57 protein-coding genes and 2 pseudogenes (1 of these 59 running past the window's edge) are annotated in these 56,012 nt (G+C 72.9%); 32 read left to right on the forward strand and 27 right to left on the reverse strand.

Annotation, left to right across the window (positions count from 1 at the left end):
* Positions 1–79 precede the first annotated feature (79 nt).
* Positions 80–949: a PAC2 family protein gene (locus FHU28_RS18240; protein ID WP_184685755.1), complete on the reverse strand. Its 870-nt coding sequence runs from the start codon at positions 947–949 to the stop codon at positions 80–82.
* Positions 950–1,189: 240 nt separating this feature from the next.
* Here FHU28_RS18240 and metH point away from each other — a divergent pair, with 240 nt between their 5' ends.
* A complete protein-coding gene (gene metH / locus FHU28_RS18245) occupies positions 1,190–4,705 on the forward strand; it encodes a methionine synthase (RefSeq protein WP_184685756.1) in 3,516 nt (1,171 codons plus the stop codon).
* A gap of 46 nt (positions 4,706–4,751) precedes the next feature.
* Here metH and FHU28_RS18250 read toward each other — a convergent pair.
* Positions 4,752–4,967: pseudogene (locus FHU28_RS18250) on the reverse strand (tyrosine-type recombinase/integrase); the annotation flags it as partial.
* A gap of 69 nt (positions 4,968–5,036) precedes the next feature.
* Positions 5,037–5,486, reverse strand: coding sequence for a hypothetical protein (locus FHU28_RS18255; RefSeq protein WP_184685758.1), 450 nt, complete (start codon positions 5,484–5,486; stop codon positions 5,037–5,039).
* Between the two features lie 629 nt (positions 5,487–6,115).
* Here FHU28_RS18255 and FHU28_RS18260 point away from each other — a divergent pair.
* Positions 6,116–6,985, forward strand: a complete 870-nt coding sequence (locus FHU28_RS18260; protein ID WP_184685760.1) for an isocitrate lyase/PEP mutase family protein — start codon at positions 6,116–6,118, stop codon at positions 6,983–6,985.
* Between the two features lie 274 nt (positions 6,986–7,259).
* On the opposite strand, the gene FHU28_RS18265 is transcribed toward FHU28_RS18260, so the two are convergent.
* Complete coding sequence (locus tag FHU28_RS18265) at positions 7,260–7,709, reverse strand: nuclear transport factor 2 family protein (RefSeq protein ID WP_260413062.1); 450 nt, start codon at positions 7,707–7,709, stop codon at positions 7,260–7,262.
* A 72-nt stretch (positions 7,710–7,781) separates the two neighbouring features.
* Between FHU28_RS18265 and FHU28_RS18270 the strand changes: the two genes are divergently transcribed.
* A complete protein-coding gene (locus FHU28_RS18270) occupies positions 7,782–8,549 on the forward strand; it encodes a helix-turn-helix domain-containing protein (RefSeq protein ID WP_221453232.1) in 768 nt (255 codons plus the stop codon).
* Here the strand turns inward: FHU28_RS18270 and FHU28_RS18275 are convergent.
* Positions 8,539–9,246 (reverse strand): DUF6069 family protein, encoded by a 708-nt coding sequence (locus FHU28_RS18275; RefSeq protein ID WP_184685763.1) that lies wholly within the window; start codon positions 9,244–9,246, stop codon positions 8,539–8,541. The two genes, FHU28_RS18270 and FHU28_RS18275, sit on opposite strands and share 11 nt — an antisense overlap.
* Positions 9,246–10,244 carry an RNA polymerase subunit sigma-70 gene (locus FHU28_RS18280; RefSeq protein ID WP_184685765.1) on the reverse strand — a complete coding sequence of 333 codons (999 nt, stop codon included), beginning with the start codon at positions 10,242–10,244 and terminating at the stop codon, positions 9,246–9,248. The genes FHU28_RS18275 and FHU28_RS18280 overlap by 1 nt, the downstream gene beginning before the upstream one ends.
* A 113-nt stretch (positions 10,245–10,357) precedes the next feature.
* On the opposite strand from FHU28_RS18280, the gene FHU28_RS18285 reads away from it, so the two are divergent.
* On the forward strand, positions 10,358–10,777 hold the full coding sequence (locus FHU28_RS18285) for a hypothetical protein (RefSeq protein WP_184685767.1): 420 nt from the start codon (positions 10,358–10,360) through the stop codon (positions 10,775–10,777).
* 10 nt (positions 10,778–10,787) lie between these two features.
* Here the strand turns inward: FHU28_RS18285 and FHU28_RS18290 are convergent, their stop codons facing one another.
* Genes FHU28_RS18290 through FHU28_RS18300 form a run of 3 tightly spaced genes read right to left on the reverse strand, consistent with a single transcriptional unit; the run spans position 10,788 to position 11,878 of the window.
* Positions 10,788–11,123, reverse strand: a complete 336-nt coding sequence (locus FHU28_RS18290; protein WP_184685769.1) for a YnfA family protein — start codon at positions 11,121–11,123, stop codon at positions 10,788–10,790.
* A gap of 3 nt (positions 11,124–11,126) precedes the next feature.
* Positions 11,127–11,549 carry a MerR family transcriptional regulator gene (locus FHU28_RS18295; protein ID WP_184685770.1) on the reverse strand — a complete coding sequence of 141 codons (423 nt, stop codon included), beginning with the start codon at positions 11,547–11,549 and terminating at the stop codon, positions 11,127–11,129.
* Positions 11,549–11,878, reverse strand: coding sequence for a hypothetical protein (locus FHU28_RS18300; protein ID WP_184685772.1), 330 nt, complete (start codon positions 11,876–11,878; stop codon positions 11,549–11,551). The genes FHU28_RS18295 and FHU28_RS18300 overlap by 1 nt, the downstream gene beginning before the upstream one ends.
* Positions 11,879–11,979: 101 nt before the next feature.
* Here FHU28_RS18300 and FHU28_RS18305 point away from each other — a divergent pair, with 101 nt between their 5' ends.
* On the forward strand, positions 11,980–12,645 hold the full coding sequence (locus FHU28_RS18305) for a cation efflux transmembrane domain-containing protein (RefSeq protein ID WP_184685774.1): 666 nt from the start codon (positions 11,980–11,982) through the stop codon (positions 12,643–12,645).
* 177 nt (positions 12,646–12,822) lie between these two features.
* The gene (locus FHU28_RS18310) at positions 12,823–13,002 is read left to right on the forward strand and encodes a hypothetical protein (protein WP_184685776.1); all 180 of its coding nucleotides are present in this window, start codon (positions 12,823–12,825) and stop codon (positions 13,000–13,002) included.
* A 10-nt stretch (positions 13,003–13,012) separates the two neighbouring features.
* On the opposite strand, the gene FHU28_RS18315 is transcribed toward FHU28_RS18310, so the two are convergent.
* Entirely contained in the window at positions 13,013–13,378 is a 366-nt protein-coding gene (locus FHU28_RS18315) for a hypothetical protein (RefSeq protein ID WP_184685778.1), read from the reverse strand.
* A 173-nt stretch (positions 13,379–13,551) separates the two neighbouring features.
* On the opposite strand from FHU28_RS18315, the gene FHU28_RS18320 reads away from it, so the two are divergent.
* Both FHU28_RS18320 and FHU28_RS18325 read left to right on the forward strand, forming a co-directional pair.
* Positions 13,552–14,295 carry a neutral zinc metallopeptidase gene (locus tag FHU28_RS18320; RefSeq protein ID WP_184689677.1) on the forward strand — a complete coding sequence of 248 codons (744 nt, stop codon included), beginning with the start codon at positions 13,552–13,554 and terminating at the stop codon, positions 14,293–14,295.
* A gap of 115 nt (positions 14,296–14,410) precedes the next feature.
* Positions 14,411–15,049: an HAD family hydrolase gene (locus tag FHU28_RS18325; protein ID WP_184685779.1), complete on the forward strand. Its 639-nt coding sequence runs from the start codon at positions 14,411–14,413 to the stop codon at positions 15,047–15,049.
* 52 nt (positions 15,050–15,101) lie between these two features.
* On the opposite strand, the gene FHU28_RS18330 is transcribed toward FHU28_RS18325, so the two are convergent.
* The 5 genes and pseudogenes from FHU28_RS18330 to FHU28_RS18345 all read right to left on the reverse strand — a co-directional run bounded on the left by FHU28_RS18330 (position 15,102) and on the right by FHU28_RS18345 (position 21,436).
* Positions 15,102–17,651: an ABC transporter permease gene (locus FHU28_RS18330; RefSeq protein ID WP_184685781.1), complete on the reverse strand. Its 2,550-nt coding sequence runs from the start codon at positions 17,649–17,651 to the stop codon at positions 15,102–15,104.
* On the reverse strand, positions 17,651–18,415 hold the full coding sequence (locus FHU28_RS18335; RefSeq protein ID WP_091428068.1) for an ABC transporter ATP-binding protein: 765 nt from the start codon (positions 18,413–18,415) through the stop codon (positions 17,651–17,653). Before FHU28_RS18335 ends, FHU28_RS18330 begins: the two co-directional genes overlap by 1 nt.
* 260 nt (positions 18,416–18,675) lie before the next feature.
* Positions 18,676–19,359 carry a response regulator gene (locus FHU28_RS18340; protein WP_184685783.1) on the reverse strand — a complete coding sequence of 228 codons (684 nt, stop codon included), beginning with the start codon at positions 19,357–19,359 and terminating at the stop codon, positions 18,676–18,678.
* 770 nt (positions 19,360–20,129) lie between these two features.
* Positions 20,130–20,278, reverse strand: a pseudogene (locus FHU28_RS32305) (ADP-ribosylglycohydrolase family protein); the annotation flags it as partial.
* A gap of 240 nt (positions 20,279–20,518) precedes the next feature.
* Entirely contained in the window at positions 20,519–21,436 is a 918-nt protein-coding gene (locus FHU28_RS18345) for a RecB family exonuclease (protein ID WP_260413063.1), read from the reverse strand.
* 179 nt (positions 21,437–21,615) lie between these two features.
* Here FHU28_RS18345 and FHU28_RS18350 point away from each other — a divergent pair, with 179 nt between their 5' ends.
* The 3 genes from FHU28_RS18350 to FHU28_RS18360 all read left to right on the forward strand — a co-directional run bounded on the left by FHU28_RS18350 (position 21,616) and on the right by FHU28_RS18360 (position 24,396).
* Positions 21,616–22,707 (forward strand): M50 family metallopeptidase, encoded by a 1,092-nt coding sequence (locus tag FHU28_RS18350; protein WP_184689680.1) that lies wholly within the window; start codon positions 21,616–21,618, stop codon positions 22,705–22,707.
* A complete protein-coding gene (locus tag FHU28_RS18355; RefSeq protein WP_073829672.1) occupies positions 22,704–23,648 on the forward strand; it encodes a tRNA (adenine-N1)-methyltransferase in 945 nt (314 codons plus the stop codon). The genes FHU28_RS18350 and FHU28_RS18355 overlap by 4 nt, the downstream gene beginning before the upstream one ends.
* Before the next feature lie 175 nt (positions 23,649–23,823).
* On the forward strand, positions 23,824–24,396 hold the full coding sequence (locus FHU28_RS18360; protein ID WP_073829671.1) for a hypothetical protein: 573 nt from the start codon (positions 23,824–23,826) through the stop codon (positions 24,394–24,396).
* 60 nt (positions 24,397–24,456) lie between these two features.
* On the opposite strand, the gene FHU28_RS18365 is transcribed toward FHU28_RS18360, so the two are convergent.
* Positions 24,457–24,750, reverse strand: coding sequence for a ferredoxin (locus tag FHU28_RS18365; RefSeq protein ID WP_013286103.1), 294 nt, complete (start codon positions 24,748–24,750; stop codon positions 24,457–24,459).
* Between the two features lie 177 nt (positions 24,751–24,927).
* Between FHU28_RS18365 and arc the strand changes: the two genes are divergently transcribed.
* The 8 genes from arc (at position 24,928) to FHU28_RS18405 (ending at position 32,822) form a co-directional block, all read left to right on the forward strand.
* A complete protein-coding gene (arc, locus tag FHU28_RS18370; RefSeq protein ID WP_073829670.1) occupies positions 24,928–26,709 on the forward strand; it encodes a proteasome ATPase in 1,782 nt (593 codons plus the stop codon).
* 165 nt (positions 26,710–26,874) lie between these two features.
* Positions 26,875–28,392, forward strand: a complete 1,518-nt coding sequence (gene dop, locus FHU28_RS18375) for a depupylase/deamidase Dop (protein WP_363927281.1) — start codon at positions 26,875–26,877, stop codon at positions 28,390–28,392.
* A 107-nt stretch (positions 28,393–28,499) separates the two neighbouring features.
* Positions 28,500–28,706 carry a ubiquitin-like protein Pup gene (locus FHU28_RS18380; RefSeq protein ID WP_030504127.1) on the forward strand — a complete coding sequence of 69 codons (207 nt, stop codon included), beginning with the start codon at positions 28,500–28,502 and terminating at the stop codon, positions 28,704–28,706.
* A 5-nt stretch (positions 28,707–28,711) separates the two neighbouring features.
* Complete coding sequence (locus tag FHU28_RS18385; protein ID WP_184685787.1) at positions 28,712–29,380, forward strand: endonuclease VII domain-containing protein; 669 nt, start codon at positions 28,712–28,714, stop codon at positions 29,378–29,380.
* A complete protein-coding gene (gene prcB / locus FHU28_RS18390; protein WP_184685789.1) occupies positions 29,299–30,138 on the forward strand; it encodes a proteasome subunit beta in 840 nt (279 codons plus the stop codon). Before FHU28_RS18385 ends, prcB begins: the two co-directional genes overlap by 82 nt.
* 63 nt (positions 30,139–30,201) lie before the next feature.
* The gene (gene prcA, locus FHU28_RS18395; RefSeq protein ID WP_116510727.1) at positions 30,202–31,035 is read left to right on the forward strand and encodes a proteasome subunit alpha; all 834 of its coding nucleotides are present in this window, start codon (positions 30,202–30,204) and stop codon (positions 31,033–31,035) included.
* Between the two features lie 149 nt (positions 31,036–31,184).
* The gene (pafA, locus tag FHU28_RS18400) at positions 31,185–32,543 is read left to right on the forward strand and encodes a Pup--protein ligase (protein WP_116510728.1); all 1,359 of its coding nucleotides are present in this window, start codon (positions 31,185–31,187) and stop codon (positions 32,541–32,543) included.
* 60 nt (positions 32,544–32,603) lie between these two features.
* On the forward strand, positions 32,604–32,822 hold the full coding sequence (locus FHU28_RS18405) for a hypothetical protein (RefSeq protein WP_184685791.1): 219 nt from the start codon (positions 32,604–32,606) through the stop codon (positions 32,820–32,822).
* 12 nt (positions 32,823–32,834) lie between these two features.
* On the opposite strand, the gene FHU28_RS18410 is transcribed toward FHU28_RS18405, so the two are convergent.
* Positions 32,835–33,779 (reverse strand): hypothetical protein, encoded by a 945-nt coding sequence (locus tag FHU28_RS18410; protein WP_184685792.1) that lies wholly within the window; start codon positions 33,777–33,779, stop codon positions 32,835–32,837.
* Between the two features lie 239 nt (positions 33,780–34,018).
* On the opposite strand from FHU28_RS18410, the gene FHU28_RS18415 reads away from it, so the two are divergent.
* Positions 34,019–34,567 (forward strand): carboxymuconolactone decarboxylase family protein, encoded by a 549-nt coding sequence (locus FHU28_RS18415; protein ID WP_184689685.1) that lies wholly within the window; start codon positions 34,019–34,021, stop codon positions 34,565–34,567.
* Positions 34,568–34,579: 12 nt separating this feature from the next.
* Here the strand turns inward: FHU28_RS18415 and FHU28_RS18420 are convergent, their stop codons facing one another.
* Positions 34,580–35,665: a DUF3866 family protein gene (locus FHU28_RS18420; RefSeq protein ID WP_184685793.1), complete on the reverse strand. Its 1,086-nt coding sequence runs from the start codon at positions 35,663–35,665 to the stop codon at positions 34,580–34,582.
* Positions 35,666–35,709: 44 nt separating this feature from the next.
* A complete protein-coding gene (locus tag FHU28_RS18425; protein ID WP_184685794.1) occupies positions 35,710–36,702 on the reverse strand; it encodes a cation diffusion facilitator family transporter in 993 nt (330 codons plus the stop codon).
* A gap of 103 nt (positions 36,703–36,805) precedes the next feature.
* On the opposite strand from FHU28_RS18425, the gene FHU28_RS18430 reads away from it, so the two are divergent.
* The 5 genes from FHU28_RS18430 to tatC all read left to right on the forward strand — a co-directional run bounded on the left by FHU28_RS18430 (position 36,806) and on the right by tatC (position 40,619).
* On the forward strand, positions 36,806–37,804 hold the full coding sequence (locus FHU28_RS18430; protein ID WP_184685795.1) for a helix-turn-helix transcriptional regulator: 999 nt from the start codon (positions 36,806–36,808) through the stop codon (positions 37,802–37,804).
* Complete coding sequence (locus FHU28_RS18435; protein WP_184685796.1) at positions 37,801–38,808, forward strand: helix-turn-helix transcriptional regulator; 1,008 nt, start codon at positions 37,801–37,803, stop codon at positions 38,806–38,808. Before FHU28_RS18430 ends, FHU28_RS18435 begins: the two co-directional genes overlap by 4 nt.
* A gap of 16 nt (positions 38,809–38,824) precedes the next feature.
* Entirely contained in the window at positions 38,825–39,067 is a 243-nt protein-coding gene (locus FHU28_RS18440) for a hypothetical protein (RefSeq protein WP_221454155.1), read from the forward strand.
* A gap of 247 nt (positions 39,068–39,314) precedes the next feature.
* The gene (gene tatA / locus FHU28_RS18445; protein ID WP_184685797.1) at positions 39,315–39,644 is read left to right on the forward strand and encodes a Sec-independent protein translocase subunit TatA; all 330 of its coding nucleotides are present in this window, start codon (positions 39,315–39,317) and stop codon (positions 39,642–39,644) included.
* A 21-nt stretch (positions 39,645–39,665) separates the two neighbouring features.
* Positions 39,666–40,619 carry a twin-arginine translocase subunit TatC gene (gene tatC / locus FHU28_RS18450; RefSeq protein WP_184685798.1) on the forward strand — a complete coding sequence of 318 codons (954 nt, stop codon included), beginning with the start codon at positions 39,666–39,668 and terminating at the stop codon, positions 40,617–40,619.
* A gap of 259 nt (positions 40,620–40,878) precedes the next feature.
* Here the strand turns inward: tatC and FHU28_RS18455 are convergent, their stop codons facing one another.
* Positions 40,879–41,763 (reverse strand): ABC transporter substrate-binding protein, encoded by an 885-nt coding sequence (locus FHU28_RS18455; protein WP_184685799.1) that lies wholly within the window; start codon positions 41,761–41,763, stop codon positions 40,879–40,881.
* Between the two features lie 184 nt (positions 41,764–41,947).
* On the opposite strand from FHU28_RS18455, the gene FHU28_RS18460 reads away from it, so the two are divergent.
* From FHU28_RS18460 to FHU28_RS18470, 3 genes are all read left to right on the forward strand, one after another.
* A complete protein-coding gene (locus FHU28_RS18460; protein WP_184685800.1) occupies positions 41,948–42,646 on the forward strand; it encodes a hypothetical protein in 699 nt (232 codons plus the stop codon).
* Between the two features lie 60 nt (positions 42,647–42,706).
* On the forward strand, positions 42,707–43,408 hold the full coding sequence (locus FHU28_RS18465; RefSeq protein ID WP_184685801.1) for a fasciclin domain-containing protein: 702 nt from the start codon (positions 42,707–42,709) through the stop codon (positions 43,406–43,408).
* A 98-nt stretch (positions 43,409–43,506) separates the two neighbouring features.
* Entirely contained in the window at positions 43,507–44,433 is a 927-nt protein-coding gene (locus FHU28_RS18470; RefSeq protein ID WP_184685802.1) for a diacylglycerol kinase family protein, read from the forward strand.
* On the opposite strand, the gene FHU28_RS18475 is transcribed toward FHU28_RS18470, so the two are convergent.
* Both FHU28_RS18475 and FHU28_RS18480 read right to left on the reverse strand, forming a co-directional pair.
* The gene (locus FHU28_RS18475) at positions 44,396–45,406 is read right to left on the reverse strand and encodes an EamA family transporter (RefSeq protein WP_184685803.1); all 1,011 of its coding nucleotides are present in this window, start codon (positions 45,404–45,406) and stop codon (positions 44,396–44,398) included. The genes FHU28_RS18470 and FHU28_RS18475 overlap by 38 nt on opposite strands.
* Positions 45,407–45,475: 69 nt before the next feature.
* Positions 45,476–46,240, reverse strand: a complete 765-nt coding sequence (locus tag FHU28_RS18480; RefSeq protein ID WP_376700817.1) for an HAD family hydrolase — start codon at positions 46,238–46,240, stop codon at positions 45,476–45,478.
* Positions 46,241–46,326: 86 nt separating this feature from the next.
* Here FHU28_RS18480 and FHU28_RS18485 point away from each other — a divergent pair, with 86 nt between their 5' ends.
* Together FHU28_RS18485 and FHU28_RS18490 are read left to right on the forward strand one after the other, a co-directional pair.
* Positions 46,327–49,107, forward strand: a complete 2,781-nt coding sequence (locus FHU28_RS18485) for a DEAD/DEAH box helicase (RefSeq protein WP_184685804.1) — start codon at positions 46,327–46,329, stop codon at positions 49,105–49,107.
* Between the two features lie 164 nt (positions 49,108–49,271).
* Positions 49,272–50,159, forward strand: a complete 888-nt coding sequence (locus FHU28_RS18490; protein ID WP_184685805.1) for an MHYT domain-containing protein — start codon at positions 49,272–49,274, stop codon at positions 50,157–50,159.
* Positions 50,160–50,292: 133 nt separating this feature from the next.
* Here FHU28_RS18490 and FHU28_RS18495 read toward each other — a convergent pair whose 3' ends face one another.
* Positions 50,293–51,216, reverse strand: coding sequence for a 5'-3' exonuclease (locus tag FHU28_RS18495; protein WP_184685806.1), 924 nt, complete (start codon positions 51,214–51,216; stop codon positions 50,293–50,295).
* Positions 51,217–51,315: 99 nt separating this feature from the next.
* Between FHU28_RS18495 and FHU28_RS18500 the strand changes: the two genes are divergently transcribed.
* A complete protein-coding gene (locus tag FHU28_RS18500) occupies positions 51,316–52,401 on the forward strand; it encodes a DUF4037 domain-containing protein (protein ID WP_184685807.1) in 1,086 nt (361 codons plus the stop codon).
* Positions 52,402–52,529: 128 nt separating this feature from the next.
* A complete protein-coding gene (locus FHU28_RS18505; protein ID WP_184685808.1) occupies positions 52,530–53,894 on the forward strand; it encodes an extracellular catalytic domain type 1 short-chain-length polyhydroxyalkanoate depolymerase in 1,365 nt (454 codons plus the stop codon).
* 141 nt (positions 53,895–54,035) lie between these two features.
* Here the strand turns inward: FHU28_RS18505 and FHU28_RS18510 are convergent, their stop codons facing one another.
* The 4 genes from FHU28_RS18510 to FHU28_RS18525 form a co-directional block, all read right to left on the reverse strand.
* Entirely contained in the window at positions 54,036–54,797 is a 762-nt protein-coding gene (locus FHU28_RS18510) for a glycosyltransferase family 2 protein (protein WP_184685809.1), read from the reverse strand.
* Between the two features lie 83 nt (positions 54,798–54,880).
* Positions 54,881–55,519, reverse strand: coding sequence for a YdcF family protein (locus FHU28_RS18515; RefSeq protein WP_184685810.1), 639 nt, complete (start codon positions 55,517–55,519; stop codon positions 54,881–54,883).
* 16 nt (positions 55,520–55,535) lie between these two features.
* Positions 55,536–55,805, reverse strand: a complete 270-nt coding sequence (locus tag FHU28_RS18520) for a DUF4873 domain-containing protein (protein ID WP_116510751.1) — start codon at positions 55,803–55,805, stop codon at positions 55,536–55,538.
* On the reverse strand, positions 55,802–56,012 hold the end of the coding sequence (locus FHU28_RS18525) for a TetR family transcriptional regulator (protein WP_184685811.1). 506 nt of this gene lie beyond the right edge of the window; only the last 211 of its 717 coding nucleotides appear in the window; its start codon lies beyond the right edge, outside the window; the stop codon is at positions 55,802–55,804. The genes FHU28_RS18520 and FHU28_RS18525 overlap by 4 nt, the downstream gene beginning before the upstream one ends.

Here is a 56,012-nt window from a genome sequence, read left to right on the forward strand (position 1 = left end):
CCTAGAGGCTGTGACGTCGCCACCCCGGACACGAAGAAACCGGGCCCCGACCAGGGGACCCGGCTTCGGCGGAACAGGGCTACCAGGAACCCGCTGTCGGTCCGGCGGAACCGCCGCGGCGGCGCAGGTACTTCTCGAACTCCTGGGCGATCTCGTCCCCGGTCAACGGGGTGATGCCGGCGTCGCCGACCCGTTCCTCCAGCTCACGCACGTACTCGCCGAGCTCGGCGTCCTGCTCGGCGGCGCTGCGGACCCGCTGCTCCCACTCGGCTGCCTCCTCGGCCAGGTCGGCCATCGGCACCGGCAGGTCGAGCACATCCTCGACGCGGTGCAGCAGCGCGAGGGTGGCCTTCGGGCAGGGCGGGTTGTTGGCGTAGTGCGGCACGTGCACCCAGAACGACACGGCGTCGACCTCGGCGCGGGTGCAGGCGTCGTGCAGCACGCCGACGATGCCGGTCGGCCCGTCGTAGCGGGTGGGGGTGAGCTGGTAGCGCTTGGCCGCGTCGGCGTCCGACGCGCTGCCGCTGATCGGCAGCGGCCGGGTGTACGGCACGTCGGCGAGCAACGCGCCGAGCAGCACCACCCGCTCGACCTCCAGGCTGTGGCAGATCTCCAGCACCTGCTCGCAGAAGGTACGCCAGCGCATGCTCGGCTCGATGCCGCGGATCAGCACCACGTCCCGCTCGGTGCCCTCCGGGCTGGCCACCATGAAGCGGGTGGTGGGCCACTCGACGCGCCGGGTCTCGCCGTCGGCCATGGTGATCGTCGGACGGCTCACCTGGAAGTCGTAGAAGTCCTCCGGGTCCAGCTCGGTCACCTGCCGGGCCTGCCAGACCTGCTCCAGGTGTTCCACGGCGGCGGTGGAGGCGTCGGCGGCGTCGTTCCAGCCCTCGAAGGCCGCGATGGCGACCGGCGAGCGCAGTACCGGCAGCCCGTCGAACTCGGTCACGCCGTCACCTCACCCTGCTCGTCGGGCGCGGCGTCGCCTCGTCGCACTGTCGCACCCCTGTTGTCCTTCACGTCCGCCAGCCTACGTGCCGCCGCCGGAGCGGGCCCGTCGGCCGCGCCGGTCGCCGAGCCCGACCACCCGGGCGAACCGGCGCAAAGGCGTACGCGGTCCGTCGGGCAGTATGTGGGAAGGCCCGGTTCGGGTGAGTCTGCCGTACTCGGGCGCACTAACCTGGGCCATGTGCCTATTTCGTTGCGTGACCTCCTGGCGGATCGGATCCTGATCGCGGACGGCGCGATGGGGACGATGCTCCAGGCGGCCGACCTCACCCTTGACGACTTCGACGGCCTCGAAGGCTGCAACGAGATCCTCAACGTGACCCGGCCGGACGTGGTCCGCGGCGTGCACGACGCCTACCTGGCCGCGGGCGCGGACTGCGTGGAGACCAACACGTTCGGGGCGAACCTGCCCAACCTCGCCGAGTACGGCACCCCCGGCCGCATCCGGGAGCTGTCCGAGGCGGGCGCGCGGATCGCACGGGAGGCCGCCGACGCGTACGCGACGCCGGAGCACCCCCGGTTCGTGCTCGGCTCGATGGGCCCGGGCACCAAGCTGCCCACGCTCGGTCACGCGAGCTACGCCTCGCTGCGGGACGCGTACCAGGAGAACGCCGCCGGCCTGATCGCCGGTGGGGCGGACGGGCTGATCATCGAGACCTGCCAGGACCTGCTCCAGGTCAAGGCGGCGGTGGTCGGGTCGAAGCGGGCCCGCGCCGAGGCGGGCCGGGACGTGCCGATCATCTGTCAGGTGGCCGTGGAGACCACCGGCACCATGCTGCTGGGCAGCGAGATCGGCGCCGCGCTGACCGCCGTCGAGCCGCTCGGCGTCGACCTGATCGGGCTGAACTGCTCCACCGGCCCGGCGGAGATGGGCGAGCACCTGCGCTACCTGGCGCAGCACTCGCGTATCCCGATCTCGGTGATGCCGAACGCGGGCCTGCCGGTGCTGACCGCCGACGGGGCGTACTTCCCGCTCAGCCCGGACGAGCTGGCCGACGCGCTGGAGCAGTTCGTCACCGACTACGGCGTGGCGCTGATCGGCGGCTGCTGCGGCACCACTCCGGAGCACATCCGGGTGCTGGTGGAGCGGCTGGGCGGGCGGGCGCCGGTGGCGCGGGAGCCGAAGCCGGAGGCCGGGGTCTCCTCGATCTACCACCACGTGCCGTTCGCCCAGGACGCCAGCATCCTGATGGTGGGGGAGCGGACCAACGCCAACGGCTCGAAGGCGTTCCGCGAGTCGATGCTCGCCGGGGACTGGCAGGCCTGCGTGGAGGTCGCCCGCAGCCAGGCCCGGGACGGCTCGCACCTGCTCGACCTCTGCGTCGACTACGTGGGCCGCGACGGCACGCAGGACATGCGGGAGCTGGCCGGCCGCTTCGCCACCGCCTCGACGCTGCCGATCGTGCTGGACTCCACCGAGCCGGCGGTGATCGAGGCCGGGCTGGAGATGCTCGGCGGCCGGTGCGTGGTCAACTCGGTCAACTTCGAGGACGGCGACGGCCCCGAGTCCCGCTACGCGCGGATCATGCCGGTGGTCAGGGAGCACGGCGCCGCCGTCGTGGCGCTGCTCATCGACGAGGAGGGCCAGGCCCGCACCCGCGAGTGGAAGGTACGGGTGGCCTCCCGGCTGATCGACGACCTGACCGGCCGGTGGGGGATGCGCCGGGAGGACATCCTCATCGACGCGCTGACGTTCCCGATCGCCACCGGGCAGGAGGAGACCCGCCGCGACGGCATCGAGACGATCGAGGCGATCCGGGAGATCGCGGCGCGCTACCCGGGCGTCAACTTCACCGCAGGCATCTCCAACGTCTCGTTCGGCCTCAACCCGGCGGCCCGGCAGGTGCTCAACTCGGTGTTCCTGCACGAGTGCGCCCAGGCCGGGCTGACCTCGGCGATCGTGCACGCCAGCAAGATCCTGCCGATGTCGCGGATCCCGGACGAGCAGCGTGAGGTGGCGCTCGACCTGGTCTACGACCGCCGCCGCGAGGGCTACGACCCGGTGCAGCGGTTCATCGAGGCATTCGAGGGCGTGGACGCGGCGTCGGCGCGCGCCACCCGGGCCGAGGAACTGGCCGCGCTGCCGCTGGACGAGCGGCTCAAGCGGCGGATCATCGACGGCGAGCGCAACGGCCTGGAGGCCGACCTGGACACTGCGATGGCGCAGGGGCGTACCCCGCTGTCCATCATCAACGACCTGCTGCTGGACGGCATGAAGGTGGTCGGTGAGCTGTTCGGCTCGGGCCAGATGCAGTTGCCGTTCGTGCTCCAGTCCGCCGAGGTGATGAAGACCGCGGTGGCCTACCTGGAGCCGCACATGGAGAAGACCGACGACGACGGCAAGGGCCGGATCGTGCTCGCCACCGTCAAGGGCGACGTGCACGACATCGGCAAGAACCTGGTCGACATCATCCTGTCCAACAACGGCTACGACGTGGTGAACATCGGCATCAAGCAGCCGATCAACGCGATCCTCGACGCGGCCGAGGAGCACCGGGCCGACGCGATCGGCATGTCCGGCCTGCTGGTCAAGAGCACCGTGATCATGAAGGAGAACCTGGCCGAGATGGCCTCCCGGGGCGTGGCAGAGCGCTGGCCGGTGCTGCTCGGCGGCGCGGCGCTGACCCGCGCGTACGTCGAGGACGACCTGCGGTCGATCTATCCGGGCCAGGTGCACTACGCCCGCGACGCGTTCGAAGGGCTGTCCCTGATGGACCGCGTGATGACGGCCAAGCGCGGCGGCGCGCCGGTGGTCGACCCGGAGCGCGAGGCGGCGCTGGCGGCCCGCCGGGAGCGCCGCGAGCGGCAGCGGGCGCAGGTCCGCGAGGCGTTGCCCGAACTGGACGACGCGTCGGTCCGCTCCGACGTGGCGGCGGACGTGGCCGTGCCGAAGCCGCCGTTCTTCGGCACCCGCGTCGTCAAGGGCGTGCCGCTGGCCGACTACGCGGCCCTGCTCGACGAGCGGGCCACGTTCCTGGGCCAGTGGGGGCTGCGCGGCGCCCGTGGCGGCAAGGGCCCGTCGTACGAGGAACTGGTCGAGACCGAGGGCCGGCCCCGGCTGCGGTACTGGCTGGACCGCCTGATCTCCGACCAGGTGCTGGAGGCGGCCGTGGTGTACGGCTACTTCCCCGCGTACTCCGAGGGCAACGACCTGGTGGTGCTGGACGAGAACGGGCACAGCGAGCGGGCCCGGTTCTCCTTCCCCCGGCAGCGGCAGGAGCGGCGGCTGTGCCTGGCCGACTTCTTCCGGCCCAAGGGCGACCAGCTCGACGTAGTGGCGTTGCAACTGGTCACCGTCGGGCAGCCGATCAGCGAATACACGGCGAAGATGTTCGCCGGCAACGAGTACCGCGACTACCTGGAGGTGCACGGCCTGTCGGTGCAGCTCACCGAGGCCCTCGCGGAGTACTGGCACCGGCGGATCCGCGCCGAGCTGGTGCTGCCCGGCGGCGGCACCGTGGCCGACAACGATCCGGCGGACCTCGCCGGTCTGCTGCGCACCGACTACCGGGGCTGCCGGTACGCGTTCGGCTACCCGGCCTGTCCGGACCTGGAGGACCGGGCGAAGATCGTGGAGCTGCTGGGCGCGGAGCGGATCGGGGTGCAGTTGTCCGAGGAGTTCCAGCTGGTGCCGGAGCAGGCCACTGACGCGATCGTGGTGCACCACCCGGAGGCGAACTACTTCAACGCCAAGTGACGCCGTCACCCTTCCTGAGCTGGGCAAACACTCTTCCGGCACCCGGCTAGGCCGTCGCCAGGCCGTCAGGGTCAGTTGGGCCGTGCCCGAACGCAGTGTCGATCGCCCGGCGGGTGCGGTCCTCGCTGGTCGGCAGGAGGTGGGTGTAGACGCGCAGCGTGAAGCCCGGGTCGGCGTGGCCGAGGTACAGGGACAGCGCCTTGATGTTCTCGCCCGCGTCGAGCAGGACCGAGGCATACGTGTGGCGCAGGACGTGCATGCCGTTGTCACTTGATTCGTGACACGTCCGGCTAGACGATCTTGATTGTTTCTTGTCTCAGGCTACTGGTGTTCAGTCCCAGAAGTTGAACAGCAGCTCGCCGACTGTGGTCGGGTTCCAGTAGTTGATCTGGTCGTGTTCATGCTGGCTGAGGGCGTTCAGGTCGACCTGTGACAGGGGGGTCTGTAGCTGCTCGGCGGTGAGGGCTTGGGCGTCGGTCAGGGTGGTGAGGGCGGCGGCGAGGTCGGGGTGGTCGACGAACGTCACCGTGACGTCGCCGTTGGTGTGGGGGCGGGCGAAGGCGATGAACGGCAGGGTGGTGTGCCGTAGCACCGCGATGTGGTGCTGGGCGTCGGCGATGTCGACGGTGTGGAAGTTCGGCGTGACGCCGGCGGGAGTGACGCCGGTGACGGTGGCGTCGATGGTGCGGGCGACGTGGTGGCAGGCGGCGGTGAAGGCTTTGAGGTCCGCTTGGGCGCCGGGTGGCGGGTTGAAGCCGGTGGCTCCGGGCGGCAGCTTCATGGTCGGGCTCCGTGGTCGTCGCGGTCGGTGCAGGCTAGCTGACGCTGTCGTGGAGGTTCGGGCTTGCGGACCTTGAACCGGGCGATGGGCTTGGTGGTTGTGCGAGGCACTTCGGTGAGGAGTTGGTCGCCGTCGTGGATGCGGAAGGTGGTGTCCGCGTCTTCGACGGTGAGGGTTCGACCGGAGTGGCCGATGCCGACGTGGATTTTCTGGCCGGCGATGACGAGGACGCCGCGGCTGCTGACCCGTCGTTCGACGCGAAGTGGCCGGGTTGCTGGGGTGGGTGGGGGTCCGGCGGGGCGGGTGTCGCGGATGCGGTCCTTCCAGGTGGTAGCCGATGGGGTGTTGCCGACCGGCGAGGCTGACCAGGCCGATGGCGTTGACGAGACGGTCGACCTCGAACCCCGGGAGCCGGGTCCGTGCCGGGCGAGGTTGGGTCGACTGCGCCACTGTGGCGGTGTCTGCCGGGGGCGCGGTCCGTGACACGAGAGCGGCGCAGCCTGTGCCGACAGCGCCCGAACCTGCGTCAAGGTCCGCTTGACGTGGCGGATCGGCGGCGGTCCGCTCCCCAGGGGGGCGCGGGTCGAGGGCGTACGTGATGGCAAGGAATCGGGGCAAGGGGCAGCGGCGTGACGGCGTGGTCTGATACCCGCCAGACCGGTTGCCCGATTGGCGGTTTGCTTAGGTCCATGACCAACTCGCACCACGAACAAGCCCTGCACTTCCGCTCCCTGCACCGCCCCGGTCAACCGCTGGTGCTGCCCAACGCCTGGGACGCCGCGAGCGCGCGGCTGATCGAGGAGGCCGGAGCAGCCGCCATCGCAACTACCAGCGCCGGGGTGGCCTGGAGCGTCGGCGCGGGCGACGGCGAGGCGATGGGCCGTGACCGCGCACTCGACCTGATCGCCCGCGTAGCGTCCACGGTCAGCGTGCCGGTCAGCGCCGATATCGAAGGCGGGTACGCGGAGGATCCCGACGGGATCGCCGAGACGATCCGTAGGGTGCTCGACGCCGGAGCGGTAGGTGTCAACCTGGAAGACGGTCCGCGACCGGCCGCCGACCATGTCGAACGGATCGCGGCTGCGCGGAAGGCCGGCGGTTCGGCGCTGTTCATCAACGCCCGGATCGACACCTACCTGATGTCCCTCGGAGATTCCGCCACCCGACTGCGGGACACGCTTGAGCGGGCGGCGGCCTACATCGCCGCCGGCGCGGACGGCATCTTCGTGCCCGGCGTGGCCGACGCCGAAACCATAGCGGCGCTCGCCGCCGAACTCGCGGTGCCGTTGAACGTCATGGCCGGGCCGGGCTCACCCTCGATCAGTGAGCTTGCCGACCTGGGCGTCACGAGGGTCAGCCTCGGCCCGGCGATCGCCCTGGCCGCGTACGCGGCGGCGCGGCGCGCTGCCCGCGAGTTGCTGGCCGCCGGGACCTACCGGGCCCTCGACGGCTCACTGGGCTTCGCCGAGACCGATGCGCTGATGGCTGCGCGGGCCTGATGGGTGACGAACTGAGTGACAACGGCGGCGTCCGGCAGTGGACATCCACGGACTCTGGTGCACCGTTCCCGCAGGTCAGCGCTTGTGCGTGAGCAGTCGGGGCTCTCTGATCACTCGTTCGCGCCGAAGAGGTCACTGGTTCGATCCCAGTATCGCCCACGCAGGTCAAAGGCCACTTCCCGGCTTCGGGAGGTGGCCTTTGTGCTGTCGTACAGCAGCTTTGTACAGCAGTTGTCGTTAGCGGCTCAGTGAGTCGCTGAGGGTTCGACTGTGGCTACGACGAGGAACGGCGGGACCGTTCGGCGAGGTGGGCATCGCGGGTGACCTCCGACGCCCAGCGCTGAGGAGGGTTCCACCACTCCAGATTGGCGGCCGCCTGGGCGACCGGCTCGATGATCTCCCACCCCTCGGCGATCAGCCCGTCGTCGATCCGCCAGATGTCGACGACAGCGATTTCCGGCCCTGCGCCCGGAAGCCAGCGTCGCGAGTGCACCACGACGTGGTCGTCGTCGGCCAGCACCTGATGAATCTCGACCTGCATGCCGACGAGGGGCGCCAGCGCGGCGCGGACGGCGGCGAGCCATTCCCCTCTGGTCGATGTGGTCGAGCCCGGCCTGTGGTGGACGAAGTCATCACTCAGAAACTGGGCGAGCGCGTCCACGTCACCAGTCTCGATCAGCCCTGCCAGCGCCCGTTGGACGAGGTTCTTGTTCTCCGTGGTCATGGACGCAGTGTTTCCGCGTCCGCGTCGCCTGTCGATGAAATCGGATGTCATGGCGCCCGGTGGGTACGCTTCATGATCGTGTACACGGTCGGGGAACTCCTGCGGCAGTGGCGGCAACGCCGAGGACTCAGCCAACTCGATCTCGCTATCGCCGCGGACGTCTCTGCTCGGCACGTCAGCCTGGTCGAGACGGGTAGATCCCAGCCGAGCGCGGACATGATCCTGCGGCTCGCGGCTCAGCTCCACGTGCCGCTACGTGAGCGCAACCGGCTCCTGCTCGCCGGCGGCTTCGCCCCCCGGTATACCGAGCGTCCACTGCGTGACATCGCACTGTCGGCCGTCCATGACGCGATCCGCAGGGTGCTCCGCGCACACGAGCCCTATCCAGCGGTGGTGTTCGACCGCCGGTGGAACATCGTGATGACCAATCGCGCCGTCGACCCGTTCTTCGCGCAGGTGGCTCCCGACCTGCTGCGGCCGCCCGTCAACCTGGTGCGGCTGGGGCTGGACCCGCGCGGGCTCGCTCGCATGGTCGTCAACCTGGCCGACGTGCGCGCGGTGTTCCGCACGCGGATCTCACGCCAGCTCGCCACTGCTCCCGACCCTGAACTCACCGCACTCTACGAAGAGCTCCTGGCACCCGAACCCGACGACGCGTCGGACCACCAGATCGACGACGGCGTCGTGATCCCGATGATCCTCAGCGTCGGCGGACGAGAGCTGCGGCTGTTCTCGACCATCACCACATTCGGTACCCCGATGGACATCACGGTCGACGAGGTCGCGATCGAGTCCTACTACCCGGCAGACGCCGAGAGCGCCGCCTACTTCACGAGGTAGCCGCGCGGAGGCTCCTCGTCAGGGCGGGGATCATCACCGCCGCCGCGAGAAGGTGCAGCCCGACCAGTGTGATGCTGGTCGTGGCAGCGGCCCCGACGAGGAAGGGCGGGACCAGCGACAGCGCGGTCAGCGCCACCGCCGTCCACAGGAACCGTTCGGCGGGGCGGGCGCTCCACCGCAGCAGTACGGCGGCGATGACGACGCCCACGAGCGAGAAGAAGCCGGTCACCACGGCGAACCCGCCCAACGGGATCGTCTCGTCGCCGCCGTCGGGGATCGCGAAGTCGACGCCGGCGGCCCGGGCGAGCGCGGCGGCGACCGGCGTGGCCGCCATCGCCGCGACCGTGGCGATGACGCCGGTGACGGCGAGCCGCCGGAAGCGGCGCGGGCGTCGGGTACGGCCCGAGGCGAGGTCCGCGCCGGTGTCGGTGCTGCTGGTCATGTCGTTCCTCCGAGTTTCGGGGTGAGGCGTGAGGATGCGCACCGTCGCGGTGCGACGGCCGGGATTACGCAGGGCGCGTACGCCGGTGCCGCGCAGCCAGAACCCGGCGTGACGCCGGAGCACCGGCCCGGGTTCGCCGTCGCGCAGCTCCAGCTGCACCCGTCCGCGCGTGACGACGCCGAACGCGTGGTGCCACTGGGCCGCGACCACCGGAACACGCGCGCCGCCGGGCAGCGCGAGCGTCCGCTCCGGCACTACGGGGTGCCGTCCGCCGGCAGGCGCTCCGGCAGCCCGAGCCGCGGGAACTGGTCGTCGTGGAAGATGAGGATCTCGGTGATCGCGCCGCCGGTGATGCTCAGGGCGTCGACGGTGAGCGGCAGGTACGCGCCCTCCCGCTCCTGCCAGAGGTAGAACGCCACGGCGGGCTGCCGGTTCACGGCGGTGGGCACGGCCCGCAGGCTTCCCAGGCTCTCGAAGCCGTCGGCGATCCAGTCGGCCACCACCGCATCGCGGCCGATCTGCAGGCCCGGGGTGGGCGGCATCGAGCACCGCACGTCCTCGCGCAGCAGCGCGGCGAGGCGGCCGACGTCCTTGGCCAGGCTGGCGTCGGTGAAGCGGCGCACCAGCTCGCGCGTACCGGCGTCCTCCTCGCCGCCGGTCCAGTCCTGCCGCTGCGCGGGCAGGTGTTCCCGCATTCCGGCGCGGGCGCGCTGCAACGCGCTGTTCACCGAGTTGACCGAGTCGCCGAGCAGTTCCGCGACGTCCTTCGCCGGCCAGCCGAGCACGTCGCGCAGGATCAGCACGGCCCGCGGGCGCGGCGCGAGGTGCTGCACCGCGACCAGGTACGCCAGCTCGATCGTCTCCCGCGCCACCGCGACGGCCTCCGGCTCGTCCGCGCCGGCCGCGGGCAGCTCGTCGAGCAGCCGGTCCGGGTAGGGCTGCAGCCACAGCACCTCGCCGCCGGTAGCCGGCTCGGGGCGGCACTTGGCCAGCAGGTCCAGGCAGGCGTTCGTGGCGATGCGGTACAGCCAGGCCCGGAACGTCGAGCGTCCGGCGAACGTCTCGCGCCGCCGCCAGGCCCGCAGGAACGTCTCCTGGACGGTGTCCTCGGCGTCCTCGAACGACCCGAGCATCCGGTAGCAGTGCACGTGCAGCTCCCGCCGGTGCCGCTGCGCCAGCCCGGTGAACGCCGGCTCGTCGGCCTCACGCAGATCGCGTACGTCCAGCTCCGCCTGCCGTGTCTCCGCACCCATCACGTCATCCTCCCGCCTCGTCGTGGCCTGTCCCAGGTGTGACGGGTACGGGCGGGAAAACTCATCACCGCCGCCCGATCCCGGAGGTGACAGGCGGTACTACCGTTCGCGCCATGCAGTTCTCGATCGACCGCGATTCCGTGTGCATGGGCGACGACGTCGATTCGCACCGCGTGACTCTCGACGTGCGCCCTCACCGGACCCTCGGCTCGCTTCTGGCGCAGGCCCTGCGTGAGTACCGCCTGGCCGCCGTCGGCGGCGAGATCTCCTGGATCGCCGAGGTCACCTACGGCGGTTACCGGCACGACGAGCGCGGCCTCGTGCACCCGCCGATGAGCCACGCGCTCGCGCTGCTGCACGTGCCGTATCCGGAGGGCGAGTCGACGATCATCCCGTTGAGCAACTACTTCCTGGCCATGCCGTTGCGTCAGATGGCAGAGCGGGCCGGCGGGGCCGAGGTGACCCTCAACTTCCACTACCTCAGCGAGGGAGCCCGCTGGCGTCCGGAGGAGTTCATCGCCCGGTACAAGTGATGGCGAACGGTCAGCTCGCGCGTGGGGCGTACATGATGACGGCGACGCCGACCAGGCAGATGGCCGCGCCGACGAGGTCGTAGCGGTCGGGCCGGAACTTGTCGACCACCATGCCCCAGGCGAGCGACCCGGCGACGAAGACGCCGCCGTAGGCGGCGAGGATGCGGCCGAAGTTCGGATCCGGCTGGAACGTGGCGACGAACCCGTAGGCGCCGAGCGCGATCACCCCGGCGGCGATCCAGAGCAGCCCGCGGTTCTCCCGCGAGCCCTGCCACACCAGCCAGGCGCCGCCGATCTCGGCGAGCGCGGCGAGCAGGAACAGCAGAATGGAACGCGCGACCGTCATGCGTCAGACCGTAGCCGGGTCGTGGTCCGGACCGGCGAACGGCAGCGGACAGCGCGGGCTGCCGGCGCAGGCGACCAGGTCGTCGCAGCCGGCCGAGATCGCGGCCCGGAGCGTGTCGCGGACGACGGTGAGGTCCGCCAGCCGCTGCTCCACCTCGGCGAGCTTGTCGCGGGCCCGGGTCCGCAGGCCGGTCTCGTGCCGGCCGGCCGCGAGCAGGTCGGCGACCTCGGCGAGGGTGAAGCCGAGTCGTTGCGCGGCCTTCACCACCCGCAGCAGGGTGACCGTCTCGGCCGGGTAGAGGCGGTGTCCGCCCGGCGACCGCCGGGGCGCGGGGAGCAGCCCACGTCGCTCGTAGTAGCGCAGCGTCTGCACGGTGACCCCGGCCGCGTCGGCGAGCCGGCCGCTGCGCAGGTCCGGCTCTCCCATCACCGGCCCCGCGCGGCCGTGGCCCGCAGGGCCAGGGCATCGAGTACGCCGACACGGGCGTCCGGAACCCGGATGTCGAGCGTCAACGTGTCGCCGTCCGGGCGGGCGAGGTCGAACGTGAAGAAGGAACAGCAGGCCGACTCGCGGTCGATCAGGTCGCGGGCGACGGGTTCGGCGCTGCCGTCGAGGCGCAGCCGCAGGTGCCGGGCGGTCAGCCGGTCGGCGCCGCGCAATGCGTCGTGGAACAGCCCGTCGAACTCGGCCAGCCGCAGCGGCCGTTCGGCGGTGGGCAGCGTGCAGGTGTCGGGCACCCAGGAATCGTCGGTCACCTCTCGACGGTAAGCCCGTACCCCAGTACCGGATGCAAGCCCGGCACCTGGAAGACGCACGCGCGGTATGGTCGCGGCATGCGGACGTCTGGATGCCGCTGATGAGCCTGCCGCTGATCCCCGCCAGGGCTGCCGGCCCGGCGCCGGCCCGCCGCGCGCTGCTCACCCGCCGGGTACGGCTGCTGGTCGCCGCGACGATTACCTACAACGTGATCGAGGCGGTGGTGGCGATCGGCGCCGGCACCGTCGCGTCCTCGACCGCACTGATCGGTTTCGGTCTGGATTCGATCATCGAGGTGGCTTCCGCAGCAGCCGTGGCGTGGCAGTTCGCCGGTCCGGACCCGCAGGCCCGGGAACGGGTCACGCTGCGGGTCATCGCGGTGTCGTTCTTCGCGCTCGCCGGGTACGTCACCGTCGAGGCGGTCCGGGCGCTGCTCGGCGGCGCCGAGGCCGCACACTCGCCGGTCGGGCTGGTCCTCGCCGGGCTCTCGGTGATCGTGATGCCGGTGCTCTCGGCCGCGCAGCGGCGCGCCGGCCGTGAACTCGGCTCCCGGTCGGCGGTGGCCGACTCGAAGCAGACGCTGCTGTGCACGTACCTCTCGGTGGTCCTGCTCGTCGGGCTGGCCCTCAACGGCCTGTTCGGATGGTCCTGGGCCGACCCCCTCGCGGCGCTGGTGATCGCCGTGGTCGCGGTCCGCGAGGGCCGCGACGCCTGGCGCGGCGAGACCTGCTGCGCCGCCTGCGGCCCGCCCGGCCCGCAGGCGTGATCACCGGCCGCGACCTGCGGCGACGTCGGGAATACGGCTGTGCTCGCCGGTCCGGCGGGCTACCGTCACCGGAGTACGGGCCGACGCCGGATCAGGCGCCGCGTCCACGCCCGCGCCGTCCGGTTGACGTGGCGGAAACGCCCGAGGGCGAGCATGGGTACGACGAAAGGGGCGGACATGACCGACGAGGTGACGTCGCAGGTCCCGCCGGACCCGGTTCCCGTGCTGAGCGCGCCTGCCGGCGCCGGGCCGGTCGGACCGCCGAGCAGCCTGGACCTGTGGGCGCGTGCCCAGGTGCTGCACCGCTGTTTCGGCGACGACGACGGCGAGCCGCACATCATGCGCGGCCTGGACTGACCGCAGCGGCTCAGCGCACCATCACACCGGCCCGCGCCAGCGCTTCCCACCAGGACGCGAGGTCGGGAACCGGTTCGGCGCGGGCGGTGAGTTCGTCCAGCCGCCGCAGTTGTTCCCTGCTCGGTGACGGTGAGACGGTGGCGCCCGCGCCGACCAGGGCGTACCGGTGGCCGCCGACCGTGAGCAGCATCGTGCCGAAGATCGTCCCCCGGGCCTCGACCTGCCCGGCGGGCGCGGCGAAGACCTCCGCGCCGCGCCGGTCGCCGGCCCGCAGCCGGCCCTCGTCGAGCGTCATCAGCACCGGCACGCACCGCAGACCGTTCCAGAGGCTACGTCGCCAGAAGACAATTCCGGCGTACGACGGGCGCGGCTCCATCCCGGCGACGGTACCCGGGTCGATCCGGGGTGACCGGCGCGGACGCCCCGGGGCGCCGTCGCCCGGCACCCGGTGAACGTTTCCCGGCGGGCGTGCGTGTGAGCCGGTGAGCATCACCGGCGTCCGCCGGGGGTACTGCTGCGGGACACGGGCACGACAGCCGGGAGGTCATGGTGGGGGACAGGGCGGGACGTCAGGGGCGCGGGCCGATCGCCGGACTGGTGGTGGCCGCGCTGGTGGCGGCCGGCTGCATGGCCGGCGGCGTCGACCAGGGCGAGCCGCAGCAGCAGCCCGCGCCCCGGCGCAGCGCGCAGCCCGAGTCGCAGACCACCCGGGCGGACGGCACCACGAGCGTCGCCGAGTTCAAGCAGGACATCGAGGACGCGGTCCGGCTGGCCGAACGCTACTGGGCGCAGCAGTTCCGCGCCTCCGGTCAGCGCTTCACCCCGATCCGGCGGGTGGTGCCCTACAGCCGCGAGGGCGAGGTGGCCTGCGCCGGGCAGGCGCTGCCGCGCAACAACGCGGTGTACTGCTCGGCCGGCGACTTCATCGCCTACGACGTGAACTGGTCGGTGGCGGCGTTCCGGCAGATCGGCGACGCGTTCCTGTTCTACCTGCTCGGCCACGAGTACGCCCACGGCATGCAGGTGCGGCTGGGCATCCGCTACAACTTCACCATCCAGCAGGAGCTGCAGGCCGACTGCATGGCCGGGGCGTACCTCGGTGACAGCGTGCGTTCCGGGGCGCTGGAGCTGGAGGACGGTGACCTGGAGGAGTTCCGGGAAGGGCTGCTGGCGGTCGGCGACGACCCCGATCAGCCGTGGTTCGCCGAGGGCTCGCACGGCACCGCCGAGCAGCGCAGCGACTCGTTCTTCCGGGGGTACGAGAAGTCGCTGGGCGCCTGCGGCCTCGGGTGATGCCGCGGGTCACCCCGGTCGGGGACGGTGGCGTGCGGGCCCGGCGCGGCTGGCAGGATCGGCGGGGTACGCGTACCGAAGGAGGCCCCCGCTGAGCAGCAAGCACCCCGCCGCCGTGCTCTTCGACATGGACGGCACCCTGGTCGACAGCGAGAAACTGTGGGACGTCGCGTTGCAGGAGCTGGCCGCCGTGTACGGCGGTGTCCTGTCCGACGATGCCCGCCGCGCGATCGTCGGCACCGGGATGGCCGACGCGATGCGGATCGTGCACGACGACCTGGGCCAGCCGGAACGGGACGTGCAGGAAAGCGCCGACTGGATCAGCGCCCGGATCCTGGACCTGTTCCGCACCGGGCTGCGGTGGCGTCCGGGCGCGCTGGCGCTGCTGCGGGCGGTACGCGACGCCGGCATCCCCACCGCGCTGGTCACCTCCAGCGGCCGGTCCCTGGTCGAGGTGGCCCTGGACACGCTGGGCCGGGACAGCTTCGACGCGGTGGTCTGCGGTGACGAGGTGGACGCGGCCAAGCCGCACCCGGAGCCGTACCTGACCGCCGCGCGTCTGCTGGACGTGCCGGTCGAGCGGTGCGTGGCGATCGAGGACTCACCGACCGGGGTGGCGAGCGCCCTGGCAGCCGGCGCGGCGGTGCTGGCCGTACCGGCCGAGGTGCCGCTGGCGCCCGCCGACGGCGTACACCAGGTGGAGAGCCTGCTCGGGGCGGACCTGGAGCTGCTCGCGGCCCTGCTCAACCGTTAAGAAGGGCCCCTTCTTATGCGCGAGGCGTTAAGAAGGGGCCCTTCCTTTCCCGTCAGTCGTGGGCGATGGCGCCCAGGACGTTGATCCGCGCGGCGCGGATCGCCGGCAGCACCGCCGCGACCACGCCGATGATCGCGGCGAGGATCAGGAACGTCACCATCTGACCCCACGGCAGGATCAGGTCGGTGATGCCCTCGTCCTTGAGCGCCTCGACCACAGCCGCGCCGAGACCGGTGCCGACCACCACGCCGAGCAGCGCGCCGAAGATCGAGATCACCACCGCCTCGACCGTGATCATGCGCATGGTCTGGGCGCGGCGCAGGCCGATCGCCCGCAGCAGGCCCAGCTCCCGGGTCCGTTCCAGCACCGACAGCGCGAGCGTGTTGATGATGCCCAGCACCGCGATCACGATGGCCAGCGCCAGCAGGATCTGGATCATCTGGAGCAGGGAGTCCAGCTGCCCGGTCTGCTGCTTGATGAACGCGGCCCGGTCGGCCACCGACACCTCCGGGCTGTCCGCCAGCAGCCGCTCGACCTGCGGCTGCACCGCGCCCACCGACGTGCCGGGGGCGAGCTGGAGGAAGCCCTGGATGGGCTGCGGGATGGCGAAGTCCGCTGTTGCCTGCGGCGGCAGCGTCACCGGGTTGGTCAGCTGCGAGCTCTCGTAGATGCCGCTGACCGTGTAGGTGCGGGCCTCCCCGCGGGACAGCTGCACCGGCACCGTCGAGCCGACGGTGAGGTTGCGTGCCTTCGCAGTGTCCGAGCTGACCAGCATCTGGTCCGGCGCCAGTTTGCTGATGTCACCGGCGGCGGCCTTCGCCCCGAAGATCTGCTGGAGCGCGGCCACGTTGCTCGTCGCGGCCACCCAGGTCCGCTCGCCGCCGACCACCGCCATGTCGCCGTACTCGCCGGAGACCATCCGCACGCCCGGGATCGCGGCGGCCTTCTCCAGCACCGCCGGGTCGAAGCTCGCCGGACGCGGCCCGGTGGTGGACCCGGAGATCACCAGTTCCGCCTTGATGGTGTCCTCGGCCAGCTTGCCGATGCTGCCCTTGGCCGAGTCCAGGATCACCGTCACGCCGGTGACCAGGGCGATGCCCACCATCAGCGCGGCGGCGGTGATCGCGGTGCGGCGCGGGTTGCGGCCCGAGTTGAGCCGGCCCAGCTTGCCCGGCACCGACCAGGAGAACATCGCGCCCAGCAGCGAGACCACCGGCCGGCTGATCACCGGGGTCAGCAGCGCCACCCCGATGAACGCGAACAGCACGCCGCCGAGGATGGTCGCCAGGGTGCTGCCGCCGGCGTGCCCGCCGAGGCCGAGGAACAGCAGCACCGCGCCGATGCCGGTGACCACGGCGCCGCCGATGGTGACCTTGGTCAGCGGGCGGTCCGGCGTGGCGACGTCCTGCATCGCGGCGATCGGCGGGATGCGCGAGGCGCGCAACGCCGGCAGCAGCGCGGCGATCACAGTGATGAGCATGCCGACCGCGAACGCGCCGATCACCGCCGAGGCCGGCACGCCCAGCCCGGCCAGGGTCAGACCCCCGGCGAGCTGACCGAACAGGTACGCCAGCAGCGCGCCCACGCCGATGCCGGCGGCGAGCCCCAGCACCGAGGCGATCAGGCCGACCGCGAGCGCCTCCAGCACCACCGAGCCGATGACCTGCTTGCCGCTGGCCCCGATCGCGCGCATCAGGGCCAGCTCACGGGTGCGCTGCGCCACGATGATCGAGAACGTGTTGAGGATCAGGAACGTGCCGACCAGCAGCGCCACCGCGGCGAACCCGAGGAGGATCTTGTTGAAGAACGACAGTCCTTCCTTGAGGCCGGCCGAGGCGTCGGCGGCGAGCTGCTCGCCGGTCTTGACCTGGTAGTCGGCGCCCAGTGTGCGGGCCAGCTCGTCGCGCAGCGCGGCCGGCGTGGTGCCATCGGCGGCCTGGACGCTGAGGCTGCTGAACACGTCCGGCTTGCCCAGCATCAGCTGCTGCGCCACCGGGGTGGTGAAGTAGACCTCGTTGGCGCCACCGATCGAGTCCCGGCCGCCGCTGTAGCCGAACACGCCGACGAGCGTGAACTCCTTCTTCGGCGCCAGCGTCAGCACGCCGACCCGGTCGCCGACCTTGACCTTGCCCGCCTCGGCCAGCGCGGCGTTGATCACGATCTCGTCGTCGGCCTGCGGCGCGCGGCCCTCGCGCATCTCCACCAGGTCGCTCTCACCGAGCCAGTTCTGGCCCAGCTGCGGCGGTCCGAACGAGGTGACCACCTTGCCGTTGCTGCCGATCATGCGGGCGCCCTCGGCGGCCACCACGCCCTCGGCGTCGGCGACGCCGGGCACCGCCTTGACCCGGTCGAGCACCGACGCCGGCATCGGGGTGCTCAGCGGCATCCCCTCGGCCGTGGAGACGTCGATCTTCGGCTTCGCCTCGACGCTCACGTCGACCTCGGCGTACGCGTCGGCGAAGACCGCGTCGAAGGACCGCCCGAGCGTGTCGGTGAGCACGAACGCGCCGGAGACGAACATGACGCCGAGCACCACCGCCAGGCCGGACAGCAGCAGGCGCAGCTTGCGCGCCAGCAGGCTCTTGAGCGTTGCCCGCAGCATCAGTTGCCCACCTCGACCGGGGCGTCCAGCTTCTTCATCGTGTCCAGCACCGTCTCGGCGGTCGGCTCGATCAGCTCCGAGACGATCTGCCCGTCGGCGAGGAAGACCACCCGGTCGGCGTACGCGGCGGCGGTCGGGTCGTGCGTGACCATGACGATGGTCTGGCCGTGCTCGCGTACCGAGTTGCGCAGGAACTTGAGCACCTCGGCGCCGGACCGGGAGTCCAGGTTGCCGGTCGGCTCGTCCGCGAAGATCACCTCGGGGCGGGCCACGAGCGCCCGGGCGCACGCCACGCGCTGCTGCTGGCCGCCGGAGAGCTGCGCCGGGCGGTGCCCGAGCCGGTCCCGCAGACCGACGGTGTCGATCACCGTGTCGTACCAGGCCGGGTCGGGCTTGCGCCCGGCGATCGACAGGGGCAGCAGGATGTTCTCCTGCGCGGTGAGCGTGGGCAGCAGGTTGAACTGCTGGAAGATGAAGCCCACCTTGTCGCGGCGCAGCTTCGTCAGACCCGCGTCGTTGAGACCGGTCACAGTGGTGTCGCCGATCATCACGGTGCCCTTGGTCACCGTGTCCAGACCCGCGAGGCAGTGCATCAATGTGGACTTCCCGGAGCCGGACGGTCCCATGATCGCGGTGAACCGGCCGCGTTCGAACTCGGCGCTCACCCCTCGCAGCGCGGCGACCTGCGCCTCGCCGCTGCCGTACACCTTCCACACATCGTTCGCCCGGGCCGCGGCCTGCTCTCGGCCTACCGTCGCGGTCACGTCATCTACCTCTTCCGTATGTCGTTCTCATGCCGCACCGCCCCCGCTGGCCGGTGCGGCATGATCCATCCTCGGGGCCGCGAGGCCGAAAACCCTCCGACCTGGGGTGGAATCCACGCCGATCTTCTGGTGAGGGTCGCCCCCCATCCGGGCTCAGGGTGACCCCTGACCGGCCGGCGGCGCCGACGTTAGGCCCTTACCTGGCGTGATGGTCAACACATCAGCCCCACCGCTGGTCACGGTAGGTGACACGCGCCACCTCACCGGCCCGGACGGACCAGACCCGTCTCGTACGCGAGCACGACCGCCTGGACCCGGTCGCGCAACCGTAGCTTCGTCAGCACATGCCCGACATGGGTTTTCACAGTGGTCTCGCTGACCGACAGCACCCGGGCGATCTCCGCGTTGGACAGACCGCGCGCCATGTGGACGAGCACCTCCCGCTCCCGGTCGGTCAGCGGGTCCAGCGTCCGCGCCGGCGCGGCTGCCGGGTCGGGCAGCAGCTCGGCGAAGCGGTCCAGCAGCCGGCGCAGGATACGCGGCGACATCACCGCGTCCCCGGCTGCGACCGTACGGATCGCGGCGACCAGGTCCTCGGCCGGCACGTCCTTGGTCAGGAAGCCGCTGGCCCCGGCCCGCAGCGATCCGACGACGTGTTCGTCCTGCTCGAAGGTGGTGAGCACGAGCACCCGCACCGGCAGCCGGGCGGACACGATCGCGCGCGTCGCGGCCACCCCGTCCATCCGCGGCATCCGGATGTCCATCAGCACCACGTCGGGCAGCAGCCGCCGGGCCAGCTCCACCGCCTCCGCGCCGTCGCCGGCCTCACCCACCACGTCCAGGTCGTCCTCCGCGCCCAGCACCATCCGGAATCCGGTACGCAGCAGCGGCTGGTCGTCGGCGAGCAGGACCCGCACCGGCTGGGACACGGCGCCGTCGGTCATGCGTCCCCCTCCTCGTCCGGGTGGCGGTCCGGCCAGGACCGGTCGGCGTCGGCACGTGCCCGCGATCCGCCCGGCGTGCAACCGGGCCGCGTCAACCACCGTAGAGGGCGCCGGCCGCCCGGTCGCCGGTCAGGCCGCCCCGATCCCGCAGGTTGACCGGGCTCCGCGCGCCCGGACCGCGCGAGATCGCAGGCGCTCTGCGCGCCGGGGCCCGCGTGGGATCGCGGGCTCTGCCGGCCCGCGCGGAATCGCGGGCTCTGTGTGCCGGCCCGCGCGGAATCGCGGGCGGTCTGTGTGCCGGGCCCGCGCTGGATCGCGGGCGCCTACGGTGGCCCGGCGCCGCATGCGTCCGAGGGTGACCTGGCACCCGATTTGCCGCGCGGTGACCTGGCGCCGGACTTGCCCGGCTCGGGGAGCGCCACGCGCCCGCTCGGCGAGCCCCTCCCGGCTGGTGGTGCACGCCCGCACGCATGATCGACTCCACCTCGCCGAGGTGGCTGCATCCCACCCCCGTCGACCCCGCCACCTCCCCGAAGTGGCCCGCGTACCCGGTCGCCATTGACCGTGATCCACACCTGTTTGGGGAAGTTGCGGCATCCTGCACCTGTCGACCCCGTCACCTCGCCGAAGTGGCTCGCGTGCCCGGTCGTGATCCACACCTGTTCGGGGAAGTTGCGGCATCATGCACCCGTCGACCCCGCCACCTCCCCGAAGTGGCCCGCGTGCCGCCAGCGGCGGGAAGCGGGCGGTCAGGCGGGGGTGGTTAGCCAGCCGCGGGAGCCCTGCCGGTCGAACGCGGACGCGGTGGCCACCGGCTGCGGCGTGCCGGTGTGGATCAGCCGCAGGACCGTGACCGGGCCCGGCCCGTACCCCGGTAGGGCTCGCAGCGCTGCGCGAGCGCCAACGCCAGCCGGTCCCGGGGCGGACCCGGCGTGCAGAGCACCGTGGGAGTGGACCGACGACACCGAGATGGCCTGCGCCGTGGTGGCCGAGCAGGCCGCTGCCGGGCGGATCGACCGGGCCATCGGTCGCGCTCCGCGCGCCGGGCCGCGTGCGGGATCGCGGGCGCTCTGCGCGCCGGCCTTGTGCGGGATCGCCCGCCGGTCCGGGGCCGTCTTGCCAGGCGTCAGCCCGGGGCACCCTCCGGCGGGAGCGGAGGCTACTCGTCGGCGCCGGGCGCCACCGGGCGGGAGCGGGCGTCCACCAGCGGGTCGGGCGCGGCGGCGGCCACCGGGAACGGCGGCGGCGTGCCGCCGTAGCTCGGGCACAGCGCCTGGTGGCTGCACCAGTCGCACAGGCGGCTGGGCCGGGGACGGAAGTCCTGCCGGGCGGTGGCCTGCTCGATCGCCCGCCACAGCGCCACCACCGTGCGCTCGAAGCGCACCAGCTCGTCGGCGTCGGGCGCGTAGTCGCAGACCTCGGCGTCCTTGAGGTAGAGCAGGCGCAGCACCCGCGGCACCACGCCCCGGGTGCGCCACAGCACCAGGGCGTAGAACTTGAGCTGGAACAACGCCCGCGCCTCGAACGCCTCGCGCGGCGCGCCGCCGGTCTTGTAGTCGACCACCCGCAGCGCGCCGTCGGGCGCGACGTCGAGCCGGTCGAGGTAGCCCCGGATGAGCAGCTCGTCGTCGACCACCGCAGAGATCAGCGCCTCGCGCTCGGCCGGCTCCAGCCGGCGCGGGTCCTCCACCGCGAAGTAGCCGTCGAGCAGCGCCGTCGCCGACCGGAGGAACTCCTGCGGACCGGCGGTGTCACCGTCGGCGAACAGCGAAGCCAGCTCCGGCTCCTCGGTGACCAGGCGGTCCCACTGCGGCGCGACCAGATCACCCGCCGACTCCGGGGTACGCGCCGACGCCGGCAGGTCGAACAGCCGCTCCAGCACGGCGTGCACGAGCGTGCCCCGGGCCTGCTCGACAGTCGGGCGCTCGGGCAGCCGGTCGATGCTGCGGAACCGGTAGAGCAGCGGGCAGGTCTTGAAGTCGGCCGCCCGGGACGGTGACAGCGACGCCCGCACCGTGACCGGCACCGGTGCCGCCGTCTGGTCGCCGTGACTGTCGATCATCGGTTCCGCCGTCATGCCCGGAAGGTTAGGCCACGCCTGTGACACCGCCGCCGTCGCCGCACCGGAGCATGATCGGATCCCTTGTCAGCGACCGCAGGGCTCGCCGAGGCGGCCGCTGCGCGCGCTCACGTAGCATCGGGCCGGTGCAGCAGCGGAGCCGAGGACCCCGCCGGCCGGGGCTCAGCCTCGGCCGGGTGCTCGGGGTGCCGCTGCGCGTCGACGCCTCGATGCTGCTGCTCACCGTCGTCGTCACAGTGCTGTACGCGGCGCTGGCCCGCCGCCAGCTCGACCTCGGCCCGCTCGGCGGCTACCTGGTCGGGTTCGGCTTCGTGATCTCGCTGCTCGGCTCGGTGCTGCTGCACGAACTGGGGCACGCGTTGACCGCCCGCCGGTACGGCATCGGTGTGCGCGGGATCACGCTGGAACTGCTCGGCGGGTACACCGAGATGGACCGCGACGCCCCAACCCCTCGGACCGAGCTGCTGATCTCCCTGGCCGGGCCGGCCGTCTCCGCCGTGCTCGGCGCCGGCGCGGTCGCCGCGACCCTCGCGCTCCCCGCCGGCACGCTGGGTCACCAGCTCGCCTTCCAGCTCGCGGTCAGCAACGTCGTGGTGGCGATCTTCAACAGCCTGCCCGGCCTGCCGCTGGACGGCGGGCGGGCGCTGCGCGCCGCGGTGTGGGCGCTCACCCGCGACCGGCACCGCGGCACCGAGGTGGCCGGCTGGGTCGGCCGGGCCGTCGCGCTGGGCACGCTGGCGCTGGTCGTGGTGCTCACCATGCGCCGGGCGCTGGCCCCGCTGGCCCTGCCGCTGCTGCTGCTCGTCGCGCTGACACTGTGGCGCGGCGCCGGCCAGTCGATCCGGATGGCGCGCATCGGCCGCCGGCTGCACCTGGTCGACCTGGCCCGGCTGGCCCGCCCGCTGCTGCCGGTGCCCACCGGCACGCCGCTGGCCGAGGCCCAGCGCCGCCGCGACGAGGCGGCCACCCCGGACGCCGCACTCGGCGTCGTCGACTCCGCCGGCCGTACCGTCGCCCTGGTCGATCCGGCCCGCGCTGCCGCCGTACCCCCGGAGCGGCGGCCGTGGCTCGCGGTGGACGAGGTGGCCCGCGACCTGTCCGCCGTGCCGGCCCTGCCGGTCGGCGCGGACGGTGAGCGGGTCCTGGAGACCGTGCGCACCCACCCGGGCGCGCAGTACGTCGTGACGGCAGGCGAAGATGTGGTCGGCGTGCTGCACATCGCGGATCTCGCCCAGCTCCTGGAACCCAAACGGAAGACGAACACGTGACCGTAGAGATCTCCACCGTCCCGGCGTTGCCCCCGGTCCACCGCGGGCCGTTCCGGCCGGGCGACCGGGTCCAGCTGACCGACCCGAAGGGCCGGATGCACACCGTGACGCTGGAGCCCGGCAAGGAGTTCCACACCCACCGGGGGATCCTCAAGCACGACACCCTGATCGGCCTGCCCGACGGCAGCGTGGTCACCACCGCCGGCGGGGGCACCGCGTTCCTGGCGCTGCGGCCGCTGCTGTCGGACTACGTGCTCTCCATGCCGCGCGGCGCCCAGGTGATCTACCCGAAGGACTCGGCGCAGATCGTCGCCATGGGTGACATCTTCCCCGGCGCCAAGGTGCTGGAGGCCGGCGCCGGGTCCGGCGCGCTGTCCTGCTCGCTGCTGCGGGCCGTCGGCACCGAGGGCGAGCTGCACTCGTTCGAGCTGCGCGACGACTTCGCCCAGATCGCCCGCCGCAACGTGGAGGCGTTCTTCAACGGCCCGCACCCGGCCTGGAACCTGCACGTCGGTGACGTCGCCGACTGCGCCGAGACCGGCTTCGACCGCATCATCCTGGACATGCTGACCCCCTGGGAGATGCTCGACATGGTCGAGCGGGCGCTGGTGCCCGGCGGCGTGCTGATCGGCTACGTGGCCACCACGCCGCAGCTGTCCGAGCTGGTCGAGGCGCTGCGCGAACGCGGCGGCTGGACCGAGCCGCGCGCCTGGGAGTCGCTGGTGCGCGACTGGCACGCCGAAGGGCTGGCGGTCCGCCCGGACCACCGGATGATCGCCCACACCGCGTTCCTGGTCTCCGCCCGCAAGCTCGCCCCCGGGGTCACCGCGCCGCCGCGTCGCCGCAAGCCCAGCAAGGGCGCCGAGGCGTACGCGCAGCGCCGCGACGCCCTGCGCGCCGCGGCGGCCGCCCGCGCGGCGCAGGAGCCGGAGCAGTCCTGACCCCCGACGCGCGGGCGCGCGCGTACGGGCGGATCATGTGTGCCGGTGGGGACGACACCTGAGCGGGTGGAGACGGTGGCATGAGCGAGCGGATCGGGGCGCGCGTCGGGCGGCGCGCCCGTGCCGGTGACCTGGACCGGTGGCAGCACGGCGGCGCGGCCCGGTGGGAGGCGGCGTGAGCAACCCCGGCTACGGCAACGGTGACCTGCCCGCGGTCTTCCCGGACTGGTCGCCCTACACCGACCTGGAGTCGGCCGCCCGCGCGTACCTGCGCGACCCGGACATCGCGCTGGAGGCGCTCGACGGCGTGCTGCGCGGCGCGTCCGTGCTCGGCTTCACGCTGGAACGGTTCGTCAACGAGGTGAACGGCGTGTGGCAGGAGGTCGTCGTCTGCGACGGCAGCCGGCTGGTGCTCTGGCACGGTGAGGACGTGCCGCCGGGGGAGGGGCCGCCCGGCGCGATGACCTCGTCGCTGCGGGTGGTGCCGCTGTCCACCGTCACCGAGGTCGGCTGCCGACGGCGGCTCATGCGGGCCGACAACGGCACCGTACGGGTCGACAGCATCGACGTGTACCTGCTGCTCAGCTCGCTGGACGAGGCGCCGCCCAGCGACGAGGTGGCGGGCGCTCCCCGGCACGACGCGTTGCGCTTCGGCAAGACCCTCGACGACGGCGGGGCGGGGCAGATCGCCCGGCTGGAGGAGTTCGCCCGGCTGGTCGCCTCGGTGGTCGGCCGGCCCCTGCTCTGAGGCGGACGAACGACGGGCCGGGGACGTGTGGTCCCCGGCCCGTCGTGCATCTGTCTCTGCTCAGTCCTCGGCCTCCGGGCCGGCCACCTCGACGCCGTCGCTGCCGCGCACGACGTGGATGCATTCGCCCGGGCACTCCTTCGCCGAGTCGATCACCTCGAGGCGCAGGTGCTCCGGCACGTCCACCCGGGCGCCCGGGGCCTGCCGCAGCTCGCCGTCGGGGCCCTTGACGTACGCCAGGCCGTCGACGTCGAATTCGAAGACCTCCGGCGCGTACTGCACGCAGAGCCCGTCACCGGTGCAGAGGTCCTGGTCGACCCAGACCTGCAACTGGTCGGTCGCGACGTCGGTCACGAAGCACCCCCCATGTTCTCCCGTCCCACGCTCCGACGGTACCCGAACGCCCGTACCCACTCCGCGACCAGCCCTTCGCGATCAAGCTTCGGTGACGAGCGCGTTGCTGTGGACCGAATCGGGCTCATAGCGGCTAGTGTTAGGTCAGAACGTTCAAGCCCCCCGGGGAGGTGGGACGTGGCACGCAGCGACGACGCGGACTCGCGCGCCGCACGGTGGGAAAAGGAAGCCCACGATCTCTCCACGCAGGTCGCGTTCCTGCAAGAGGAACTCGCTCTGGTGCGGCGCAAGTTGACCGAAAGCCCCCGACACGTCAGGCAGCTCGAAGAGCGGCTGGCGGCCACCCAGGCCCAGTTGGCGCGGCTGACCGAGAACAACGAACGGCTCGTGAGCACCCTCAAGGAGGCTCGCGCGCAGATCGTGACGCTCAAGGAGGAGATCGACCGGCTCGCCCAGCCACCGAGTGGCTACGGCGTCTTCCTGGCCAAGCACGACGACGGCACGGTGGACGTGTTCACCGGCGGGCGCAAGCTCCGGGTGGCCGTCTCGCCCTCGCTGGAGGTCGACGAGCTGCGCCGTGGCCAGGAGGTTCTGCTCAACGACGCGCTCAACATCGTCGACGCGTTCGGCTACGAGCGGGTCGGCGAGGTCGTGATGCTCAAGGAGATCCTGGCGGGCCCGGACGGCGCGCCGGGTGACCGGGCGCTCGTGGTCTCGCACTCCGACGAGGAGCGGATCGTGCACCTCGCCGAGACCCTGATCGGCAGCGCGATCCGGGCCGGCGACTCGCTCATGATCGAGCCCCGCTCGGCGTACGCCTACGAGCGGATCCCGAAGAGCGAGGTCGAGGAACTGGTCCTGGAGGAGGTGCCCGACGTCAACTACGAGGACATCGGCGGCCTCCAGGCGCAGATCGAGCAGATCCGCGACGCGGTGGAGCTGCCCTTCCTGCACTCCGACCTGTTCCGCGAGCACCAGCTCCGGCCGCCGAAGGGCATCCTGCTCTACGGCCCGCCCGGCTGCGGCAAGACGCTGATCGCCAAGGCGGTGGCCAACTCGCTGGCCAAGAAGATCGCCGAGCGCGAGGGCAAGGACCGGCACACCAGCTTCTTCCTGAACATCAAGGGCCCCGAGCTGCTCAACAAGTACGTCGGCGAGACCGAGCGGCACATCCGGCTGATCTTCCAGCGGGCACGGGAGAAGGCCGGCGAGGGCACTCCGGTGATCGTGTTCTTCGACGAGATGGACTCCGTGTTCCGCACCCGCGGCTCCGGCGTCTCCTCGGACGTGGAGAACACCATCGTCCCGCAGCTGCTCAGCGAGATCGACGGCGTGGAGGGCCTGGAGAACGTCATCGTCATCGGCGCCTCCAACCGGGAAGACATGATCGACCCGGCGATCCTGCGCCCGGGCCGGCTCGACGTGAAGATCAAGATCGAGCGTCCGGACGCCGAGGCGGCCAAGGACATCTTCTCCAAGTACATCCTCGCCGGCCTGCCGCTGCACGCCGACGACCTGGCCGAACACGGCAGCGACGCCCAGGCCACAGTCGCGGCGATGATCGACGCGGTGGTCCTGCGGATGTACTCCGAGACCGAGGAGAACCGCTTCCTCGAGGTCACCTACGCCAACGGCGACAAGGAAGTCCTCTACTTCAAGGACTTCAACTCCGGCGCGATGATCCAGAACATCGTCGACCGGGGCAAGAAGATGGCCATCAAGGAGTTCCTCACCTCCGGCCGCAAGGGGCTGCGCCTGCAGCACCTGCTCGACGCCTGCGTCGACGAGTTCCGGGAGAACGAGGACCTGCCCAACACCACCAACCCCGACGACTGGGCCCGCATCTCCGGCAAGAAGGGCGAGCGGATCGTCTACATCCGCACGCTCGTCTCCGGCGGCAAGGGCGCCGAGGCCGGACGGTCCATCGAGACCGCCAGCAACACCGGCCAGTACCTGTAGTCCGAACCTCCGACGAAGGCCCGTGGCGTACGCGCCACGGGCCTTCGCGCGTACCCGGGTGGGCCGCCACACCGGACCGGCACGTCCGCCGCGCCCCCTCGGCGCGTCACGCCGACTACGCTCGACTTGACGGGGACCGGGACGGCGAGCGGAGCGGGCAGGTCGATGAGCGTCAGAAGGATCATGGGCACCGAAGTCGAATACGGCATCTCCGTGCCCGGCCAGGCCGGAGCCAACCCGATGGTCACCTCCTCCCAGGTGGTGAACGCCTACGGGGCGCGGCCGGAACTCAACCGGGGCGGCCGGGCCCGCTGGGACTACGAGGAGGAGTCGCCGCTGCGTGACGCCCGCGGGTTCACCTACTCCGGCGCGGCGTACGACCCGGCCGAGGCGCTCGCCGACGAGGACCTCGGCCTCGCCAACGTCATACTCACCAACGGCGCGCGGCTCTACGTCGACCACGCTCACCCCGAGTACTCCACGCCCGAGGTGACCAACCCGCTTGACGTGGTCCGGTGGGACAAGGCGGGGGAGCGGGTCATGGCCGAGGCAGCCCGGCGGGCCGCGACCATCCCGGGCACCCAGCCGATCCACCTGTACAAGAACAACACCGACAACAAGGGCGCGAGCTACGGCGCACACGAGAACTACCTGATGCGCCGGCAGACGCCGTTCGCCGACATCGTGGCGTACCTGACGCCGTTCTTCGTCACCCGGCAGATCGTCTGCGGCGCCGGGCGGGTCGGCATCGGCCAGGACGGCGGCCAGAGCGGCTTCCAGATCTCCCAGCGGGCCGACTTCTTCGAGGTCGAGGTGGGGCTGGAGACGACGCTCAAGCGGCCCATCATCAACACCCGCGACGAGCCGCATGCCGACGCCGACAAGTACCGGCGGCTGCACGTCATCATCGGCGACGCCAACCTCTCCGAGATCTCCACGTTCCTCAAGGTCGGCACGACCGCGCTGATCCTCACCATGATCGAGGAGAAGGCGCTCGGCGCGGACCTGGGCATCGCCGACCCGGTGGGAGAGCTGCGCGCGGTCAGCCACGACCCGTCGCTGAAGCACCTGATGCGGATGCGCGACGGCCGCAAGCTCACCGCCCTGGACGTGCAGTGGGCGTACCTGGAGCGGGTCAGCTCCTTCGTGGACGACCGCTACGGCCAGGACGTGGACGCGCAGACCGCCGACGTGCTGCGCCGCTGGGAGAGCGTGCTGGACCGGCTCGGCCGGGACGCGTTCGAGTGCGCCGACGAGCTGGACTGGGTGGCGAAGCTGCGGGTGCTGGAGGGCTACCGGGAGCGGGAGAAGCTCGGCTGGGGCTCGCACAAGCTGCAACTGGTCGACCTGCAGTACTCCGACGTGCGGCCGGAGAAGGGCCTGTACCACCGCCTGGTGCAGCGTGGCTCGATGAAGACGCTGCTCAGCGACGAGCAGACCCGCACCGCGATGACCGAGCCGCCGGAGGACACCCGGGCCTACTTCCGGGGCCGCTGCCTGGCGCAGTACGCCTCCGAGGTGGTCGCCGCGAGCTGGGACTCGGTCATCTTCGACGTGGGCCGGGAGTCGCTGGTCCGGGTGCCGATGATGGAGCCCGAGCGGGGCACCCGGGCGCACGTCGGTGAGCTGTTCGACCGCTGCGCGAGCGCCAAGGACCTGCTGGAGACGCTCACCGGCGGCTGACCCGGATGCCGGAAGGCCCGCCGGGCGTCGGAACCGGGTGCGCGACGGGCTTTTCGTCGCTCCCGCGAGGTAAGTTGATCGCAGGCGATCGTGGAGGAGGCACCACCATGGCGACCCAAGAGGGTGGGCAGACCCAGTCCGGCAAGTCCCGCGAGGAGGTCGACGAGGTCACCGCGGAGGCGAACCCCGAGGTGGCCGAGCGGCACGCCGAGATCACCGAGGACGTGGACGACCTGCTCGACGAGATCGACTCCGTCCTGGAGGAGAACGCAGAGGAATTCGTGAGGGGATATGTGCAGAAGGGGGGTCAATGAGGCTTATGTCCGATTTGCCGGAGGCGTCGGACAAGCTTTGCCCCCAGTGCCGCCAATCGCTGCCGGCGTCGGCGTTCCACCGTAATCGCCGTCGTCCGGATGGGCTGGCGTTCTACTGCAAGACATGTGCCGCTGCCCGCTCGGAGGCGAGCCGCCGCAAGCGCGGGATAGCCCCGCAGCGAAGGGCAGCGGTGCCGGTCGCGGACGGCCTCAAGTGGTGCCCCGACTGCGAGCAGATCAAGCCCGTCGACGACTTCCCGCGAACGACCAACGCCAGCGGCCGGCACAGCTACTGCAAACCGTGCCATGTGGCCCGCGGCAACGAGTCCAAGCAGCGGCTCTACGGCGGCAATCGCGAGTACCACCTGCGTCGCCGCTACGGGGTCGGGGAGAAGGAGTTCCAGGAGCTCCTGGCCGAGCAGGGCGGCGTGTGCGCGATCTGCCGGCGCCCCGATCCGGAACATCTGGACCACGATCATCGCACCGGATGGGTGCGCGGGATACTCTGCTTCAACTGCAACGGTGGTCTTGGCCAGTTCAAGGACAACGCCGACGTCCTGGCCAGGGCGATCACGTACCTGAGAGGAACCACGTGGCAGCGGGTTTTGATCCATCCGGGCGTCTTCCAGATGTGTTCACCAACGCGGGGACGTCCTCCTTCACAGCGTTCCTGAGCAAGGTGGCCCCCGAGATGCTGCCCGGCCGTCGGCCGCTGCCGCCCGGCATGGCCGCCGACATGGCGCCGCACGCGACCACCATCGTGGCCCTGTCGGCCGCCGGTGGCGTGGTCATGGCCGGCGACCGGCGCGCCACGATGGGCAACCTGATCGCCCAGCGCGACATCGAGAAGGTGCACCCGGCCGACGCGTACTCGCTGGTCGGCATCGCGGGCACCGCCGGCATCGGCATCGAGCTGATGCGACTGTTCCAGGTGGAGCTGGAGCACTACGAGAAGATCGAGGGCGCGATGCTCTCGCTCGACGGCAAGGCCAACCGGCTCGCCTCGATGATCCGCGGCAACCTGGGCGCGGCCATGCAGGGCCTGGCCGTGGTCCCGCTGTTCGCCGGCTTCGACCTGGCCGCGAGCGACCCGGCGCGGGCCGGGCGGATCTTCAGCTTCGACGTGACCGGCGGCCCGTACGAGGAGACCGGCTACGACGCGATCGGCTCCGGCTCGCTGTTCGCCAAGTCCGCGCTGAAGAAGCGATACCGGACCGGCCTGTCGGTCGAGGACGCGACGCGGCTGGCGGTCGAGGCGCTCTACGACGCGGCGGACGACGACACCGCCACCGGCGGCCCGGACCTGACCCGGCGGATCTACCCGGTCGTGATGACCGCTACCGCCGAGGGCACCCACCGGCTCACCGACGCCGAGACGGCGGCGATCGCGGAGAGTGTGGTGGCCGGCCGGATGGAGAACCCCGGCGGCTGATCCCGCTTCCCGTCCACCGACTCAGCAGTCCCGCACCATCAGGTCCGAAGGAGAACCGCCGCCGTGGCCATGCAGTTCTACGCCTCGCCCGAGCAGATCATGCGCGACCGCTCCGAGCTGGCCCGCAAGGGCATCGCCCGGGGCCGCAGCGCGGTGGTCCTGAGCTACGCCGGCGGGGTGCTCTTCGTCGCCGAGAACCTGTCCAGCACGCTGCACAAGGTCAGCGAGATCTACGACCGGATCGGCTTCGCCGCCGTCGGCCGGTACAACGAGTTCGAGAACCTGCGCCGCGCGGGCGTGCGGATGGCCGACCTCAACGGCCTGAGCTACGACCGGCGGGACGTGACCGGCCTGGCGCTCGCAAACGCGTACGCGCAGACGCTCGGTGCGATCTTCACCGAGCAGTCGAAGCCGTTCGAGGTGGAGATCTGCGTGGCCGAGGTGGGCGCCACGCCCGAGGACGACTCGCTCTACCGGGTGACCTACGACGGCTCGGTGAACGACGAGCCGGGCCGGATGGCGATGGGTGGTCAGGCCGAGGCGATCAGCGGCGTGCTGAAGAACGAGCACCGGCCGGAGATGTCGCTGTCCGAGGCGATCCGCGCCGCGGTGAAGGCGCTGGCCAGCGTCGGTGGCGAGGGCGGCGCGGCCCGGAGCATCGCGGCGCACCAGATGGAGGTGGCGGTCCTGGACCGGGGCCGGGTGGGCCGTACGTTCCGGCGGGTCACCGGCGCGGCGCTGACCGCGCTGCTGGACGGCGACGCGGAGGCCGACACCGCGCCTGCGCCGGGCCGGGCGAAGACGCCGACGGCACCGACGGAGGAGGCGAAGAAGCCGACCACGTCGGCCGGTTCCGCCGACCTGGAGGGCAACGCGGAGGACAAGCCCGCCGAGTGACACCTGCGCACGGACCCCGCCACCGCGCCGCGCGGTGGCGGGGTCTTTTCGCGTACGGATGCCGCCGGTTGGACGATCCGCCGGGGGAGATCGCAAGCGGCGAGCGGCGGCGCTGCCCATCGAGGGCTCCGGGCGGCTAATGTCTCATCATGGAGCGGCGAATCTTCGGCCTCGAGACCGAGTACGGCGTCACCTGCACCTATCGCGGGCAGCGCCGACTGTCCCCCGACGAGGTCGCGCGGTACCTGTTCCGGCGGGTGGTGTCGTGGGGCCGGTCGAGCAACGTGTTCCTGCGCAACGGCGCCCGCCTCTATCTGGACGTGGGCTCGCACCCGGAGTACGCGACTCCGGAGTGCGACTCGGTGACCGACCTGGTGGCCCACGACCGCGCCGGTGAGCGGATCCTGGAGGGGCTGCTCATCGACGCGGAGAAGCGGCTGCACGACGAGGGCATCGCGGGTGAGATCTACCTGTTCAAGAACAACACCGACTCGGCCGGCAACTCGTACGGCTGCCACGAGAACTACCTGGTGTCGCGGCACGGCGAGTTCGGCCGGCTGGCCGACGTGCTCATCCCGTTCCTGGTCACCCGGCAGTTGATCTGCGGCGCGGGCAAGGTGCTGCAGACACCGCGCGGCGCGGTCTACTGCCTGTCGCAGCGGGCCGAGCACATCTGGGAGGGCGTCTCCTCGGCGACCACCCGCAGCCGGCCGATCATCAACACCCGGGACGAGCCGCACGCGGACGCGGAGCGGTACCGGCGGCTGCACGTGATCGTCGGCGACTCGAACATGAACGAGGTCACCACGCTGCTGAAGGTCGGCACTGCCGACATCGTGCTGCGGATGATCGAGGCGGGCGTGGTGATGCGGGACCTCACGCTGGAGAACCCGATCCGGGCGATCCGCGAGGTGTCGCACGACATCACCGGCCGGCGCAAGGTGCGGCTGGCCGCCGGCAAGGAGGTCTCGGCGCTGGAGATCCAGCAGGAGTACCTGGCCAAGGCGACGGAGTTCGTGGAGCGCCGGGGCGGTGACCAGACCGCGAAGCGGGTGGTCGACCTGTGGGGGCGGGTGCTGCGCGCGGTCGAGACCGGCGACCTGGACCCGGTGGCCCGGGAGATCGACTGGGTCACCAAGCTGAAGCTGATCGAGCGCTACCAGCGCAAGCACGACCTGCCGTTGTCGCACCCGCGGGTGGCGCAGATGGATCTGGCCTACCACGACCTGCGGCGTGGCCGTGGCCTGTACGGGCTGCTGGAACGCCGCCGGGAGGTGGACCGGGTGGCAAACGACCCGGAGATCTTCGAGGCGAAGGAGACGCCGCCGCAGACGACCCGGGCGCGGCTGCGCGGGGAGTTCATCCGGCACGCCCAGGAGAAGCGGCGCGACTTCACCGTGGACTGGGTGCACCTGAAGCTGAACGACCAGGCGCAGCGCACGGTGCTGTGCAAGGACCCGTTCCGGGCGTACGACGAGCGGGTGGAGCGCCTGATCGCGAGCATGTGATCGCCACGGGCGGCCGGTGCCCGGCACCGGCCGCCCGCCCACGGGTACTCTGGCGTCGCGATGAACACTTCCGAACCCGCCGGTCGCCCCGGCCGTGAGACGTCCTCCGGCCGTGACGGCACCGAGAAGCTCAACTGGATCGATCGCCGCCGGGAGAAGATCCGCGCCGAGATCGAGCGCAACCGGCGCGGCGACCACAAGGTACCGACGTGGGTGCTCGCGGCGGCGCTGGTGCTGATCGTCGGCGGCTGGCTGGCGTTGGTCCTGCTGCTCGGCTGAGTTCCGGGCGGCTCAGTTGTACGGCATCCGGGGGAACCAGCCGAAGCCGAACATGGCCGGCACCCGGATGTCCCAGTAGATGACTGTGAAGACGCCCAGCGCGACGAGCAGCGCTCCGGTGACGGCGGCGGCGCGGCGGGGGTCGGCCATCCAGGCGAGGAAGCGTCCCCGGCTGATCGCCACGGCGAGGGCGAAGACGGCCGTGACGAGCACGATGTTTCCGAGGGACTGCAGCGTGAACGCGAGCGCCCCGTAGAGAGGGTTGCCGGTGTCGACGGCCCAGTGGAACAGCTTGTTGAACATCGGGTAGGGCCGGCCGACGAGGAATCCGCCGACGAGCGCGCCGATGGTGATCACCCGGGCGACGGGCCGGTGTGCGAAGACGTCCGGCACGAGCTTGAGGGCGGCGAGCCCGAGGTAGGTGAGGGCGAGTCCGATGACGCCGAAGACGACTGAGGACTGGATGAGGCGTACCGGGACGCCACCGACGGCCTCGGTGGACAGTTGGGGCAGCCGGTCGCCGAGCAGCACGCCGATGATGCCGTAGGCGGCCGAGACGACGACCATGCCGAGGGCGAGCCAGCCGACCGGGCGCAGCAGGGCGCGCAGCGCGGACCGGGTGCCGCCGGCGGGGTCGGCGCCGGAGACCTGGCTCATCGGCCCGACCGAGGCCGCCACCGCGATGTTGCAGGCGGTGAAGGTGCCGGCGAAGCCGGAGACGAAGGCGAAGAGCAGCCCGGCGACGGTGCCGGTGATGGCGGTCTCCTTGGCGTCGTGGCCGAGCACGGTGTTCGCGACGTTGTCGCCGATGACCTTGTCGACGAGCTCGAAGGACCACAGGGCGGCCAGCAGCACGCCGGCTGCCGCGCTGATCAGGGCGAGTCGGAGGGGATGCGGCGGGCGGTGGGTGGAGATCCCGGCGTCGGGGGTCGCGTTCGGGAGCTGTCGCAGTGCCATGGGGGTCGCCTCCTAAACGGCGGCCAGCCGCGTTTCCCGCGCGGCTGCCTGGCGCGGACGGCGGTGACGGGGTGGCCGGAGTCGATTTCCCGGACAGTATGGGGAGGCCGCGTGGGGCCCTGGTTCTTCGATCATGCTGACCTGTCTCCGGCTTCTGGCCGGGGCGCGGGGGAGGACGGCACTCTGGACGGCGGGCCGCCGGCGTGACCGGGCCGGCACGGACAGGGGAGCGTGACGTCATCGCACACATCGATCTCGGGCCGGACGAGAAGGCATATCCGGGCATCCAGGGGCCGCTGCGGTTCCGTCCGGAGACGGCGAGGCCGCTGGGCGAGCTGGCGGAGGTGCTGTTGCGCGCTCCGCATCCCACCTTGACGCCGGGGGAGCGGGAGCTGATCGCGGCGTACGTCTCCGGCCTCAACGACTGCGACTTCTGCTGCTCGTCGCACGCGGCGTTCGCCGCCGCGCAGCTGCCCACGGGGATGGAGTTCGTCGACCAGGTGCGCGCGGACGTGGCGACCGCGCCGGTCGACGCGAAGCTGCGGGCCCTGCTGCACATCGCCGCCGCGGTCCGGCGCAGCGGCCGGGAGGTCACCACGGAGCTGGTCGAGGCGGCCCGCGCGGAGGGCGCCACGGACCTGGAGATTCACGACACGGTGCTGATCGCGGCGGCATTCTGCATGTTCAACCGCTACGTCGACGGGCTGGGCACGTGGACGCCGCAGGATCCCGAGGCGTACGCGCGGGCCGCCGACCACCTGGTGGCGAACGGCTACCTGGCGATCTGAGGGCGGCGGGGTTCAGCCGAGCAGACGGGCCGCGTGGCGCCCGGCGGCCGCCGCGGCCAGGAAGTAGGCGTGGTCGGCGTCCAGGCCGCGGCCCATCGTGGACAGGCCGACCGGGCTGGCCCGCAGCGCCGCGTCGAGGCCGTCGGCGGGCACTGTGACGATGGTGTGCCGGTCGGCCAGCGGCGCCAGCGCCGCGGCGACCTCCGCCGCCAGGGCGGGGTCGAGGCCGTCCGGCACGACCAGCTCCGCGGGGGCCCGCGCGACCCGGCCGTACGCGGTGAGGCTGTGGTGGGAGACGCCGCGGTGCCGCAGCCGGGCGTCGGCGTCGGAGATGCGCAGCGAGCCGACCGGGCGTCCGCCGAGCGTGGCGACGGCGTTGACCGCCTCGCCGACGGCGACGCCGGAGAAGCCCCAGCGGGTGCCGGTGCCGAGGTTGCCGGGGCCCTGGGCGACGATCGTCAGGTCCGCGCCGAGCACGTGCCGGGCGGCGAGCAGGCCGCTGTGCAGCGTGCTGGCCTCCAGGTCGCCGCCGAACGCCTGGCCCACGCTGACGGTGCCGGCGAGGTGCCCGGACAGGCCGGCCAGGGTGCGGGAGAACCAGGCGGGCAGCGCGCCGCCGTCGGTGAGCACGTACGCGACCCGGGCGCCGGGGGCGTCGGCGCGTACGCCGGCCAGGATCGCCGGCAGCGCGGAGTGCAGATCGGCGGTGACCACCGGCATGCCGTCGACCGAGTCGGCGGCGGCCAGCGTGTCGTGGTGCGGCGACGCCTCCTCGTCCACGCCCAGCAGGATCGGTTGCAGCGGCGTGTAGCGGGCCTTGACCAGGTGCCCGGCGTCGCGGCTGTCGCCGGCCTGCGGCGGGTCGGCGGGCAGCCGGTCGGGCAGCGCCACGACCAGGGCGTAGCCGCCGGTGCCGAGGCCCATCAGCAGCGCCCCGGCGTTGAGCAGCACCCGGTCGCCGGGCTCCGGCTCGCCGACCAGCGCCGGGTACGCCAGGGCGCGCATCCGGGCGCCGTCGGGCAGGTCGACGTCGAGTTCGACGGCGCCGGTCCACCGTCGCCGTACCGCCGTGACCGTGCCGGACCGCCATCGCACCATGCGGTGCACGCTATCGGCCGCCGCCGGAACGGCCCCCGGGCGGGTCAGGGGTTCTCGTCGTCGATCGGGCGGTCCGCCTCGTCCTGGGTGGTGCGGGCGGGCCGGCCGGGCGACCGGGACCGGGTGGGGTCGAGGAACACGTACGCGATCTCCGGGAAATGCCCGGTGAGGCGGCGTTCGGCCTCGTCGGCGGCGGCTTCGATGTCGGCGCCGGTGGCGTCGTCGCGGAAGTCGACCTTGGCGGCGACGAGGATGTCGTCGGGGCCGAGGAACATGGTCATCAGGGTGTCGATCCGGTCGACGGTCGGCACGTCCGCCAGTTCCCGTTCGATGCGCCGGTGCAGCCGCTCGGAGACGGAGCGGCCGACCAGCAGCGAGATGTTGCTGCGGGCCAGGACGACGGCGACCACCAGCAGCAGCACGCCGATGAGGATCGAGGCGATCCCGTCGTACAGCTCGTCGCCGGTGAGGTGGGAAAGGGTGAGCCCGCCGGCGGCGATCAGCAGGCCGATCAGCGCGGCGCTGTCCTCCAGGAAGACGGCCTTCACAGTGGTGTCGGCGGTCAGGCGCAGGTAGCGGCGCGGGGTGGTGCCCCAGCGGCGCGACTCGCCGCGCACCTGCCGCACCGCCCGGGCCAGCGACACCGACTCGATCACGAACGAGACCGCCAGCACGATGTACGCGACGAGGTACTCGCCGCTGTGCTCGTGCACCAGGATGGTGGTGACGCCGTGCGTGATGGCGAAGCCGGCCCCGGCGACGAAGGTGAACAGCGCGGCGAGGAACGCCCAGACGTAGCTCTCCTTGCCGTACCCGAAGGGGTGCCGGGTGTCGGCGGGCCGCGCGCCGCGGCGCAGCGCCAGGTAAAGCAGCACCTCGGTGGTGGTGTCGGCGAGCGAGTGGGCGGCCTCGGAGAGCATCGCCGCGGAGCCGGAGATGAGGCCCGCGACCAGCTTGGCGACGGCGATGGCGAGGTTCGCCGCGCCGGCCACCACGACCGTGCCGACGCTCTCGGCCTTGACCTCCGGTTCCGCCATGCGCTCACCCTATGACCGGTCGATGTCCGCCACCGCGTGGGAAGACAGTGCGCCGCGCCGCGCGGGTGCCCGCGCCGGACGCGCGGGCTGCTAGCGTTTGCACGTGTCCCGGACCCGTACCGAACGCCTGGTCAACCTGGTGATCTGCCTGCTGTCCACGCGGCGCTTCCTGACCGCCGCGCAGATCGCCGCGACCGTGCCCGGCTACGAGCACGACCCGGACGACGCCAAGGACCACGAGGCGTTCCAGCGTAAGTTCGAGCGCGACAAGGCCGAGCTGCGTGAGCTGGGGGTGCCGTTGGAGACGGGCACGGCCAGCGTCTTCGACGCCGAGCCGGGCTACCGGATCGCGCCGCGCGCGTACGCGCTGCCCGACATCCCGCTCGAACCGGACGAGGCCGCGGCGGTGGGCATCGCCGCGCGGCTGTGGCAGCACGCCGGGCTGGCCGCCGCCGCGTCGTCCGGGCTGGCGAAGCTGCGCGCCGCCGGCATCGACGTGGACCCGCACGCCACGCTGGGCCTGGAGCCGATGGTCACCGTCGACCCGGCGTTCGCGCCGCTGACCGCCGCCGCGCGGGACCGCCGGGAGGTCAGCTTCGACTACCGGGTGCCGGACCGGGACGCGCCGACCCGCCGCCGCCTGCAGCCGTGGGGCGTGGTCTGCTGGCGCGGCCGGTGGTACGTGGTCGGCCACGACCTGGACCGCGCCGCGACCCGCTGCTTCCGGCTGTCCCGGGTGGTCGGCACGGTGCGGGCGACCGGCGAGCCGGACGCCTACGAGCCGCCCGCCGGGGTCGACCTGATCAGTCACGTGGCCCGCTGGTCGGGGCCGGTGGAGCGCACCGGCCGGGCCACGGTGCTGGCCGCGCCGGGCCGCGCCGCCGGGCTGCGCCGCTGGGCGGTGGAGTGCCAGGCCGGTCCCGACGGCGACCGGCTGGTGCTGCCGTACGCCGACGCCGACTACCTGGCCGGTCAGATCGTCGGGTACGGCCCGGACGTCCGCGTCCTGGAACCACCGGAGGTACGGGAGGCGGTCATCCAGCGGCTCAAGGAGGTCGCTGCCCGGCACGACGAGCTGGCGACCGCCGGGGGTGCCCGGTGACCCGCCCGGCGGCCCGCGCGGGCCGTGCCTCCGCCGACCGGCTGGCCCGGCTGCTCAACCTGGTGCCCTACCTGCTGGCCCGCCCCGGCATCGAGATCGCCGAGGCGGCGCACGACCTCGGGGTGACCGAGAAGCAGCTCCGGGAGGACCTGGAACTGCTCTGGGTGTGCGGGCTGCCCGGCTACGGCCCCGGTGACCTGATCGACATGGCGTTCGACGGCGACCGGGTCACCATCACCTACGACGCCGGCATCGACCGGCCGCTGCGGCTCACCCCCGACGAGGCGCTGGCCCTGGTGGTGGCGCTGCGAATGCTCGCCGAGACTCCCGGGGTGGCCAACCGGGAGGCGGTCGAGCGGGCGCTCGCCAAGATCGAGAACGCGGCCGGTGACCTGGCCGGCGCGCCGGTGGAGGTCCGCCTGCCCGGCGACACCGCCCGGGTACGCGAGTTGCGCGCCGCCGTCGAGCGCGGCCGGGCGCTGCGGATCACCTACTACACCCCGGCGCGGGACGAGACCACCGAGCGCACCATCGACCCGCTGCGGATGCTGATGGTGGGCGGCCGGGCGTACGTGGAGGCGTGGTGCCGCCGTGCCGAGGCGGTGCGGCTGTTCCGGGCCGACCGCATCGACGCGGTGGCCGAGCTGCCGGAGCAGGCGGTCGTGCCGCCGCAGGCCCGCCCGCACGATCTCAGCGACGGCGTGTTCCGCCCGTCGGCCGACCTGCCGCTGATCACGCTGCGGATCGGCCGGGGCGAGCGGTGGATCACCGAATACTATCCGTGCGAGCGCGTCGAGGCCGACGGCGAGCAGTGGCTGGTGGCGCTGCGGGTCACCGACCTCGGGTGGGCCCGGCGGTTCGTGCTCGGGCTGGGCCCGGAGGTGACAGTGGTCGCCCCGGCCGAGCTGGCCGAGCAGGTACGCGCCCAGGCCGTGGCGGCGCTCGACGCGTACGCCACTCCGGCCGGCAGCGCCGACCCGGCGGCCGCCGGCGTCACCCGATAGGCTGACCGCCGTGGTGATGTGGATCGTGCTCGGGGTCGTGCTGTTCGCGCTGGTCGTTCTGGCTCTGGCGGTCCGTCCGGTGGTGAGCCGCCTGTCCGGGCTGCGCCGTTCCGCGCTGGCGTTGCAGCGCCGGGCGACCGAAGCGGAGTCGCTGCGTACCGCCGCCGAGGAGTTGCAGGCGCGGGCCGAGTCGCTCCAGGAGCGGATCGTCGTCGCGCAGGAGCGGATGACGCTGATCAAGGCCAAGCGCGGCGACTGAACCGCGTCAGGGAGGTCCGGCGTCCGTCTGAACCGCGCTGGGCGGCGCGACGCGCGTCGTTTGCGCGTTCCCGGGTGGTTGCGTGCACAATTGCGCGGACCTGGACGGTTGACGGGACACTTCGGGTTGGTCGAAACTTCACCGATCGGGCCGGCACCAGCAGGCCCACCGGGGTGGCAAGCCGCTGCGACGCACGTACGATGGGCGGCGACCCACCCTCACCGACACAGAGCGACTGGAGCTTCCCATGGGTGCCCTCAAGCCGTGGCACATCGCCGTACTCGTGGTCGTGCTGATCCTGCTGTTCGGCGCGAAGCGGCTCCCCGACGCGGCCCGCTCGCTGGGCCGATCCCTGCGGATCATCAAGGCCGAGACGAAGAGCCTGCAGGACGACGACCGTGACCTCGCCGAGAAGGCGGACGCGCAGGCCGGTTACCAGCCGCTCCCGCCGCAGCAGCCGGTGCAGGGGCAGCCGTACGCGCAGCAGCAGCCGTACACGCAGCAGCCGTACGCGCCGCACCCGCAGCAGCCGGTCGCTCCGCCGGCCGACCCGGTGCAGCGCGTCCGCGAGAACTGATCCGAGAGGGCCTCAACCACCGTGGCCTTCGGGTTGAAGAAGCGCGGGCCGAGCTCGTTCGCCCGTGCGGCAGAGGGCTCGATGACGCTCATCGAGCACATCCGCGAGCTGCGCAACCGGCTGTTCCGCGCGTCACTGGCGATCCTTGTCGGTTTCGGGTTCGGCGTGTGGCTGTCCGGGCCGGTGCTGCACATCCTGCAGAAGCCCTACTGCGACCTGCCCAAGGCGCGGTTGATCGACGGCAACTGCAACTTCGTCCAGCTCGGTCCCGCCGACCTGTTCCTGCTGCAGATGAAGGTGGCCCTCTGGGTCGGCCTGATCATCGCCGCGCCGATCTGGCTCTACCAGCTCTGGGCGTTCATCGCGCCGGGCCTGCACCGGCACGAGCGGCGGTACGCGTACTTCTTCACCGCGCTGGCGGCCCCGCTGTTCGCCGCCGGCGCGGTCCTGGCGTACTTCGTCACGTCCAAGGGCCTGGAGTTCCTGCTCAACGTCTCCGGCGGCGGCGACGTGACCACCACGCTCGACATCACCCGCTACGTCGGGTTCGTCACGAACCTGATCCTGCTGTTCGGGGTCGCGTTCGAGTTCCCGTTGATCGTGTTGATGCTCAACTTCGTCGGCATGGCCAGCGCCAAGCGGCTGCTCAGCTGGTGGCGGGTGGCGGTCTTCGTGTTCTTCGCGTTCTCCGCCGTGGTCACACCGACGCCCGACCCGTTCGGCATGACCGCGCTGGCGATCTGCCTCTGCGCGCTCTACTTCGCAGCGGTGGGGGTGGCGTTCCTCAACGACAGGCGGCGCGGCCGCGGGCGTGAGGTCTACGCCGGCATCGCCGACGACGAGGTGTCACCGCTGGACCTGTCGACCGAGCCGGTGCCTGCCGGCGGCCGGATCGGGGCGTCCGATCCGATCGGGGCGCCCGAGCCGGTCGCCGCGCCGAAGCCGATCGAGCGCCGCTACGACGACATGACCTGACCGACCCGCTCACCCGGACGCCGTCCCCACCTCACGGGGACGGCGTCCGCGTTTCCGCAGCCGACCCTCTCCGCCGAGCAGAGGACCCGGCACCCTGTCCGAAGCTGACCTCGGACGTGGTGCCCCGCGTGGACGACCCGCCCTTAGGTTGATCATGGACTTGGCGCCCCTCGGATGCCCGATATCCACACTTTGTCCGGGCAGAAAGTGCAAGATCGCCGGGGCCGGGCTGAGGACGGGGGCGGGGCGCGGGGCGGGGTCAGGTGATGCGGCGGGCTGCTTGGGGGTGCGGCGGGGGGACCGCGTCGGGGTGCAGGATCGCGGCTGTCGCCTCGGCGCCGTCGACCAGGCGCGGGCCGGCGCGCACGATCAGCCCGTCCGCGTCCAGTGCCCACACCTGCGCGCCGGGGAAGTGCCCGGCCACCGTGGCGGCCTGCTCGGCCGCGCCGTCGAGGTGGAAGCCGCACGGCGCGACGAGCACCACGTCGGGACGGGTGGCCCGCAGGGCGTCCCAGGTGGTCGGGCCGGACCGGGCGCCGGGATGGGTGCCCACCGGCTCGCCGCCGGCCACGTCGACCAGATCGGGGATCCAGTGCCCGGCGCCGAACGGCGGGTCCACCCATTCGACCACCGCGACCCGTGGCCGGGGCCGGCCGGCCACCGCCGCGCGGATCGCCGCGAGCCGGGCGCGCAGTCCGTCGACAAGGGCCTCGGCACGATCGGGCACCCGGGCCGCCGCGCCCACCGCGCGGATCGACTCCAGCACGTCGTCCAGGGTGTACGGGTCCAGCGACAGCACCTCCGCCCGGCACCCGAGGTGGTCCACGGCGTCGGCGACCCGGCCCGAGGGCAGCGCGCAGACACGGCACAGGTCCTGGGTGAGGATCAGGTCCGGGTCCAGCCCGGCCAGTGCCCCGGCGTGCAGCGTGTAGAGGTCGGCGCCGGCCGCGAGCTGCGCCTTGACGTACGCGTCGATCTCGCCGGGGCTCATGCCCCGGGTGTCCCGGCCGCCCACGACCACAGTGGTGCCGGACCGGTACGACGCGGGCACCTCGCATTCGAAGGTGACGCCGACCAGATCGTCACCGATACCCAGCGCGTACACGATCTCGGTGGCGGAGGGGAGCAGGGAGACCAGCCGCATGCCGCCATCATGCCGGTCGCGCGGTCGTCCCCGGTGCGCGGGCACATCGGGTCGCCCTCGGGCCTTGCCGCGACGCCGTACCCGCTTAGACTCTGCTGACTCCGCCGAGCCCCCCGGGCGGTGTGCCGGGGTGCGTCGGCGCCCCGTTCCGGTCAGCACGCTGACCTGCGCTCCGGAGATCCCGATGAAGAGCCGTACCGCCGCCGTCCTGACCGTCCTCTGCGCGGCCACCGCGCTCACCGCCTGCGGTGACGACGAGCCCGCGCCGAAGGGCCAGCAGGTGCCGGTGACCGCCACCGACACCAGTTGCGAGGTCACCACCACGCTGTTCACCCCGGGCACCGTCACCTTCACCGTCACCAACCGGGGTCAGCAGGCCACCGGGGTCTACGTCTACGGCCGCGAGGGTGACGCCTTCACCAAGGTGATCGCCGAGGTGGCGGACGTGCCGGCGGGCCGTACCGGCGACCTGCGTGCCTCGCTGCAGACCGGCACGTACGAGGTGGCCTGCAAGCCGGGCCGGCAGGGCGACGGCGTGCGCACGAAGATCACCGTGTCCGACGACGGCAACCTGGCCAGCGCCGCCGCCGAGGTGGCCTACGACCGGTCGGTGACGATCGAGCTGACCGCCGACGCGATGACCGGGGCGGACGCCCTGATCGCCGAGCCCGGCGAGAAGCTGGCGTTCAAGGTGACGAACAAGACCGCCGGGGCCCGGACGCTGTACGTGCTCAACCCCGAGGGCAAGCGGGTCGCCGAGATGAAGGCGGAGGCGAACGGCACCGCCGAGACGGTGGTGACGCTGGGCGCGGCGGGGGACTGGTCGCTGAAGGTCAAGGGCGACGGTGTGCCGTCGGTGAGCAAGCGGCTGGTGGTCCGCTAGGCGTCGATGGCGAAGTCAGTCGATCCGGGTGCATCCACCGGGGACGGTGCGGGCGAAGCAATGGTCGTGACGACAGTCACGGACCTGGTCGCTTCGACGAAAGGCTCCCCGATGAACATCGCTCGTCTCGCCGCCCGGCTGGCCGTGGGCGCCACGGCTGCGGCGGTGGCCACCACCGCCGTCGCCGTGCCCGCCCAGGCCGGCGCCAAGCAGCCGGGCACCCGGTCGCTGGCCGCCGTGCTCACCGCCGACAAGAGCGGCTTCGACCGCAATGCGCGGGACTTCGACGTGCTCACGAAGGCGGTCCTGACGGTGTTGCAGGCCAAGCCGGACTCGCCGGTGAAGGTGCTCACCGACGGCACCGTTGCGCTCACCGCGTTCGTGCCGAACGACTACGCGTTCCGGGAGCTGGTCCGGGACATCACCGCCGCGAAGAGGCTGCCCGGTGAGCAGGCCGCGTTCGACGCGGTCGCCGGCCTCGGCGTGGACACCGTGGAGGACGTCCTGCTCTACCACGTGGTGCCGGGCGCCACGATCGACCGGAAGGCGGCGCTCAAGGCGGACGGGGCGGACCTGGCCACCGCCCTCGGCGCCACCGTCGAGGTGGACGTGAAGCGCTGCTGGTACGGCCGCGAGGTGCGCCTGGTCGACGCCGACACCAGCGACCGCAACGCCAAGGTGGTGCGGTACGACATCAACAGGGGCAACAAGCAGATCGCGCACGCCGTGGACCGCGTGCTGCGCCCGATCGACCTGCCCTGAACCACCCCCGCGACGGCGCCCGGCACCCCGTGCCGGGCGCCGTCGGCGTACGCCGGCCGTGGCGACGCTCTGGTGGCCCGCGCGACCCGTGCCGTACGGTGCTCGCCGTGACCGCGCACGATCATGTCCCGCCCGGTCCCGTCGCCGTGCTCGCCAACCCGAGCGCCGGCCGGGGACGGCACCGAGGGCTGCTGCCCCGCATCCTGGAGCGCCTGGGTGCCGCCGGCCGGCCGGTCGAGCTGCTGCGCGCGCGTACCCCTGCCGAGGCGGAGGCGGCGTGCCACGCCGCGGTGGCGGACGGCGCCGGGGCGCTGGTCACTGTGGGTGGCGACGGCACCGTGCACCGCGCGTTGCAGGCGGTCGCCGGCACGGTCGTGCCGCTCGGGCCGGTCCCGGCGGGCACCGGCAACGACTTCGCGGTGGAGACCGGATTCCCGGCCGACCCGGCAGCAGCGGTCGAGGTGATCGCCGAGGCGCTCGCCACCGGCCGGACCCGCCCGGTCGACCTGGCCCGGCTGTCCCGGCCCGGCGTCCCCGACCGCTGGTACGGCGCCGTGCTCGCCGCCGGGTTCGACGCCATCGTCAACGAGCGGGCCAACCGGATGCGCTGGCCGCGCGGTCCCCGCCGGTACGACCTGGCGATCGTGGTCGAGCTGGCCAAGCTGCGGCCACGCCGCTACCGCCTGTCACTGGACGGGGTGCCGCAGGAGGTGGACGCGGTGCTGATCGCGGTCGGCAACGTGGCCAGCTACGGCGGTGGCATGCGGATCTGCCCGGAAGCCGACCCGCACGACGGCCTGCTGGACGTGGTGGTCGGCGGCCGGTTCGACAGGCGCACGCTGATGCGGGTCAAGCCGCAGATCTACCGGGGCACGCACGTCACGCATCCGCTGGTGCGCGCGTACCGGGCACGGACCGTGGAGCTGGACACCGACGGCATCACCACGTACGCCGACGGGGAGCGCGCGTTCGACCTGCCGGTGACCGTCACGGCCGCGCCGGCGGCGCTGCGGCTGCTGCGCTGACCGGCGGGTCCGGCGCGACCGCCGGGTCCATGCCCGAGGGTGGCACTGCGGCGTCCGGCGGCACCGGGACGGCCGCTGGCGGCGCGGCGGACGGAGCGGGTCCGGTGGGGGAGGCGGCGGCGCGGACCGCGCCGGCGCTCGCGGCGACCACCAGCACGATCGCGAGCACCTCGACCGGGTGCAGCGCCTGGCCGAGCACCAGCCAGCCGGCCACCGCGGCGATCGCCGGGCCGAGGCTCATCATGACCGCGAACGTCGCGGTGGGCAGCCGCCGCAGCGCCGCCAGCTCCAGGCTGTACGGCAGCACCGAGGCGAGCAGCGCCAGCGCGGTCCCGAGCCCCAGCACCGCCGGGTCGGCGAGCCGCCCGCCCGAGTCGGCCAGCCCGAACGGCAGCGTGAGGAGGGCGGCGAAGGTCAGCGCGAGGGCCAGCCCGTCGGCGCCGGGGAACCGCGCGCCGATCCGCGCCGAGCAGACGATGTACGCGGCCCACATGGCCCCCGCCGTCAGCGCCAGCGCCGCGCCGACCGGGTCGAGCCGGTCGAACCCGCCCTGCCCGAGCAGGGCCACCCCGCCCAGCGCCAGCGCGGCCCAGAACCAGGCCGCCGCCCGGCGCGCGCCGAACACGGACAGCGCCAGCGGGCCGAGCACCTCCAGCGTCACGGCCGGACCGAGCGGGATCCGCTCGATCGCCTGGTAGAAGATCGAGTTCATGCCGGCCAGGGCCAGCCCGAACGCGACAACGGCGGCCCAGTCGCGGCGCCCGTACCCGCGCACCCGGGGGCGGCACACCACGAGCATCAGCAGCGCGCCGATGGTCAGCCGTAGCGTCACCGCCCCGGCCACCCCGGTACGCGGGAACAGCAGCGCCGCCAGCGCGGAGCCGAACTGCACCGACAGCGCCCCGCCGAGCACCAGCGCGACCCCGCCGAGCCGGCCCGGCACACGCGGCGGCAAGGGGTGGGCACCGGTCATGCCCCTGACGTTAGCCGGTGCTCCCGGACGAGTTTCCGCCGCTCACCCCACCTGGCCCGGGGTGAGCGCTCAGCCGGCCCCGGCCAGGTCGAGCACCGCGCCGAGCCCGTTCGGGCGGCCGGCGTCGGCGCACGGCAGCACCAGCACCCCGCACCCGGCCGCGACCGCGCCCGCGTCGGCCGGGGTGTCGCCCACCATCAGGGTGCGCTCCGGGTCGACGCCGAGCATCCCGCAGGCCCGCAGGAAGATGCCCGGGTCCGGCTTGCAGCGTCCCACCTCGTACGACAGCGCGTACGCGTCGACCAGCGCGTCGAGATCCCAGGCGGCGAACAGCGGCCGCAGGTCGAAACCGATGTTGCTGACCACCGCCACCTTCACCCCGGCGGTCCGCAGCGCGCCGAGCACCGGCGCGGTGTCCGGGTACGGCACCCAGCCCGCGGGCACCAGCACCCGCTCGTAGAGCGCGTCGGCGAACCCGTCGATGCCGGTGTCCACGGTCTCGGCCAGCCCGGTGTAGGCGCCCCGGTGGGCGTGCGGGTAGAGATCGCGGTCGGCCCACAACTCGGCCAGCCGGGGCGGTACCCGGGCCGGCAGCGGGCCGCCCGCGCGCCCGGCGGTGAGCAGCCGGTCGGCGAGCGACGTGGCCCGGATCCGGTCCAGCTCGACCCCGCAGGCGTCCGCGGCTGCGAGCACCCAGGCCAGCGGCTCCTCGACCTGGGCGAGGGTGCCGTGGAAGTCGAAGAGCACCGCCTCCACGGGCCGGCGGGACGGGCGCGGGCCCACGACGTCGTCGGCGCCGCTGGCGGCATGGGGCAGTTCGGTACGGTCCGGCACGTCGTGCACCCTACCGACCCGCTCCGACCGTCCTGCCGGACGGCCTTGACCGGTACTCGTCGGCCGTACCGATTAATCTTGGATCCATGTCGAGCCCCGCCGAGCGGTACGCCGCGGCGCGCCGCCGGGCCGCGCAGGCCTCCGCCTTCCCGGCCCTGGACGAATTCTCCCTGGATCTCGGGTTCGATCTCGACGACTTCCAGCGCGAGGCGTGCGAGGCGCTGGAGCGGGGCAGCGGCGTGCTGGTCTGCGCGCCCACCGGCGCCGGCAAGACCGTGGTGGGGGAGTTCGCGGTGCACCTGGCGCTGCGCGGCCGGCCCGGCGGCGACGCGCCGGCGGCCCGGCGCAAGTGCTTCTACACCACGCCGATCAAGGCGCTGTCCAACCAGAAGTACCACGACCTGGTGGACCGCTACGGCGCCGAGCAGGTCGGCCTGCTCACCGGTGACAACGCGATCAACGGCGACGCGCCGGTGGTGGTGATGACCACCGAGGTGCTGCGCAACATGCTCTACGCCAGCTCGGCCACCCTCGAAGGCCTGGCGTACGTGGTGATGGACGAGGTCCACTACCTGGCCGACCGGTTCCGCGGCGGGGTCTGGGAAGAGGTGATCATCCACCTGCCGGAGTCGGTCACCCTCGTCTCGCTGTCGGCCACCGTCTCCAACGCGGAGGAGTTCGCCGACTGGCTGGTCACCGTACGCGGCGAGACCGCCGTGGTGGTCTCCGAGCACCGCCCGGTGCCGCTGTGGCAGCACATGCTCGTCGGCAAGCGGATGTTCGACCTGTTCCACGACGCCGACGCCGCCCGCAAGCACGACGTGCACCCGGAGCTGCTGCGCTACACCCGGGACACGATGCGCCGGCTGGAGCTGGGCGAGGGCCGCAGCGCCGGCCCCGGCGGCGGGCGGCGCGGCCCGCGCTGGCGTGGCCCGATGCGCCCGGACATCGTCGACCGGCTCGACCGGGAAGGGCTGCTGCCGGCGATCCTGTTCATCTTCAGCCGGGCCGGCTGCGACGCCGCCGTGCAGCAGTGCCTCGCCGCCGGGCTGCGGCTGACCTCACCGGAGGAACGCGCCGAGATCCGCCGGGTGGTCGAGTCCCGGGTCACCGCCATCCCCGGCGAGGACCTGTCCGTGCTGGGCTACTGGGAGTGGCTCGACGGGCTGGAGCGCGGGCTGGCCGCGCACCACGCCGGCATGCTCCCGGCGTTCAAGGAGGTCGTCGAGGAGCTGTTCGTCCGCGGGCTGGTCAAGGCCGTCTTCGCCACCGAGACGCTCGCGCTGGGCATCAACATGCCGGCCCGGTGCGTGGTGCTGGAACGCCTGGTCAAGTTCAACGGCGAGGCCCACGTCGACCTCACCCCGGGCGAGTACACCCAGCTCACCGGCCGGGCCGGCCGCCGGGGCATCGACGTCGAGGGCCACGCGGTCGTGGTCTGGTCGCCGGAGACCGACCCCCGGCACGTCGCCGGGCTCGCCTCCACCCGCACCTACCCGCTGCGTTCCAGCTTCCGGCCGTCGTACAACATGGCCGTCAACCTGGTCGGCAGCGTCGGCGCGGCGCCGGCCCGGGAACTGCTGGAGTCCTCGTTCGCACAGTTCCAGGCGGACCGGTCGGTGGTCGGCCTGGCCCGGCAGGTGCAGCGCAACACCGAGACCATCGAGGCGTACGGCGCGGAGGCCGCCTGCCACCACGGCGACTTCGACGAGTACTTCGCGCTGCGGGTGGCTATCGCCGACCGGGAACGGGCCATCGCCCGGCAGGGGCAGACCCAGCGCAAGGCGGCGGCTGTCGCCTCGCTGGAGCGGCTGCGGGTGGGCGACGTGATCCGGGTGCCGTCCGGGCGGCGGGCCGGCCTGGCAGTGGTGCTGGACCCGGCCACCGGCGGGTTCGGCGAGCCCCGGCCGCTGGTGCTCACCCAGGACCGCTGGGCCGGGCGGGTCACCCCGGGTGACTTCACCACCCCGGCGGAGGTGCTGACCCGCATCCGGGTGCCGAAGCACTTCAACCACCGCTCGCCCGCGGCCCGCCGGGACCTGGCCGCAGCGGTCAGCGGCACCGGACTGGACCGGCACGGCGGCCGGCGGGGCGGCCGGTCCCGCCAGGCGGCGGGGGAGGACCACCGGCTCAGCCAGCTCCGGGTCGAGCTGCGCGCGCATCCCTGCCACGCCTGCCCGGACCGGGAGGAGCACGCCCGCTGGGCGGAGCGGCGGCGGCGGCTGGAACGCGACACCGAGGAGCTGCGCGAGCGGGTGTCCGGGCGGACCGGCTCGCTGGCCCGTACCTTCGACCGGATCGTGGCGTTGCTGACCGCGCGCGGCTACCTGGCCGCCGACGGCGAGGTCACCGACGCCGGCCGGACGCTGGCCCGGATCTGGACCGAGGCCGACCTGCTGGTGGCCGAGTGCCTGCGCCGCCGGGTGTGGGACGGCCTGTCCCCGGCGGAGCTGGCCGCCGCCGTGTCGGTGGTGGTCTTCGAGGCCCGGCGCGACGTCGACGAGCGGGCGTCGTTGCCGCGCGGCGGGGTCGCCGACGCGGTCGACGAGACGCTCAAGCTGTGGGGCGACATCGAGGCCGACGAGGCCGCGCGCGGCCTGGCGGTGACCCGCGAGCCGGATCTCGGGTTCGCCTGGCCGATCTACCGGTGGGCGCGCGGCGAGGCGCTGGCCAAGGTGCTCGCCAGCGGGCACCAGATCGACGGGGAGATGCCGGCCGGCGACTTCGTCAGGTGGGCGCGCCAGGTGGTCGACCTGCTCGGCCAGGTCGCCGATTCCGGCGGCGCCTCCGCCGAGCTGCGCGGCACCGCGCGGCAGGCCATCGCGGCAGTCAACCGGGGCGTGCTGGCCTACCACGCCTCAGCCTGATGGGCACTTCCGGTCATTCGTAGACGGGAATCGACGCATCGCTGCGTCACTGCGGCAACACCCGGCGAACATTCGGGGGGCCGATGTAACCGCAGGTCAGTGGCTGCCCGATCATTGCCCGGGGCGCCGTGCTTCGCGCTCGGCCGATGTGAGGAAAGGGCGTCGTGGGCGAGATCAATCACTTTGAGTACGGGTGGATCACACCCGCGCTCAGCTACGCGTTGTCAGTGCTCGGCTCGGCGCTCGGGCTGGTGTGCGCCGGACGGATCCGGACCGCCACGAGCGGCGGCCAGCGCGTCTGGTGGGGCCTGCTCGCCGCGTGGGCGCTGGGCGGCACCGCCATCTGGGCGATGCACTTCATGGCGATGCTCGGGTTCGCCGTCGCCGGCACCCGCATCCGCTACGACGTGCCGCTGACGGCGGCCAGCACCGCGATCGCGGTGGCGGCGGTCGGCATCGGGCTGGCGATCGTGGGCACCGGCCGGCTCACCGTGCCCCGGCTGCTGGCCGGCGGGTTCTTCACCGGCGGCGGCGTGGCCGCCATGCACTACACCGGCATGGCCGCGATGCGCCTGGACGGCTCGCTCGGCTACGACCCGCTGCGGGTGACGCTGTCGGTGGTCATCGCGGTCGTGGCGGCCACGGTGGCGCTCTGGCTGGCGACGACCGTCCGGCGGGCGCTCGCCATCGGCGCGTCGGCGCTGGTCATGGGCGTCGCGGTCAACGGCATGCACTTCACCGGCATGAGCGCGCTGTCGGTGCACCTGCACGAGAGCCGCGGCCCGGCGTCCGGCACCGAGGTGAGCGGACTGCTGGTGCCGATCGTGCTGGCCGTGATCTTCGGCGTGGTGGGGCTCGTCTACGCGCTGCTCGCCGCGCCGTCGGACGACGACCGGGCCGGGGCCGCGTACGTCAGCTCGCGGCTCGGTGAGGCGCCGCAGACAGTCGCCGCCGAGCCCGCGCCGGACCCGGTCGGCCTGCGTGCCCGGTCGACGCTGGCGCAGCCCGGTGCCCAGTTCCCGTCCCGCCGCAACACCGACCGCCGCCCGTGATCAACTGACCACTTTCGGTCACCCGGGCACCCGGCTGATCGACACCAGCTCGGGGAGTGGGGGGTCGACGGGCCTCGGACGCGGCGACGTCGGCCAACCGGTGGGGACCAGACGGCCGGGCGACGGGTGGCCGTCAGTCGCGGGACGTGGCCAGCGCGTCGACCAGGCGGCGGCACGAGCCGGCCAGGTTCCAGCGCTGCGCCAGCTCCAGCAGCCGGTCCGGGTCGGCGGGGGACGTCGGCAGCGCCGGGTCCAGCTCGGGCAGCGGCACGTCGGTGGCGACCCGGACCACCTTCGGCGCCACCGCCAGGTAGTCGCGGGCGGCGTCGAGCTTGGCGCGCAGCCCGGGGGCGAAGCCGGAGCGGGGATCGTCGAGCGCGGCCAGGATGCCGTCGAGCCCGCCGTAGCGGTCGATCAGCCGGGCGGCGGTCTTCTCGCCCACCCCGGTCACGCCGGGCAACCCGTCGCTGGGATCGCCGCGCAGCGCCGCGAAGTCGGCGTACCGGTCGGCGGGCACGCCGTAGCGGGCCCGCACCGCCGCGTCGTCGCAGTCGTCCAGCTTGGCCACGCCCCGCCCGACGTAGAGCAGCCGCACCGGGCGCGCGTCGTCGACGAGCTGGAACAGGTCGCGGTCGCCGGAGACCACCTCGACCGGGCCGGGCTGGGTCACCGAGAGCGTGCCGAGCACGTCGTCGGCCTCGTAGCCGGTGGCACCCACGGCGGGGATGCCGAGCGCGTCGAGGACCTCCAGGATCATCGGCACCTGCGGGGACAGCGTGTCCGGCACGACCTCGCCACCCTCGGGCGCGACCCGGTGCGCCTTGTAGGACGGCAGCAGCTCCACCCGCCACGCCGGCCGCCAGTCGTGGTCCATCGCGCAGATCATCCGGTCGGGCCGGCGGGTGCGCACCAGCTGGGCGAGCATGTCGAGGAAACCGCGCACGGCGTTTACCGGCTGGCCGTCGCCGGTCTTCGCCGCCGACTCGGGAATGCCGAAGTAGGCGCGGAAGTAGAGGCTGGGGGAGTCGATCAGGAGGATCGGCTGTCGGTGTGCCACGGCGGCAAGCCTTCCACAGCCCTGTGACGAGATGGGGGAGGCGGCCGCCGGACCGGAAACCCGGACGCGCGCGGGGCGTCCGGTGCGCAGACTGGCGGGGTGAGTTTCGTACCCGGCCTGACCCTGGCCCGCCAGTTCCACGACGAGGTGGTGGGTCCGCTGCTGGCCCGGCGGCTGCCCGGCCTGCGCTACGCCGCCGGCCTGCTCGACGGCGGCTCCGAGCTGCTCGGCCTCGACACGCCCCGCTCCACCGACCACGACTGGGGGCCGCGTACCCAGGTCTTCGTGGGGAGCGCCCACGACGTGGCGCCGGTACGGGCGGCGCTGGACGCGGAGTTGCCGGCGCGCTTCCTCGGCTGGCCGACCCGGTACGCCGGTGGCCCGGCGGCACGGCTCGGCACCGTCCACGCCGACGGTGACCGGCACGGCGTGACAGTGGACGAGCTGGGCGCGTGGTGGCGTGACCGGCTTGGCGCCGACCCGCGGGCCGGCATGGCGGTGGCGGACTGGCTGGCGGCGCCGACGCAGCGGCTGGCGGAGCTGACCGGGGGAGCGGTGTTCCACGACGGGCTCGACGGGGCGCTCACCGCCGCCCGTGCCGCGCTGGCCTGGTATCCGGACGACGTGTGGCGGCACGTGCTGGCGTCCGGGTGGCAGCGGGTCGCGCAGGCCGAGCACCTTGCGGGCCGGTGCGCCGAGGTCGGCGACGAGCTGGGCAGCCGGGTGGTGGCGGCCGGGCTGGCCCGGGATCTGATGCGCCTCGGGCTGCTGCTGCGCCGCCGCTGGCCCCCGTACGCGAAGTGGCTCGGCACGGTGTTCGCGACGCTGCCGGGCGCGGCGCCGGTGGTGGACGGGCTCGCCGCCGCGCTCGGTCCGGGCGACTGGGCGGCCCGCGAGCCGGGCCTGGTGCGGGCGCTGGAGACGGTGGCCGGGTGGACCAACGACGCCGCTCTGGCTCCGCCGGTGGACCCGGCCGCCCGGCCCTTCCACGACCGGCCGTTCCTGGTGCTCGACGCGGGCCGGTTCGTCGAGGCGCTGCGCGCCGCGACCACCGATCCGCAGTTGCGCGGCCGGCCGCCGGTCGGCGCGGTGGACCAGTACGTCGACAACGTGGACGTGCTCACCCATCCGGGGCGGGCCCGCCGGGTGGCCGCGGCGGTTGTCGGTCCGCCCGGCCGGGCCTAGACTGCGATCGGGTCGCAACGATCAGCGACCGTCTATCTCGTCTCCGAGGGTCCGGGCCGCCCTTCGTGGGCGCCTCGCCGGCGAGAACGCCGCGGCGCGCGGCGTTCCCACCACCCGAGGAGAACCGCATGCTGTCCAGAAGGAGCAGACTCCGGCTGCTCGGCGCGGCGCTGGCCGCGGCCGGGCTCGCCGTCGCGGCGGCGCTCGCCGTGCCCGGCCCCGCGTCGGCGGCGTCGCTGACCGAGGTGACGAACTTCGGCACGAACCCGAGCAACCTGCGCATGTACCTGTACGTCCCGGACACCGTCGCGGCCCGCCCCGGGCTGCTGGTGGTGAACCACTACTGCACCGGCAGCGGCCCGGCCATGTACTCGGGCACCCAGTTCGCGGCGCTCGCCGACCGGTACGGCTACATCGTGGTCTACCCGTCGGTCACGCGCAGCAGCAAGTGCTTCGACGTCTCGTCGCCGCAGGCGCTGCGCCGCGACGGCGGCAGCGACCCGGTGGGCATCAAGTCCATGGTGGACTACGTGCGGCAGCGCTACCCGGTCGACTCGCAGCGGATCTTCACCACCGGCACCTCGTCCGGCGCGATGATGACGAACGTGCTGCTCGGGGACTACCCGGACGTGTTCCGCGCCGGGGCGGCCTTCGCCGGGGTGCCGTTCGGCTGCTTCGCCACCACGAACGGCTCGGAGTGGAACAGCGAGTGCGCCAACGGCCAGGTGCTGAAGACCCCCCAGCAGTGGGGCGACCTGGTCCGCAACGCCTACCCGGGCTACACCGGCGCGCGTCCGCGCATGCAGATCTGGCACGGAACCGACGACGAGACGCTCCGCTACCCGAACTTCGGCGAGCAGATCGACCAGTGGACGAACGTGAACGGGCTGAGCCAGACGCCCGCGTACACGGACAGCCCGCAGTCCGGCTACACGCGCACCCGCTACGGCGGCACCGGCGGCACCGCGACCGTCGAGGCGATCAGCATGCAGGGCGTCACGCACAACCTGCCGGTGGACGCGGCCCAGGCCATCCGCTTCTTCGGCCTGGACACCGCGCCGCCGACCAGCCCGCCGCCCACCACGGCCGTGCCCACCACGCCCCCGCCCACGACGCCCCCGCCGACCACGCCGCCGCCCACCACGGCGCCGCCGCCCACGACGCCGCCGCCGTCGGGGGCCTGCCGGGTCGGGTACGTGGTGAACGCCTGGAACAACGGCCTCACCGCCTCGGTGACGATCACCAACACGTCCACCACGGCGATCAACGGCTGGAGCCTCGCGTTCACGCTGCCGAGCGGCCAGACGATCACCGGCGGCTGGAACGCCACGTACAGCCCGTCCAGCGGCGCGGTGACCGCCCGCAACGTCTCCTACAACCCGGTGATCGGACCGGGCGGCTCGGTGGACATCGGCTTCCAGGCCACCCACACCGGCAACGCCGGTAGACCCGGCTCGTTCACGCTCAACGGAAGCCCCTGCACGGCCGCCTGACCGGCGCGCCGCCGTCGTGGCGGCATCACCGGTCCGGGTGATGCCGCCACCCGGCCGCGTCCACGCCGATCGCAGCGGGCGCGGCAGGGCTGAGCCCGGTGGCGGACATCCTGATCACCGGGCCGTCGCCGCGCGAGCAGCTCAGGGAGTTCGAGTCGCAGCTGCGGGACGCGACGTCGTGACGCCGGCGTCCGGGACCCGCCCGGGGTGGGCACGGCCGGCCAGCCGGGCCGCGGCGAAACCGACCAGCGGGCGGTAGATCCGCACCGAGTCGGCGAGCGCGGAGAAGTGCGAACCCGCGTTGCCCGCGTGGTAGCGGGTGGCGATGTCCACCTGCTCGATCGGCAGCCCGGCGCCCACCGCGCGCAGCAGCACGTCCATCTCGTACTCGAAGCGGTCACCGGGGATCGTGACCAGCCAGTCCAGCAACCCGGCCGGGTACGCCCGCAGGCCGGTCTGGGTGTCCCGCACGTCGCGCCCGGTCGCCAGCCGGAACGCGACCCGGGTCGCGGCGTTGCCGAACCGGCTGCGCGCCGGCACCTCGCCGTCGAAGCGGCGGACGCCGAGCGTCGTCGCTCCGGTGGCGCGCATCCGCTCGGCCACGCGAACCACGTCCTCCACGCGATGCTGCCCGTCGGCGTCCACACAGACCACGTCGTGTCCCGGGTGCTTCGCGGTGGCGTACCGGAAGCCGGTGCGCAGCACCACGCCCTTGCCCCGGTTGACCCGGCGGCGCAGCACCTCCGCGCCCCGGTCGCGGGCCGCGCCGAGCACCCCGGCGGCGGCCGGGCCGCTGCCGTCGTCCACGACCAGCACCCGCGCCCCGGGCAGCGCGGCCCGCAGGTCGGTGACCAGCGGCGGAAGCCGGTCACCCGGTCGGTACACCGGCACGAGCACGATCACGGAACCTCCCCGGTCTCCTCGCCCGCCGGCACGCTCCGCCGGGTCGATCGGGGAGCGTCGTACCCCCGGCGGGCGGCGGCGAATCACCGGCCGGGAGTGAGGCGTCCGATCCGGTCGGCCGCGCGGGCCAGCGCGCGTTCGCGGCGCAGCGACGCCTCCGGGGTACGCACGCCGAGATAGCCGAGCCGGCTGAGCGCCCGGACAGCACGCTCGCGCCGGGCCGGCACCGGGTCGGGCGCGGTCACCGGCACGTCGGCCAGCGCCGGGCCGGACAGGCCGAGCACGCGCGCGGCGAGCAGCCGGACGCGGGGCAGGTGCCACGGGTGCGTGACCAGCCCGAGCGGGCGCCGCGCGGTGAACTCGGCCGCGCCGAGCAGCCCGTCCTGCATCGTGTGCGCCAGGTTCTGCAGCGTGGTGCGGGACCGGGTCTCGGCCGCCGACCGGGCGTACGCGTCGAGGCCGGCGTCGCGGGCCAGCGCCCGCATCAGCTCGCCCTCGCGGAATCCGGGCGGCGGGCCGGGCGCGCCGCCCGGGCCGTGCGGCCAGCCGCCGGTGAACACCACCCGGGCTCCGGGCGTGCGGCGGAACTCCTCGGCGTGCGCCCGGACGTACGCCACAGCGGCCTCGGTGCGCGCGACGCTCTCGGCGGTGAGCCGGTAGCCGTCGTCGCCGGCCACCACGCCGCGCCCGAAGACCAGCAGGACAGTGGCGGTCGGCGTCATCCCCTCACGGTACGTGTCACTCCTCCTCCGGCGGCCAGGGCGGCGCACCGACGCCGGTGATGCGTACCCCGCCCCACGGGTCCACCTCGGTCAGCCGGGCCCGGGTGACCCGCTCGCCGATGCGGACCTCCACGTCTCGGCGGCCGGAGCGCAGCAGCCGCACCAGGCGTGGCTCCGGCTCGACGCGCCCGGCCCAGTGGTAGCGCCCGTCGACCGGCTCCCACCGGCCGCCGGCGTGCAGCCGCACCGCCGTGCCGGCCACCTCGGCCGTGCCCTGCCAGGTCACCTGTCGATCCGCTCGTGCGCGCGGGTCAGCTCCGGCGGCAGGTCCGCGCCGCGCCGTACCCCCTCGATGCCGCTCCACAGCAGCGTGGTCAGGTACTCGGTGAGCGCGGACCGGTGGATCGGCTGCCCGTGCGTGGTCCACCAGTCGCCGACCGCCTGCACGAACCCGACCAGCCCGTACGCCCACGGCTCGGCCGGTCCGGCGTCG

It is taken from the genome of Micromonospora echinospora, assembly GCF_014203425.1.
GTDB lineage: Bacteria > Actinomycetota > Actinomycetes > Mycobacteriales > Micromonosporaceae > Micromonospora > Micromonospora echinospora_A.

Bases quoted from the DNA above. Each gene is read 5' to 3' on its own strand.
- FHU28_RS18515 (WP_184685810.1), bottom strand. From the start codon at position 55,519: ATGACGCCGACCGCCACTGTCCTGCTGGTCTTCGGGCGCGGCGTGGTG.
- tatA (WP_184685797.1), top strand. From the start codon at position 39,315: ATGGGTGCCCTCAAGCCGTGGCACATCGCCGTACTCGTGGTCGTGCTG.
- FHU28_RS18315 (WP_184685778.1), bottom strand. From the start codon at position 13,378: ATGGAGCCGCGCCCGTCGTACGCCGGAATTGTCTTCTGGCGACGTAGC.
- FHU28_RS18475 (WP_184685803.1), bottom strand. From the start codon at position 45,406: ATGACCGGTGCCCACCCCTTGCCGCCGCGTGTGCCGGGCCGGCTCGGC.
- FHU28_RS18280 (WP_184685765.1), bottom strand. From the start codon at position 10,244: ATGGGTGCGGAGACACGGCAGGCGGAGCTGGACGTACGCGATCTGCGT.
- FHU28_RS18460 (WP_184685800.1), top strand. From the start codon at position 41,948: ATGAAGAGCCGTACCGCCGCCGTCCTGACCGTCCTCTGCGCGGCCACC.
- FHU28_RS18340 (WP_184685783.1), bottom strand. From the start codon at position 19,359: ATGACCGACGGCGCCGTGTCCCAGCCGGTGCGGGTCCTGCTCGCCGAC.
- FHU28_RS18410 (WP_184685792.1), bottom strand. From the start codon at position 33,779: ATGGCACTGCGACAGCTCCCGAACGCGACCCCCGACGCCGGGATCTCC.
- FHU28_RS18465 (WP_184685801.1), top strand. From the start codon at position 42,707: ATGGTCGTGACGACAGTCACGGACCTGGTCGCTTCGACGAAAGGCTCC.
- dop (WP_363927281.1), top strand. From the start codon at position 26,875: ATGAGCGTCAGAAGGATCATGGGCACCGAAGTCGAATACGGCATCTCC.
- FHU28_RS18380 (WP_030504127.1), top strand. From the start codon at position 28,500: ATGGCGACCCAAGAGGGTGGGCAGACCCAGTCCGGCAAGTCCCGCGAG.
- FHU28_RS18505 (WP_184685808.1), top strand. From the start codon at position 52,530: ATGCTGTCCAGAAGGAGCAGACTCCGGCTGCTCGGCGCGGCGCTGGCC.
- FHU28_RS18310 (WP_184685776.1), top strand. From the start codon at position 12,823: ATGACCGACGAGGTGACGTCGCAGGTCCCGCCGGACCCGGTTCCCGTG.
- FHU28_RS18255 (WP_184685758.1), bottom strand. From the start codon at position 5,486: ATGAAGCTGCCGCCCGGAGCCACCGGCTTCAACCCGCCACCCGGCGCC.
- FHU28_RS18420 (WP_184685793.1), bottom strand. From the start codon at position 35,665: ATGGTGCGATGGCGGTCCGGCACGGTCACGGCGGTACGGCGACGGTGG.
- FHU28_RS18285 (WP_184685767.1), top strand. From the start codon at position 10,358: ATGCAGTTCTCGATCGACCGCGATTCCGTGTGCATGGGCGACGACGTC.
- FHU28_RS18440 (WP_221454155.1), top strand. From the start codon at position 38,825: ATGTGGATCGTGCTCGGGGTCGTGCTGTTCGCGCTGGTCGTTCTGGCT.
- FHU28_RS18485 (WP_184685804.1), top strand. From the start codon at position 46,327: ATGTCGAGCCCCGCCGAGCGGTACGCCGCGGCGCGCCGCCGGGCCGCG.
- FHU28_RS18385 (WP_184685787.1), top strand. From the start codon at position 28,712: ATGTCCGATTTGCCGGAGGCGTCGGACAAGCTTTGCCCCCAGTGCCGC.
- FHU28_RS18330 (WP_184685781.1), bottom strand. From the start codon at position 17,651: ATGCTGCGGGCAACGCTCAAGAGCCTGCTGGCGCGCAAGCTGCGCCTG.
- FHU28_RS18295 (WP_184685770.1), bottom strand. From the start codon at position 11,549: ATGGGAGAGCCGGACCTGCGCAGCGGCCGGCTCGCCGACGCGGCCGGG.
- FHU28_RS18290 (WP_184685769.1), bottom strand. From the start codon at position 11,123: ATGACGGTCGCGCGTTCCATTCTGCTGTTCCTGCTCGCCGCGCTCGCC.
- FHU28_RS18425 (WP_184685794.1), bottom strand. From the start codon at position 36,702: ATGGCGGAACCGGAGGTCAAGGCCGAGAGCGTCGGCACGGTCGTGGTG.
- FHU28_RS18265 (WP_260413062.1), bottom strand. From the start codon at position 7,709: ATGACCACGGAGAACAAGAACCTCGTCCAACGGGCGCTGGCAGGGCTG.
- FHU28_RS18345 (WP_260413063.1), bottom strand. From the start codon at position 21,436: ATGACGGCGGAACCGATGATCGACAGTCACGGCGACCAGACGGCGGCA.
- FHU28_RS18270 (WP_221453232.1), top strand. From the start codon at position 7,782: ATGATCGTGTACACGGTCGGGGAACTCCTGCGGCAGTGGCGGCAACGC.
- FHU28_RS18305 (WP_184685774.1), top strand. From the start codon at position 11,980: ATGAGCCTGCCGCTGATCCCCGCCAGGGCTGCCGGCCCGGCGCCGGCC.
- FHU28_RS18455 (WP_184685799.1), bottom strand. From the start codon at position 41,763: ATGCGGCTGGTCTCCCTGCTCCCCTCCGCCACCGAGATCGTGTACGCG.
- pafA (WP_116510728.1), top strand. From the start codon at position 31,185: ATGGAGCGGCGAATCTTCGGCCTCGAGACCGAGTACGGCGTCACCTGC.
- FHU28_RS18405 (WP_184685791.1), top strand. From the start codon at position 32,604: ATGAACACTTCCGAACCCGCCGGTCGCCCCGGCCGTGAGACGTCCTCC.